This is a genomic window from Streptomyces sp. NPDC090025 (assembly GCF_044748125.1).
GTDB lineage: Bacteria > Actinomycetota > Actinomycetes > Streptomycetales > Streptomycetaceae > Streptomyces.
Map to the genome: position 1 here is coordinate 1,224,535 of NZ_JBIVFL010000001.1, position 57,671 is coordinate 1,282,205.

The 57,671-nt window shown below is 73.6% G+C and carries 45 protein-coding genes (1 of these 45 running past the window's edge); 23 read left to right on the top strand and 22 right to left on the bottom strand.

Translation table 11 applies throughout. The features are described 5' to 3' along the window. The first annotated feature begins 87 nt into the window (after positions 1–87). A complete protein-coding gene (locus ACIPXM_RS05755) occupies positions 88–306 on the top strand; it encodes a hypothetical protein (RefSeq protein ID WP_401652265.1) in 219 nt (72 codons plus the stop codon). Positions 307–938: 632 nt separating this feature from the next. Here the strand turns inward: ACIPXM_RS05755 and sodN are convergent. Then, entirely contained in the window at positions 939–1,334 is a 396-nt protein-coding gene (gene sodN, locus ACIPXM_RS05760) for a superoxide dismutase, Ni (RefSeq protein WP_041131199.1), read from the bottom strand. Between the two features lie 143 nt (positions 1,335–1,477). On the opposite strand from sodN, the gene sodX reads away from it, so the two are divergent. Then, a complete protein-coding gene (gene sodX, locus ACIPXM_RS05765; RefSeq protein WP_401652267.1) occupies positions 1,478–1,909 on the top strand; it encodes a nickel-type superoxide dismutase maturation protease in 432 nt (143 codons plus the stop codon). On the opposite strand, the gene ACIPXM_RS05770 is transcribed toward sodX, so the two are convergent. Next, entirely contained in the window at positions 1,816–2,442 is a 627-nt protein-coding gene (locus ACIPXM_RS05770; RefSeq protein WP_401652269.1) for a CGNR zinc finger domain-containing protein, read from the bottom strand. The two genes, sodX and ACIPXM_RS05770, sit on opposite strands and share 94 nt — an antisense overlap. A gap of 272 nt (positions 2,443–2,714) precedes the next feature. Here ACIPXM_RS05770 and ACIPXM_RS05775 point away from each other — a divergent pair, with 272 nt between their 5' ends. After that, positions 2,715–3,404, top strand: a complete 690-nt coding sequence (locus tag ACIPXM_RS05775) for a class I SAM-dependent methyltransferase (protein ID WP_401652522.1) — start codon at positions 2,715–2,717, stop codon at positions 3,402–3,404. Positions 3,405–3,472: 68 nt separating this feature from the next. Here the strand turns inward: ACIPXM_RS05775 and ACIPXM_RS05780 are convergent, their stop codons facing one another. From ACIPXM_RS05780 to ACIPXM_RS05790, 3 genes are read right to left on the bottom strand one after another with little or no spacing between them, the layout of a single operon-like run. After that, positions 3,473–4,234, bottom strand: a complete 762-nt coding sequence (locus ACIPXM_RS05780; protein WP_401652271.1) for an amino acid ABC transporter ATP-binding protein — start codon at positions 4,232–4,234, stop codon at positions 3,473–3,475. Continuing rightward, positions 4,231–5,172, bottom strand: a complete 942-nt coding sequence (locus ACIPXM_RS05785) for an amino acid ABC transporter permease (RefSeq protein WP_401652273.1) — start codon at positions 5,170–5,172, stop codon at positions 4,231–4,233. The genes ACIPXM_RS05780 and ACIPXM_RS05785 overlap by 4 nt, the downstream gene beginning before the upstream one ends. 32 nt (positions 5,173–5,204) lie before the next feature. Beyond that, the gene (locus ACIPXM_RS05790) at positions 5,205–6,185 is read right to left on the bottom strand and encodes an ABC transporter substrate-binding protein (RefSeq protein WP_401652275.1); all 981 of its coding nucleotides are present in this window, start codon (positions 6,183–6,185) and stop codon (positions 5,205–5,207) included. A gap of 558 nt (positions 6,186–6,743) precedes the next feature. Here ACIPXM_RS05790 and ACIPXM_RS05795 point away from each other — a divergent pair. The 3 genes from ACIPXM_RS05795 to ACIPXM_RS05805 all read left to right on the top strand — a co-directional run bounded on the left by ACIPXM_RS05795 (position 6,744) and on the right by ACIPXM_RS05805 (position 10,668). Continuing rightward, positions 6,744–7,955, top strand: a complete 1,212-nt coding sequence (locus tag ACIPXM_RS05795) for an NADP-dependent malic enzyme (protein ID WP_401652277.1) — start codon at positions 6,744–6,746, stop codon at positions 7,953–7,955. 230 nt (positions 7,956–8,185) lie between these two features. Then, the gene (locus ACIPXM_RS05800) at positions 8,186–9,151 is read left to right on the top strand and encodes a zinc-binding dehydrogenase (protein WP_401652279.1); all 966 of its coding nucleotides are present in this window, start codon (positions 8,186–8,188) and stop codon (positions 9,149–9,151) included. 101 nt (positions 9,152–9,252) lie between these two features. Next, positions 9,253–10,668 carry a cellulase family glycosylhydrolase gene (locus tag ACIPXM_RS05805; RefSeq protein ID WP_401652281.1) on the top strand — a complete coding sequence of 472 codons (1,416 nt, stop codon included), beginning with the start codon at positions 9,253–9,255 and terminating at the stop codon, positions 10,666–10,668. Between the two features lie 88 nt (positions 10,669–10,756). On the opposite strand, the gene ACIPXM_RS05810 is transcribed toward ACIPXM_RS05805, so the two are convergent. Beyond that, positions 10,757–11,668: a helix-turn-helix transcriptional regulator gene (locus tag ACIPXM_RS05810; RefSeq protein WP_401652283.1), complete on the bottom strand. Its 912-nt coding sequence runs from the start codon at positions 11,666–11,668 to the stop codon at positions 10,757–10,759. Position 11,669: 1 nt separating this feature from the next. Continuing rightward, positions 11,670–12,608, bottom strand: coding sequence for a DUF4097 family beta strand repeat-containing protein (locus tag ACIPXM_RS05815; RefSeq protein WP_401652285.1), 939 nt, complete (start codon positions 12,606–12,608; stop codon positions 11,670–11,672). A 237-nt stretch (positions 12,609–12,845) separates the two neighbouring features. On the opposite strand from ACIPXM_RS05815, the gene ACIPXM_RS05820 reads away from it, so the two are divergent. Continuing rightward, positions 12,846–13,643 carry a hypothetical protein gene (locus ACIPXM_RS05820; protein WP_401652287.1) on the top strand — a complete coding sequence of 266 codons (798 nt, stop codon included), beginning with the start codon at positions 12,846–12,848 and terminating at the stop codon, positions 13,641–13,643. An 80-nt stretch (positions 13,644–13,723) separates the two neighbouring features. On the opposite strand, the gene ACIPXM_RS05825 is transcribed toward ACIPXM_RS05820, so the two are convergent. Next, a complete protein-coding gene (locus ACIPXM_RS05825; RefSeq protein ID WP_018102711.1) occupies positions 13,724–13,909 on the bottom strand; it encodes a DUF6104 family protein in 186 nt (61 codons plus the stop codon). A gap of 105 nt (positions 13,910–14,014) precedes the next feature. On the opposite strand from ACIPXM_RS05825, the gene ACIPXM_RS05830 reads away from it, so the two are divergent. From ACIPXM_RS05830 to fxsT, 7 genes are all read left to right on the top strand, one after another. Beyond that, positions 14,015–14,500 carry a CU044_2847 family protein gene (locus tag ACIPXM_RS05830; protein WP_401652289.1) on the top strand — a complete coding sequence of 162 codons (486 nt, stop codon included), beginning with the start codon at positions 14,015–14,017 and terminating at the stop codon, positions 14,498–14,500. Continuing rightward, on the top strand, positions 14,497–16,653 hold the full coding sequence (locus ACIPXM_RS05835) for a trypsin-like peptidase domain-containing protein (RefSeq protein ID WP_401652291.1): 2,157 nt from the start codon (positions 14,497–14,499) through the stop codon (positions 16,651–16,653). Before ACIPXM_RS05830 ends, ACIPXM_RS05835 begins: the two co-directional genes overlap by 4 nt. A 370-nt stretch (positions 16,654–17,023) precedes the next feature. After that, positions 17,024–18,031, top strand: a complete 1,008-nt coding sequence (locus tag ACIPXM_RS05840; protein WP_401652293.1) for an AAA family ATPase — start codon at positions 17,024–17,026, stop codon at positions 18,029–18,031. 7 nt (positions 18,032–18,038) lie between these two features. Then, positions 18,039–21,275: an SAV_2336 N-terminal domain-related protein gene (locus ACIPXM_RS05845; RefSeq protein WP_401652295.1), complete on the top strand. Its 3,237-nt coding sequence runs from the start codon at positions 18,039–18,041 to the stop codon at positions 21,273–21,275. A gap of 178 nt (positions 21,276–21,453) precedes the next feature. Then, on the top strand, positions 21,454–21,648 hold the full coding sequence (locus tag ACIPXM_RS05850; protein WP_401652297.1) for a hypothetical protein: 195 nt from the start codon (positions 21,454–21,456) through the stop codon (positions 21,646–21,648). Between the two features lie 120 nt (positions 21,649–21,768). Continuing rightward, entirely contained in the window at positions 21,769–23,064 is a 1,296-nt protein-coding gene (locus tag ACIPXM_RS05855) for an aKG-HExxH-type peptide beta-hydroxylase (RefSeq protein ID WP_401652299.1), read from the top strand. Positions 23,065–23,125: 61 nt separating this feature from the next. Next, the gene (fxsT, locus tag ACIPXM_RS05860; RefSeq protein WP_401652301.1) at positions 23,126–26,143 is read left to right on the top strand and encodes an FxSxx-COOH system tetratricopeptide repeat protein; all 3,018 of its coding nucleotides are present in this window, start codon (positions 23,126–23,128) and stop codon (positions 26,141–26,143) included. A 121-nt stretch (positions 26,144–26,264) separates the two neighbouring features. Here the strand turns inward: fxsT and ACIPXM_RS05865 are convergent, their stop codons facing one another. From ACIPXM_RS05865 to ACIPXM_RS05890, 6 genes are all read right to left on the bottom strand, one after another. Next, positions 26,265–30,074, bottom strand: a complete 3,810-nt coding sequence (locus ACIPXM_RS05865) for a multifunctional oxoglutarate decarboxylase/oxoglutarate dehydrogenase thiamine pyrophosphate-binding subunit/dihydrolipoyllysine-residue succinyltransferase subunit (protein WP_401652303.1) — start codon at positions 30,072–30,074, stop codon at positions 26,265–26,267. Positions 30,075–30,365: 291 nt separating this feature from the next. Next, a complete protein-coding gene (locus ACIPXM_RS05870; RefSeq protein WP_401652305.1) occupies positions 30,366–31,406 on the bottom strand; it encodes an ATP-binding protein in 1,041 nt (346 codons plus the stop codon). A 47-nt stretch (positions 31,407–31,453) separates the two neighbouring features. Next, positions 31,454–32,188, bottom strand: a complete 735-nt coding sequence (locus ACIPXM_RS05875; protein ID WP_401652306.1) for a response regulator transcription factor — start codon at positions 32,186–32,188, stop codon at positions 31,454–31,456. A gap of 474 nt (positions 32,189–32,662) precedes the next feature. Beyond that, on the bottom strand, positions 32,663–33,856 hold the full coding sequence (gene surE, locus ACIPXM_RS05880; RefSeq protein WP_401652308.1) for a 5'/3'-nucleotidase SurE: 1,194 nt from the start codon (positions 33,854–33,856) through the stop codon (positions 32,663–32,665). Positions 33,857–34,242: 386 nt separating this feature from the next. Beyond that, positions 34,243–36,012, bottom strand: a complete 1,770-nt coding sequence (locus ACIPXM_RS05885; RefSeq protein ID WP_401652310.1) for a glycoside hydrolase family 3 protein — start codon at positions 36,010–36,012, stop codon at positions 34,243–34,245. Positions 36,013–36,033: 21 nt separating this feature from the next. Further along, the gene (locus tag ACIPXM_RS05890; RefSeq protein WP_401652312.1) at positions 36,034–37,359 is read right to left on the bottom strand and encodes an MFS transporter; all 1,326 of its coding nucleotides are present in this window, start codon (positions 37,357–37,359) and stop codon (positions 36,034–36,036) included. 210 nt (positions 37,360–37,569) lie between these two features. Here ACIPXM_RS05890 and ACIPXM_RS05895 point away from each other — a divergent pair, with 210 nt between their 5' ends. Next, positions 37,570–38,214 carry a TetR/AcrR family transcriptional regulator gene (locus ACIPXM_RS05895; protein WP_401652314.1) on the top strand — a complete coding sequence of 215 codons (645 nt, stop codon included), beginning with the start codon at positions 37,570–37,572 and terminating at the stop codon, positions 38,212–38,214. Between the two features lie 34 nt (positions 38,215–38,248). Here the strand turns inward: ACIPXM_RS05895 and ACIPXM_RS05900 are convergent, their stop codons facing one another. Then, entirely contained in the window at positions 38,249–39,103 is an 855-nt protein-coding gene (locus ACIPXM_RS05900; RefSeq protein ID WP_401652316.1) for an XRE family transcriptional regulator, read from the bottom strand. Between the two features lie 389 nt (positions 39,104–39,492). Next, positions 39,493–40,128, bottom strand: a complete 636-nt coding sequence (locus ACIPXM_RS05905; RefSeq protein WP_401652318.1) for a GNAT family N-acetyltransferase — start codon at positions 40,126–40,128, stop codon at positions 39,493–39,495. A 130-nt stretch (positions 40,129–40,258) separates the two neighbouring features. On the opposite strand from ACIPXM_RS05905, the gene lon reads away from it, so the two are divergent. Next, a complete protein-coding gene (lon, locus tag ACIPXM_RS05910; RefSeq protein ID WP_401652320.1) occupies positions 40,259–42,670 on the top strand; it encodes an endopeptidase La in 2,412 nt (803 codons plus the stop codon). Positions 42,671–42,755: 85 nt separating this feature from the next. Here the strand turns inward: lon and ACIPXM_RS05915 are convergent, their stop codons facing one another. From ACIPXM_RS05915 to ACIPXM_RS05925, 3 genes are all read right to left on the bottom strand, one after another. Continuing rightward, entirely contained in the window at positions 42,756–43,910 is a 1,155-nt protein-coding gene (locus tag ACIPXM_RS05915) for a glutamate--cysteine ligase (protein ID WP_401652321.1), read from the bottom strand. A gap of 185 nt (positions 43,911–44,095) precedes the next feature. Continuing rightward, positions 44,096–44,962: a lytic polysaccharide monooxygenase gene (locus tag ACIPXM_RS05920; protein WP_401652323.1), complete on the bottom strand. Its 867-nt coding sequence runs from the start codon at positions 44,960–44,962 to the stop codon at positions 44,096–44,098. 229 nt (positions 44,963–45,191) lie between these two features. Further along, positions 45,192–46,040 carry a lysozyme gene (locus tag ACIPXM_RS05925; RefSeq protein ID WP_401652325.1) on the bottom strand — a complete coding sequence of 283 codons (849 nt, stop codon included), beginning with the start codon at positions 46,038–46,040 and terminating at the stop codon, positions 45,192–45,194. A gap of 317 nt (positions 46,041–46,357) precedes the next feature. Here ACIPXM_RS05925 and ACIPXM_RS05930 point away from each other — a divergent pair, with 317 nt between their 5' ends. Next, positions 46,358–46,843: a MarR family winged helix-turn-helix transcriptional regulator gene (locus ACIPXM_RS05930; RefSeq protein ID WP_401652327.1), complete on the top strand. Its 486-nt coding sequence runs from the start codon at positions 46,358–46,360 to the stop codon at positions 46,841–46,843. Between the two features lie 87 nt (positions 46,844–46,930). Here ACIPXM_RS05930 and ACIPXM_RS05935 read toward each other — a convergent pair whose 3' ends face one another. After that, the gene (locus tag ACIPXM_RS05935) at positions 46,931–47,713 is read right to left on the bottom strand and encodes a hypothetical protein (protein WP_401652330.1); all 783 of its coding nucleotides are present in this window, start codon (positions 47,711–47,713) and stop codon (positions 46,931–46,933) included. A 385-nt stretch (positions 47,714–48,098) separates the two neighbouring features. On the opposite strand from ACIPXM_RS05935, the gene ACIPXM_RS05940 reads away from it, so the two are divergent. The 6 genes from ACIPXM_RS05940 to ACIPXM_RS05965 all read left to right on the top strand — a co-directional run bounded on the left by ACIPXM_RS05940 (position 48,099) and on the right by ACIPXM_RS05965 (position 56,334). Beyond that, entirely contained in the window at positions 48,099–51,122 is a 3,024-nt protein-coding gene (locus ACIPXM_RS05940; protein ID WP_401652332.1) for a nitrate- and nitrite sensing domain-containing protein, read from the top strand. Beyond that, positions 51,119–51,703, top strand: coding sequence for a roadblock/LC7 domain-containing protein (locus tag ACIPXM_RS05945; protein WP_401652334.1), 585 nt, complete (start codon positions 51,119–51,121; stop codon positions 51,701–51,703). Before ACIPXM_RS05940 ends, ACIPXM_RS05945 begins: the two co-directional genes overlap by 4 nt. Next, positions 51,700–52,113: a DUF742 domain-containing protein gene (locus ACIPXM_RS05950; RefSeq protein ID WP_401652336.1), complete on the top strand. Its 414-nt coding sequence runs from the start codon at positions 51,700–51,702 to the stop codon at positions 52,111–52,113. Before ACIPXM_RS05945 ends, ACIPXM_RS05950 begins: the two co-directional genes overlap by 4 nt. Beyond that, positions 52,094–52,795 (top strand): GTP-binding protein, encoded by a 702-nt coding sequence (locus ACIPXM_RS05955; RefSeq protein WP_401652338.1) that lies wholly within the window; start codon positions 52,094–52,096, stop codon positions 52,793–52,795. Before ACIPXM_RS05950 ends, ACIPXM_RS05955 begins: the two co-directional genes overlap by 20 nt. A gap of 23 nt (positions 52,796–52,818) precedes the next feature. After that, positions 52,819–54,072, top strand: coding sequence for a styrene monooxygenase/indole monooxygenase family protein (locus ACIPXM_RS05960; RefSeq protein WP_401652340.1), 1,254 nt, complete (start codon positions 52,819–52,821; stop codon positions 54,070–54,072). A 120-nt stretch (positions 54,073–54,192) separates the two neighbouring features. After that, positions 54,193–56,334, top strand: coding sequence for a LamG-like jellyroll fold domain-containing protein (locus tag ACIPXM_RS05965; RefSeq protein ID WP_401652342.1), 2,142 nt, complete (start codon positions 54,193–54,195; stop codon positions 56,332–56,334). Between the two features lie 7 nt (positions 56,335–56,341). On the opposite strand, the gene ACIPXM_RS05970 is transcribed toward ACIPXM_RS05965, so the two are convergent. Together ACIPXM_RS05970 and ACIPXM_RS05975 are read right to left on the bottom strand one after the other, a co-directional pair. Next, positions 56,342–57,547, bottom strand: coding sequence for an NlpC/P60 family protein (locus ACIPXM_RS05970; protein ID WP_401652344.1), 1,206 nt, complete (start codon positions 57,545–57,547; stop codon positions 56,342–56,344). Between the two features lie 74 nt (positions 57,548–57,621). Continuing rightward, positions 57,622–57,671, bottom strand: the 3' end of a protein-coding gene (locus ACIPXM_RS05975) for a hypothetical protein (protein ID WP_401652346.1). The gene runs 244 nt beyond the window's last position; 50 of the gene's 294 nt are visible here — the last part of the coding sequence; its start codon lies off the right edge, out of view — the gene reads right to left on this strand; it ends in the stop codon at positions 57,622–57,624.

Below are 57,671 nucleotides of genomic sequence, written 5' to 3' on the forward strand. Positions count from 1 at the left end.
CCTCGACATTCGCTACTGGCTGACCATTAGCGACGAGACCGCCGACGCGATCCGCGCGGCCTTCGCCGCCGTCTACGCGACCGGCTGATGACCGAGCCCGAGCTGTGGAGCCGGGACGCGATCGCCGAGCACCTCGGCATCGCCCCCGGCTCGGTACGGCAGGTCGTGCGCCGCATGGGCCTGACGCCGACCTACCGGCCGGGGCCCAACGGCCGCCCCATGGCCTGGTACGACGCTGCCGAAGTGCGAAAGACCGCCGCCCGCAGACCGGGGCAGGGCGCCCGGACCGATCGCCCCAGCACATGACGAAGGACCCCCACCCGCCTTCGAGCGGGTGGGGGCATCGTTCATCGAGCGCGGTGTTTCAGCGGGGCGGGCGGGGTGGTGCGTTGGCAGACCAGGATGTCGTCGTGGTCGGCGAGCGGCTGCAGCGTGTACCCGTCGGGGCACGACGGGCCCGCCGGCCCGGTGGCGCCGTCACGGCCGTCCTTCCCTGGGGGACCGGACGGCCCGGGATCGCCCGTCGGCCCAGGAGGTCCGGGTGGGCCTGTGGGTCCGGGCGCCCCCACGCCGTCCGTCCCAGCCACCCCCGGACTCCCCGACGGCCCCGTAGGTCCCGGCGGCCCGGTCGGACCCCGAGCGCCAGGCGAACCCGACGGCCCGATGCCACCCGGGTCACCTGGTGGCCCGGACGGCCCCGGCGGGCCTTCCACCGTCCGCCCCGGCTGCCCACGCGACCCCGGCGGCCCCGCCACCGGCGACGCACCCAGTTGCTCCACCTGCGCCGCCCGTCGTTCTGGGTGACCGTCTCCCACCGCGTCTCCCATCCCTCTCCCAGTGGATCTTGGAAACAGGAGCGGCCCGCCCGGTCATCCCGAGGCGGGCCGCTTCATTTGCCCTCTGAGCTGGCATTGAGTAGAGGGCGGGGAGGGCCGGGATCAAGCCTTCTTGGTCTCCCAGAAGATGCGGTCGATCTCGGCGATGAGCTCCAGCGCCTTCTCGCCCGTCTTCGGGTCCGTCGACGCCTTCGCCGCCGACAGCGCCTTCAGGGTGTCGTTCACGAGCTGGTTCAGCTCGGGGTACTTCTCGAAGTGCGGGGCCTTGAAGTAGTCGCTCCAGAGCACCGACACGTGGTGCTTCGCGAGCTCGGCGCGCTGCTCCTTGATGACCGTGGCGCGGGCGCGGAAGTGCGGGTCCTCGTTCGCCAGGTACTTCTCCTGGACGGCCTTGACCGACTCGGCCTCGATGCGGGCCTGGGCCGGGTCGTACACGCCGCAGGGGAGGTCGCAGTGGGCGCTGACCTTGACCTTGGGCGCAAACAGGCGGGAGAGCATGCTGCTGTCCTTCCTCGTGATCGTCTTCTCAAGGTGGGACATTACTCGGTGAGAAGCGCGTTTTCGCGAGTGCCCCCTGGTGCTTAGGACAAAAGTCCAGGGTCGGGATGGGACTCGTGGACGATCGGACCGGGAGGTGCCGGATGGTGGAATCGGGGCGTGAGGCCGGGCAGGAGACCGGGGCCCCGTTCGGGATCGCCGAGGTCACGGGGGTGTCGATGGTGCCCACCCTGCTCCACGGCGATCAGCTGTTCGTGCACTACGGGGCGCGGCTGCGCCCCGGTGACGTCGCCGTGCTCCGGCATCCGCTGCAGCAGGATCTGCTCATCGTGAAGCGGCTGGCCGGGCGACGGGACGGCGGCTGGTGGGTGCTCGGCGACAACCCGGACGCCGAGGGGGACAGCCGGGTGTTCGGGGTGGTGCCGCCGCAGCTCGTCCTCGGCCGGGTCCGGCTGCGCTACCGGCCCGTCACGCCCGGGCTTCAGCGCTCGCCGGCGACGGTGGTCTCCTGGCTGCTCTCGGCGGTCAGGCCGGTGCGCTCGGCCTCGGCCTCCAGTCGTTTGCGGGCCCGGTAGGCGGCCACGTTGGCCCGGGTCGCGCAGCGGTCGGAGCAGTAGCGGCGGGAGCGGTTGGTCGAGGTGTCCAGGTACGCGTTGCGGCAGGGCGCGGCCTGGCACAGGCCGAGCCGGTCGGCGCCGAACGCGGTCAGGTGGAAGGCCAGGCCCATCGCGGCGATGGCCGCGTACCCCGCGGTCGCGTTCGAGGGGTGGTCGGCGAGGTGCATGTGCCAGCGCGGCCTGCCGTCCTCGTCCAGGTAGTCGTGCCCGGAGATCTGCGGGCTGACCGGGAACTCCAGGAGCAGTGAGTTCAGCAGGTCCACCGCCCCGGTGTGGTCGCCCTCGTCGGCCGCGGTGAACACCGCCCGCAGCCGGGCGCGTACCGACCGGAAACGGGTCACGTCGGAGTCGTTCGCCCGCCGGGCCATCTGCGAGGCCGCGCCGAACAGCTCGCGGATCACCTCGACGGAGGTCAGCGAGTCCTTGCCGCGCGCCGGTTCCTCGGTGTTGACCAGACGCACGGCGTAATCCGAGTAATAGGCGAGTTCCACTTGTAGTCCTTACTCCGGCGGGCTAGGGTCGGCAGCGGTGAGGGTAAGCGACGCTTGCCCTTCGAGGGTATTACGAACAGGGTGGAGGGCGGGGCATGACGGACAACACCACGTACCAGGACAAGAAGAACCACACCGAGGGCCCGGCGGGGAACACCGGCGACACGACCGGGACGCCCGCCGGAACGCCCGTGGGCACGCTCGCCGAAGCGCCGTACGGCGCCGACTGGGGCGCCTGGCAGCGCAGCTGGGACCGCCAGCAGGAGTGGTACATGCCGGACCGCGAGGAACGCTTCCGGGTGATGCTCGACATGGTCGAGGCCCTGGTCGGCCGCGCGCCCCGGGTGCTCGACCTGGCCTGCGGCACCGGCACCATCACGGCCCGGCTGCTCGACCGCTTCCCCGACGCCACCAGCACCGGCGTCGACCTCGACCCCGCGCTCCTCGCGATCGCCGAGGGCACCTTCGCCGGGGACGACCGGGTCACCCTCGTCACCGCCGACCTCAAGGACCCGGACTGGGCGTCGGCGCTGCCCTTCGACACGTACGACGCCGTGCTCACCGCGACCGCCCTCCACTGGCTGCACAGCGAACCCCTCGCCGAGCTGTACGGGCAGCTCGCCGGGCTCGTCCGGGAGGGCGGTGTCCTCATGAACGCCGACCACATGATCGACACCGGCACCCCGCTCATCAACGCCGCCGAGCGCGCCCAGCGGCACGCCCGGATGGACCGGGACAAGGCCGCGGGCGTCCTCGACTGGGCCGACTGGTGGGCGCTCGCCGCCGCCGACCCGGTCCTCGCCGAGCCCACCGCCCGCCGCTTCGCGATCTACGGCGAGCACGCCGACGGCGACATGCCCGCCCCGCGCTGGCACGCCGACACCCTGCGCGCCGCCGGCTTCGCCGAGGCCCGCCCGGTCTGGGCCTCGCCCTCGGACACGCTGCTGCTCGCCGTGCGCTGAGCCCGCGCACGACGAAGGGGCGGTACGGGGCTGGAAGCCCGTACCGCCCCTCCCTCATGTTCGGAGAGCTACAGCACCTTCGACAGGAACGCCTTCGTCCGGTCGTGCCGCGGGTTGGTCAGGACCTCCCGCGGGTGGCCCGACTCGACGACCACGCCGCCGTCCATGAAGACCAGCGAGTCGCCGACCTCCCGGGCGAAGCCCATCTCGTGGGTGACGACGACCATCGTCATGCCCGACTCGGCCAGGTCGCGCATGACGTCCAGGACGTCACCCACCAGCTCCGGGTCGAGCGCCGAGGTCGGCTCGTCGAAGAGCATCAGCTTCGGCTCCATCGCCAGCGCGCGGGCGATGGCGACGCGCTGCTGCTGGCCGCCGGAGAGCTGCGAGGGGTAGTTGCCCGCCTTGTCGCCGAGGCCGACCCGGTCCAGCAGGCGCACCGCGCGCTCGCGGGCCACGGCCTTCGTCTCGCCCTTCACCTGGATGGGCGCCTCCATCACATTGGCCAGGGCGGTCATGTGCGGGAAGAGGTTGAAGCGCTGGAAGACCATGCCGATGTCGCGGCGCTGGAGGGCGACCTCGCTGTCCTTCAGCTCGTACAGCTTGTCGCCCTTCTGGCGGTAGCCGACCAGATGGCCGTCGACCGACAGGCGGCCCGCGTTGATCTTCTCCAGATGGTTGATGCAGCGCAGGAAGGTGGACTTGCCGGAACCGGACGGGCCGATCAGGCAGAACACCTCGCCGTTCTGCACCTCCAGGTCGATGCCCTTGAGGATGTGCGCGGCGCCGTAGGACTTGTGGACGCCCTCGGCCTTCACCATGGCAGTCACTTGGCCACCGCCTCACGGTTGGAGAATCGGGAGAGGTTCGCCTTGACCTTCTGCCACGGGGTCGGGGGCAGCGCGCGCAGCGAGCCCTTCGCGTAGTGGCGCTCCAGGTAGTACTGGCCGACGCTGAACACCGTCGTCAGGACGAGGTACCAGATCGAGGCGACGAAGAACATCTCCATGACCGCGAACGACGTGGAGGCGATGTCCTGAGCGGCCCGCAGCAGATCGGGGTACTGGACCGCGACGACGAGCGACGAGGTCTTCAGCATGTTGATGAACTCGTTGCCGGACGGCGGGATGATGACCCGCATCGACTGCGGCAGGATGACCCGGCGCATGGTCTTGCCCTGGGACATGCCGAGCGCGTGCGCGGCCTCGGTCTGCCCCTCGTCCACGGACTGGATGCCCGCGCGGACGATCTCCGCCATGTACGCGCCCTCGTTGAGGCCGAGGCCCAGGAGGGCGGCCAGGAACGGGGTCATGACGTCGGTCATCTCGTCCTTGTAGAACCCGATGTTCAGGATCGGGAAGATCAGGGCGAGGTTGAACCAGATCAGCAGCTGGACGTAGACCGGGGTGCCCCGGAAGATCCAGATGTAGAGCCAGGCGACTCCGTTGGTCACCGGGTTCTTCGACAGGCGCATGATCGCGAAGACGATGCCGAGCACCAGGCCGAGCGCCATGGACGCCACGCTGATGAGGATGGTGTGCCACAGACCCGACAGGATGCTCGGGTCGAACAGCTTCTCCGGCACGGTCGCCCAGCGGACATCACCCTGCGAGAAGGCGAAGCCGAGCAGGACGAGCAGGGCGACGACCACCACTCCGGCCACCCAGCGCCCGTAGTGGCGCACCGGGATGGCCCTGATCGTCTCGGGCGGGGGCCCCGCCGGGGCGGGCGACGCCCCGGCCGGAACCTTGTCGATCTTGTCAGTCACAGCGACTGCCCTTCGGTGTTGCGGGACGAGGGTCAGGAGCCGCCGTTGATCTTGGCCGCGGGGATGGCGCCGTCGGCGGCGTTCCAGTTGTCCAGGGCCGCCTTGTAGCTGCCGTCCTTGATGGCGGCGTCCAGGGCGGCGGCGAGGGCGTCCCGCAGCTGGGTGTTCTTCTTGTCGACGGCGATGCCGAAGAAGCCCGCGTCCGACTTGTTGGCGACGGCCTCGAAGTCGTTGCCGCCACCGGCGGTCTTGGCGATGTAGGCCGCGACCGGGGAGTCGTTGAGGTCCGCGACGGCGCCGCCGGCCTTCACCCGGGTCTGGGCCTCGGCGTCGGTCGGGAAGGACTCGAAGGTGAGGGCGGGCTTGCCGTCCTTCACGCACTTCGCGGCCTGGTCCTTGGCGGCCTGCTCGTAGGTGGTGCCCCGCTGGACGGCGAGCTTCTTGCCGCACAGGTCGTCCAGGGACTTGATGTTCGCCGGGTTGCCCTTCTTCACCAGGATGCCGGTGGAGGCGGTGAAGTAGTCGACGAAGTCGACGCCGGTGCCGGTCTTCTTGCCCTTGTCGTCCAGGCCCTCCTGACGGGCCTTGGTGTCGGTCATCGAGGACATCACGATGTCCGTACGACCGGTCGGCAGGGCGGTGAGGAGGGTGTCGAAGGTGCCGCTCTCGAACTGGAACGTCACACCGAGCTGCTTGCCGAGCGCCGCGGCGATGTCGGGGTCGACACCGACGATCTGCTCGCCCTTCTTGAACTCCATCGGCGCGTACGTCGCGTCCGTGCCGACCTTGATGACGCCCGCCTTCTGGATGTCGGCCGGGAGCTTCGAGAACAGCGGGGCCTTGCCGGACGCGGGCGCCGAGGAGGAGCCGCCGTCCTTCGTGGAACCGCTCTCGGTCTGGTCGCCACAGGCGGTCAGCAGCATCGAGCCGGCGACCGCGATGGCGGCGACCGCGGCAAGACGGGACGTGCGGGTCTTGACGGCGGTCGAGCTGCGCGTGGTGCGTGCGGTCATGGTCGGGTTCCTCCGGCGTGTGAGGGAGTTGCCAAGGGGCCGCGCACGCAGCTTCGAGTGCCGCGACCTCGTGTGATTACGGCATCTTGCCATTCGGACTGCCTCAATCCGACGGCCACGGATGTCAAAATCGGATAACGGGTCGCGACCGGTCCCCGCAGGCCGTTCCCCCCATGGCGAAACCTTCTTTCGAGGGAAGGTGCCCCTGCCGCAAATTATCCCGCGAATCTCGCCATTCGGACGACAGAAACCCCGCTATTCGGGTGCTCGAAGCATCTATACGGACATCGAGTGACGTGTCGCTCTCTATCCGTCCTCCAGAGGTCCTCCAGGAGGGCCCGGTAGCACTCGGTATGAGTCACGTCACCGAGGCGGTATCGACTCGTCTCCGGAGTCCTCCGTCCGGTAAGAAGGATCCTTACACCCCTCATCCGGGGCTCAGGGCGCGTTGTGCGGCGCGCCCGCGCGGCTGCCAGACAAGGCGGCCGCGGGACCCGCCATCCGTTCCCCACAAGGAGCGGCAACCCTCAAATGAAGAAGACTTAAGGGGTCAACCCAATGGCAGCGGAGATCGTCAATCCTCGCAGCGACGCCGGTACGGAAGGGGCTCCCGGCGAGCCCTTCGATCCGGCCTTCGCGCTGCACCGCGGCGGCAAGATGGCCATCCAGGCCACGGTGCCGCTGCGCGACAAGGACGACCTGTCCCTCGCGTACACGCCTGGCGTCGCCAAGGTGTGCACCGCGATCGCCGAGCAGCCCGAGCTGGTCCACGACTACACCTGGAAGTCCCAGGTCGTGGCCGTCGTGACCGACGGAACCGCGGTGCTCGGCCTCGGCGACATCGGCCCGGAGGCGTCGCTTCCGGTCATGGAGGGGAAGGCCATCCTCTTCAAGCAGTTCGGCGGCGTGGACGCCGTCCCGATCGCGCTCGCGACCACCGACACCGACGAGATCGTCGAGACCGTCGTCCGGCTCGCCCCGTCCTTCGGCGGCGTGAACCTGGAGGACATCTCGGCGCCGCGGTGCTTCGAGATCGAGCGCAAGCTCCAGGAGCGCCTGGACATCCCGGTGTTCCACGACGACCAGCACGGCACCGCGATCGTCACCCTCGCCGCGCTGCGGAACGCGGCGAAGCTGACCGGCCGGACCCTCGGCGACCTGCGCGCGGTCATCTCCGGCGCCGGTGCGGCGGGTGTGGCCATCGCGAAGTTCCTGCTGTCGGCCGGGATCGGCGATGTCGCCGTGACCGACCGCAAGGGCATCGTGAGCAGCGACCGGACCGACCTCACCGACGTGAAGCGGGAGATCGCCGGACTCACCAACAAGGCGGGCCTGTCCGGCCCGCTGGAGACCGCGCTCGCCGGTGCCGACGTCTTCATCGGCGTCTCCGGCGGTACGGTCCCCGAGGCCGCGGTCGCGTCCATGGCGCCGAACTCCTTCGTGTTCGCCATGGCCAACCCGAACCCCGAGGTGCACCCCGACATCGCGCACAAGTACGCGGCGGTCGTGGCCACCGGCCGGTCGGACTACCCGAACCAGATCAACAACGTCCTCGCGTTCCCCGGCATCTTCGCCGGCGCGCTCCAGGTCCGGGCCGCCCGGATCACCGAGGGCATGAAGATCGCCGCGGCCGACGCGATCGCGGGCGTCGTCGGTGACGCGCTCGCCGCCGACTGCGTCATCCCGTCGCCGTTCGACGAGCGGGTCGCCCCGGCCGTCGCCGCGGCCGTGGCCGCCGCCGCCCGTGCGGAGGGCGTCGCGCGCCGCTGACGCTGACGACGAGCGCCGCTGACGTGGTGCCTGTTGCGGTAGTGCCTGTGCGGTAGCGCATGGTGCGGTAGTCGCAGGTGCGGTACGAGCCCCGCCCGGAGCCGGTCCACCGGCCCCGGGCGGGGCTCTTCGCCGTACGGGCCAAGGCTTCTGTCGTACGGGCCGGAGGGACGCGCGTCACAGTGGGGTGTGGTTCCGTGGGGTCGGGCGGCGGGCCTAGGGTCGGGGCCATGTTCGCTGCCTATGCCGCCCGAATCGACCGTGACCAGCCGCTGAACGGCCTCGAACTGGGCGAACGCCCCGAGCCCGAGGCGCGCGACGGCTGGACCACCGTGACCGTCAAGGCCGCCTCCCTGAACCACCACGACCTGTGGTCGCTGCGCGGGGTCGGGCTGCCCGAGGAGAAGCTGCCGATGATCCTCGGCTGCGACGCCGCGGGCGTCGACGAGGACGGCAACGAGGTCGTCCTGCACTCCGTCATCGGCCAGAGCGGCCACGGCGTCGGCCCGGACGAGCCGCGGTCCATCCTCACCGAGCACTACCAGGGCACCTTCGCCGAGCGGGTCACCGTGCCCCGCTGGAACGTGCTGCGCAAGCCGCCGGAGCTGTCCTTCGCCGAGGCCGCCTGTCTGCCCACCGCCTGGCTCACCGCGTACCGGATGCTGTTCACCAACGCCGGGGTCAGGCCCGGCGATTCGGTCCTGGTGCAGGGCGCGGGCGGCGGCGTCGCCACCGCCGCCATCGTGCTCGGCAAGGCGGCCGGGCTGCGGGTCTTCGCCACCAGCCGCGACGAGGCCAAGCGCAAGCGGGCCGTCGAACTCGGCGCCGTCGACGCCTTCGAGCCCGGCGCCCGGCTGCCCCGGCGGGTGGACGCGGTGATCGAGACCGTCGGCGCCGCCACCTGGTCGCACTCGATCAAGTCGCTGCGCCCCGGCGGCACCCTGGTCATCTCCGGCGCCACCAGCGGCGACCGCCCCGCGCACGCCGAACTGACCCGGATCTTCTTCCTGGAGCTGAAGGTGGTCGGCTCCACCATGGGCTCCAAGGACGAGCTGGAGGACCTGCTCTCGTTCTGCGCCGCCACCGGCGTGCGGCCCGTGATCGACGAGGTGCTGCCGCTCGACCGGGCCCGGGAGGGCTTCGAACGGATGGCGGACGGCGACCTGTTCGGAAAGATCGTGCTGACGACCTCTTGATGCGGTGGCGGCGGGGCTGATGGGATCTCCGGCACACGCAAAGGTGAACAACGCTCACGTCCTTGCCCCGTGTGTCCCCGCCCCGTGCCGGAGGTCCTTCCTTGTTGCGCACCACTCTGCTGGCGGCCGCCGCCGTCACCGCGCTCCTCGCCCCGACGACCGTCCCGACCACTGCCGGGGCGGCCCCGGTGGCCCCTGCCGTCCCCACGGCCCCGGCGGCCCAGGCCGGGATACCCGCCCTCACCGACGCCCACGGCCGCGCCCTCACGCTGCGCGGCTGGAACCTGGCGGACAAGTCCCACAGCGGTGACCAGGCCCTCGACGGCATCACCGAACGCCACTTCCGCGACATGCGCGCCAAGGGCTTCAACTTCGCCCGCCTGGTGGTCTTCTGGGACGACCTGGAGCCACGGCCCGGGCAGTACAGCCAGAGCTATCTGCGGAAGATCGACCGGATCCTGGGCTGGGCGCACCAGTACGACGTGCAGGTCGTCCTCGACGCCCACCAGGACGTCTTCGGGCCCGCGTTCGGCCACCGGGGCATCCCCGCCTGGGCGACCAGGACCGACGGACTGCCCTTCACCCCGCACCCCGACGACTGGTTCTCCGAGTACTTCGAACCCGCCGTGCAGCGCGCCTTCACCCACCTCTACCAGGACGCCGACCTGCGCCGCGCCCAGACCCGGATGTGGCGGGTGCTCGCCGAACGCTTCCGCGACCACCCGGCCGTCCTCGGCTACGACCCGATCAACGAGCCCATGGGCGAACTGCGGGAGGGCGAGGACCTGGCGACCGGCGCCCGGCGGATCGAGAGCGAGCAGCTCACGCCCATGTACAACCGGATCGCGGACGCGATCCGCGCGGTCGACCGCGACGGCTGGATCTTCGTCGAACCCACCCCGATCGTCGGCGAGGGCGTGCCCACCGGGCTCGGCCGGATCGACGACCCGAAGATCGTGTACGCGCCGCACTTCTACAACGGCGCCATGGAGGCGGGCGGCGACTACGACCCGGCCGCCCGCTGGATCGAGAACTACGAGGAGGCCGTCACCGGCTACCCCCGGCAGTACCAGGTCCCGGTGGTCGTGGGGGAGTGGGGCCCGCTCGACAACGCCCGGCCGAACATGAACCGTTTCTACCGCGAGGCCATGGCCTCGCTCGGCCGCTACAGCGCGGGCTGGGCCGGCTGGGAGTGGTGCTACGGCGGCGGCTACTGCGCGGTGGACGCCAAGGGCGCCTTCCGTACGAACAAGGAACTCACCGCCGAGCCCTACGCGGAGGCCGTCGCGGGCACCGTCCGCACCGCCGCCCACGACTCCGCGACCGGCGGCTACCGGCTTGAGTACGACGCCGCCCGGCGCGGCCCCGGCGTCACCGAACTCTCCCTGCCCCCGGGCGCGTGGCAGGTCGCGGCCCGGGGGAGGGCGATCGTGCTGCGCCCCGCCCCGGGCCGGGCGCTCGTCCTGGCCGCCCCCGGGGCGCGGGTGACGGTCACGGTGACCGCCCGGCGCCCCTGAGGGGATCGGGGCGGGCTCGGAGGCCCGGGAGGGCGGCGGGGCCGGGGCCGGTGGCGGGCGACCCGGCCCGCGCCCCCGGGCCCATGTCCTAGTGCTTGGGCTTGCCGCGGTCCGGGGCCAGCAGGCCCAGGAGCTGGTCCGCGGCCGTCGCCAGCTGGCCGCGGGCCTCGGTCAGTTGCTCGCGGGTGACGCCGTGGTCGCGGGCCGCGTCCCGGACGTCGTCGCGGAAACGGTCGAGCAGCCGGTCCAGCTCACGGCCGGGCTCCGCCGAGACGTCGATGTCCTTCGCCCAGTCGGAGACCGCCTGCTCCGGGGTCTCCGGACGGCCCGCGCCGGTGCCGTGGGCCGAGCCCGCGTTCGGGCCGGTCACCAGGCTGCCCAGCTGGGCGGTGATGTCGGAGATGCCCTCCCAGACGGCCTTCGGCCAGTCCCCGGTCTTCACCCGGTCCTGGACCTGGTCCTGCACCTCCTTGGCGATCCGCTGGAACTCCTTGGCCTGCCGACGCGCCGACTGCGCCTCCGCCCTGGCCTGGCGGGTCTGCTCCTTCCACTCCTGGGTGGCCTTGCGGAGCTCCTCCTTGGCCTCGGCGAACGACGGCGAGCCGCTCGGCGCCCGGGTGGCGCTCGCCGCCGCCCGCATCTCGTTGCGCAGCTTGCCCGCCGCCCCGCGCACGTCGTCGCGGATCTCGGCGGCCAGCTCCGAGACCGACTCGCGGATCTCGACCTCCAGGTCCGCCAGTTCACCGCCGCGCGCGGTCAGCTCGGCGCGCCCCGCGTCGGTGATCGAGTAGACCTTGCGGCCGCCCTCGGTGGCGTGGGTGACCAGGCCCTCGGCCTCCAGCTTGGCGAGCCGCGGGTAGACCGTGCCCGCGGAGGGCGCGTACAGGCCCTGGAAACGCTCCTCCAGGAGCCTGATCACCTCGTAGCCGTGGCGCGGGGCCTCGTCGAGCAGCTTGAGCAGGTACAGCCGGAGGCGGCCGTGGGCGAAGACGGGCGGCATGTCAGAGGACCTTTCCGGACGCGGGGGTGGCGGTCTCGGTGCTGTCGGCGGTGCTGTCAGCGGCGGCGGCGGTGGGGCCGGAGCCGCCGTCGGAGTCGAGGTCGGCGTCGAGCTCCGGCTCCGGCTCGGGGCGGCGCAGCAGGGCGATGGCGCCGGAGATCGTGGTCGCCTTCAGGGTGCCCCGGCCGGCGCCGAGGGTGCCGCTGATCGACTTCGCGCCCCAGCCGCCGCCGACCCGCAGGTCGTCGAAGGCGTTGGAGACGGAGCCGGTGGTGGTGCTCGCCTCGACCCGGGCGTCGGCCGGCTGCGGCAGCCGGATGGAGACCTCGCCGGAGACGCTGGTGAGCCGGATGTCGGCGGGCGGTCCGGCCGGCTCGGCGGCCGGGTCGAGGTCGATGACCATGTCGCCGCTGACCGTCTCGGCCTTCACGGAGGAGCCCGCGCCGTCGATCACCGTGATGTCGCCGGTGACCGAGTTGGCGTGCAGCGCGCCGGTGAGCGACTGGGCCTGGAGGCTGCCGGAGACTGACTCGGCGCGGACCGGTCCGGCGAGCCCGACGAGCGTGGTGTCACCGGTGACGCCACGCACCGCCGTCCGCCCCTTGATGCCGGAGATCACCGTCTCGGCGGCGACCGCGCCCACCTCGACCTCGGTGCCCGCGGGGACCGCCACGGACACGACGACCCGGCGCTTGTGGCCCTTGCGGTCGAGCCACTTGAGGATGCCCTTCCACTGCATGTCCTCGTAGCTCACGGTGAGGGTGGAACCCTCCTGCGAGACGATCAGCGGCGGGCCGTCGATCTCGGAGATCTCCAGGCGCGCGGAACTCTCGTCGGTGCCCACCACGTTCACCGCTCCGTTGACCACACGCACGCGAAGGGTGGTCACCGGGTCGGTCAGCGGGATCTTCTGGGGCTCGGTGACGGACCACTCTGTCATGGTGCTGACCTCCCGTAGGACGTACGGACGTAAGGACGTATGGGCGCAGGCGTGGGGCGCGGGGCCGCTCCGTCGCGATGCGACGCAACATATCGCGTCTTCCGATAGACACGATATATCGCGGTCCGCCCAAGTCAACCCCGACCCGACCCTGACAGGGGCGCCCGGGGGGCGCTCCGGGGGTGCGAGCAGGGGCATCTGGCGTCGTACAAGGACAAATTGGCCTAGCGTAGGGGCATGATTGCGACATCGGGGTCCCGTTCCGCCGGGGCGTTGCTGCTGTGCCACGCCGAGCCGGAGACCGTCAGGACATCGGCCCGGCTGCTGCGGGAGGGCATGCTGCTGGCGCCCGCGGGGGACGACTGGAGTGTGCTGGTGCCCGAGGGCAAGCCGTGGCTCGACGACGGCGAACCGGTCGAACGGGTGGTCACCGGCTGGGCCACCGCGCTCGCGGTGTCCGCCGCCACCTGGCCGGTTCTCGCGCTCTGGTGGGACGCCGACCGCGCCGGTTTCACCCTGGCCGCGGGCTTCCGCAGGACCGTCGGCTACACCTGGCTCGCCGACGGCACCCCGGCCGGTGAGGACGAGGCCGTCCGTACCTTCGCCGCCCGGCTCGCGCTCGACCCGGTGCTCGACATCCAGGCCCTCGAACCGCTCACCAAGCCCGACCCGGACGCCGACGCGCACGCCCGGCTGGTCGGGCTGACCGCCGTGCTCGCCCGCACCGGGCTCGCTCTGCCCACCGGGCTCCAGCCCGGCGAGAGCGCCGACCGGCTGCGGTCGGTGGCCCGCGCCCAGGGCGCCGAACCGGTCGAATGGCCCGGCTGGCGGGACGCCGTACGCGCCGAACTCGACGCCGTCGAACACGGACCCAAGGCCCGGCTGCTCGGAACCGCGCAGCTCGCGGCGGGGCTGCCGCTGCTCGGCTACGGGATCAGGCGGCGCAGCGGCGGCTGGACGACGGCGGGCGCGCTGCTCGTCGTGCACGGCGCGCTCGGCCTGGCGACGAACCGGCGGCGCGGCTCCGCGACCTAGCTCCTAGGAGGGGGCAGCAGCAGGGGCCCGGGCCGGGGTCGCACCCCGGCCCGGGCCCTCGCCCGTACGGCGTGCCGGGGCTACTCGTCCTCGTCCTCGTCGTCGTCAAGGCGCGCGAGCCAGGTCGCGAGGCGCTCGACCGGCACCTCGAAGTCGGGGTTGAGGTCGACGAACGTACGCAGCTGCTCGGCGAGCCACTCGAAGGTGACCTCCTCCTCGCCGCGCCGCTTCTCCAGTTCCTCGATGCCACGGTCGGTGAAGTACATGCGATCAGAATAGGCCGTGGTCAGCGGAGCCGACCGCGTCCCCTGTTCCTCCCCGGCCCCACGGTCTAGCCTTCTTCATCATCGTTTCGGGGAGCGGGGGCCGCTGTGACGCATGGGATCGCTCGCATACGACTGGACGACGGCACGGCCGTCTGGGCCCGGGTCAGTGAACCCGAGGAACTCGGACGTGGCGGCGGCTTCCAGGACACCGGGATCGGCGACCGGGTGGTCTCGATGGCCGGGGGACTGACCGACGTGGTGCGCGGCGTCGTCGGCTCGCTGCGCCAGGGGCTCGACCCGCAGGGCTCGGTGGAGGTTTCGGTCAGTTTCGGGATCGAACTGTCCGCGCAGGCGGGCAAGGTGATCGGGGTCCTGGCGGACGGCGGCGGCACGGCCTCCGTCAACGTCTCCCTGACGTGGACCGAACCGGGCCGCGCGACCGACCCCGCGCCCGGCCCGGCCGCGGATGCCCTGGACGCCTCGGGATCCGCCGACGGCCCGGTGCTGCCGCCGATGCCCACCTCGCCGCCCGCCCCTGCCCCCGTGCCCGCCCCCGCCGTCTCCCCGGAGACCGGCCCCGGCGCCGTATGAGCCCCCTCGACGCGCTCGTGCGCCCCGCGCTGGTGCGCATCGCCGCGCCCGAAGGCGGGTATGACCCGCAGGGTGCCCCGTTCTGGGGCACGGGCTTCTTCATCGCCCCCGGCTGGGTGCTGACCTGCGCCCATGTGGTGGCCAAGGGGGGTGGCGCGGTGTGGAGGAAGGAAGCGGCCGTCGGCATCACCTGGGAGGGTGGCCGGACGGTCGGCCAGGTCGTGCTCGCCAAGCCGCGGCCCACCGACCCCGACGCGGGGCTCGCCTTCTGGGACTTCCCCGACCTCGCCCTCGTCCGGGTGGAGAACGCCGAGAGCGCCGACTGCGTCGCGCTCAGCGCCCGCCCGCCGACCACCCCCACCGAGGTCAGCCTGCACGGCTGGGCCCGGCAGACCGGCGAGGTCCGGATCAGGAACGTGCTGGGCACCGCGTACGGCTCCGAGGGCGGCGCCCTGCTGCTGCGCTGGGGCCTGCCGGTCGAGGGCGTGTCCGGCGGGCCCGTGGTCGACCTCGGCCGCAGCACCGTCATCGGCGTCAACAAGGGCCGCGGCGACGGCGAGGGCGCCGCCGTCCCGCTCACCTCGCTGCGCGAGCTCCACGACGTGCCCGGCGGCGAGGTGCTGCACGAGGTGCTGCGCGCCCACGACCGCTACCACCGGAGCAGGGCCCGCTCGTTCGACGACCGGCGGCCCGCCTGGACCGCCGCCCAGATGCGGGTGTGGCCCGCCACCGCGCGCGGGGTGAACCCGGCCCGCCGGGTGCAGTTGTACGGGCGGTTCGCCGAACTCCCGCCGCCCACCGGGCCCGGCGAGGTGATGGCGCTGGTCGACGCGGTCAAGCGGCGGGTGCTGCACCCCGACTACCAGGCCGTCCTGGAGACCGACGCACGCACCTGGCGGGACGGCGTCGGACTGCTGCACGAACTCCACTCCGGCGAGCAGCCGCACGGTACCGGTACCGGCACCGGCCCCGGTGGCACCGGCAGCACCGACCTGGGACTCGACGCCGTGCTGCTGTACGCGGCGCACGTGGTCCGGCACGTCGTGCGGCGGTACGGCACGGGCGGCGGCGCGGCCGCCGTCCAGGAGCTCGTCGACTGGATCACCGACGAGTCGGCCGGGGCGCACGGCGCCGTGCGCGAGGAGATCGGCGCGCTGCTCGCCCCGCAGCCGGTGGGCACCGCGACAGCGACCGCGCCCGCACCTGCCGCACCGGCGGTCACCGGCGCGCGGGCGGACGTCCGGATCGAGATCAACAACGTGCCGTACTCCAAGCCGCCCCGCTACGGCTGGCGGGTGACCCTGCTGTTCGACGGGCGCACCGTCAGCCCGCTGGACGACGACGACGGGGGAGTGCCCAGGGAGCGGCTGCGGGCGGTGCTGCGCGGCCCGCTGACCGAGGCCCTGCGGCTCGGGGACAGCGGTGACCACCTGGCCGCCGTGGAAGTGGTGCTGCCGCGCGAGCTGTTCGACGAACCCCTCGACACCTGGCGGCTGTCGCCCGAGGAGGAGGCGTTCGGCGAATGGTCGCTGCCGCTCGGGCAGCGGCGCACCGTCGTCGTCCGCGACCTGGTGCGCAGCCGCCGCTCGCCGTCGCCGGAATGGCGGCGGAGGTGGCGCGGCAGCGCGCACGGGCCGCTGCGGGCGGTGCCGTTGCGCGCCGAGGTGCTGACCGCCGCCGCTGCTGCCTCCGCCGCCTCCGCCACTCCCGCCGCCGCTGCCGGGGGGCACGCGCGCGAGCTGCGCAAGGAGAGCCGGATGACGGCCTACCAGCGGCTCGACGAGGCCGCCGAGGGCAGCGTGCCGGTGTACTGCGGCCCGGTCGGCGGCGGCGACGGCCAGCGGGCCATGGAGGCGGCGCTCACCGCCGGGCACCCGATCGCCCTGTGGCGGCACTCCGCGCGTGAGCACGACGACTGCGCCGAGTTCCACCGGCGGGCCGGGGAGCTCCTCGCGCGCGTGGACGACGCCGACGGACTGCACCGGCCGGTGCGCACCCTGCGGATGCGCACCGGGGACACCGAGGCGGACGCCTGCGAACGGTCCGAGCACGCCTGGGCGGCGGACCTGGCGGTGCTCTACGACCCGCCGGACCGCCCGCCGTTCGAGCCCCCGCTGCAGGGCCCGCCGCTCCTCGGCGAGGACGACGGTTGAGCGGCCCCGGGCCCGGCACCCGGCGCGGCGCGCGGAGCCCGGCTCCCCGCGCCGCCGCCCGCCGCGCCCCGGCGGCACCCGCTGGTCCGAGACCGCCCCGGGCCTCCGTCCAGGGCCCGGCCCCGGTGGCCCCGGTCCGCGCGCCGGGCCTCGCGTCGGGCCTCCGTACCCACCCGCGCCCGGCTCGCTCCCGTGCGCCCCGCGCGCTCATCCCGCGCCCCCGCCGCCCGTACGGGGCGCGTGCGCGGCCCGTGTGCTTCGATCCCTCAACTCCCCCACAACCGGACCGGTTTGAACGTCGGCAGACCGGGTCGCCGGGCGGTACCTTCGACGGGGCCGGCGTTGCCATCACAGCCAGGAGGAGTCAGGCGTGAACGATTGGCGGATCTACCGTGGGGCCGGCCATCCGCACGACGAGATACGGCGGCTGCCCGCGCCGCCGCCCTGGCGCGACTTCTCCGCCGGGGGCGCCGACGACACCCTGGCCGGGGCCGGCCGGCGGCTCGGGGTGCGGCGGCGGCTGGTGCAGAACCACCACCCGCGGCCCGCCGAGACCGACGCCGTGAACGCCGCGCTCTATCTGCGCAGGCCGCTGCTCGTCACCGGCAACCCCGGCACCGGGAAGTCGACGCTCGCCCACGCCGTCGCCCATGAGCTGGGCCTCGGCCGGGTGCTGCGCTGGCCCATCGTCAGCCGCTCCACCCTCCAGGACGGGCTCTACCGCTACGACGCCATCGGACGGCTCCAGGACGTCCAGCTGGAGCGCGCCCGCGCCGACGCGGACGGCGCCGCCGCGAGTCCGGCCGGGATCGGCTCGTACCTCAGGCTCGGCCCGCTCGGCACCGCGCTGCTGCCCTCCGAACTGCCCCGGGTGCTGCTCATCGACGAGCTCGACAAGAGCGACCTCGACCTGCCCAACGACCTGCTCAACGCCCTGGAGGAGGGCGAGTTCGCGATCCCCGAGCTGGAGCGGCTCGCCGACCGCGAACCGGTGGTGCAGGTGCTCACCGACGACGGGCGCAAGGTCCCGGTGTACGAGGGGCGGATCCGCTGCACCACCTTCCCCTTCATCGTGCTCACCTCCAACGGCGAACGGGACTTCCCGGCCGCCCTGCTGCGTCGCTGCATCCGGCTCGAACTGGAGGCGCCCGGCGAGGAGCAGCTGAACGCGATGATCGAGGCGCACCTCGGCACCGACGCGGCGGCGGCCGAACCCGGGCTCGTCGCCCGCTTCCTGGACCGCGAGCCGGGCGAGGTCATCGCCACCGACCAGCTCCTGAACGCGCTCTACCTGACCCAGCACGCCCCCCGCGCCGAGCGGGTGACCAGGGACCGCATCGCGGACATGCTCATGCAGCCGCTCGATCAGCCGAGGTGATGGCCGGATGCACGAGCTGCATCTGGAAGAGCTCACCCGTCGGCTGCGGGCCGGCGGGCAGGACCCGACCGCCGAGGAGGTCGCGGACGCCGTCTGGCTCGCCCAGTGGCTGCCCCGCGCCGATCCGGCGCCCGCCCGGGGCGCGCCGGGACAGGACGGCGCCGCCGTCCCGGTCCGTGCGCCCGGGGCGCCGCACGCCCCCGAGGACCGTCCGGATCCGGCCAATTCCCCACCCGGCCCGGCGGACCCGCCCACCACGACCGACCCCACGGACCCCACCGGTCCCACCGGTCCCACGGTCACGAGCGGCCGCCCCGGTGAGACCGTCGACCTCCATCTGACCCCGGGCGGCGGTGGCCCGCCCGGCGGCCCCGGCGGTCCGACCGCGCTCCGCGCCGGGAGCGGCGCCGTGCTGCCCGTGCGGGCGCCCGGCGCCAACGCCCTGCCCGGCCTCCTCGGCCTGCAGAAGGCGCTCCGGCCGCTGCGCCACTACCCGGCGGGGCTGCCCGCCAGGCCCGGCGAGGTGCGCCTCGACGAGGAGGCCACCGCCGAGCACAGCGCCGCCTCCGGCATCCTCACCCCCGTGCTCCGCCCCGCCGCCGTCCAGCGGCCCGACATCCAGCTCCTGATGGACACCGGGCCGGCCATGGTCGTCTGGACCCGGATGGTCGAGGAACTGCGGCAGGCGTGCCAGCAGTCCGGCGCCTTCAGGGACGTCCGGGTGCACCGCCTGTACGACAGCGGCGAGGGCCCGCCGCTCGTCACCGCCACCACGGACGCCGACGGCCGCCCCCGGCTGCGGCCCGGCGACCAGCTGCACGATCCCACCGGGCGCCGGCTCACCCTGATCGTCAGCGACTGCGTCGGCCCGCTGTGGCGGCGCGGCGCCGCCCAGCGCCTCATCCACCAGTGGCCCCGGCACTCGCCGCTCGCCCTGGTCCAGCCGCTGCCGCCGCGGCTGTGGCCGCGCACCGCGCTGTCCGTCGAGCCCGGCACCCTGCTGCGGTCCGCGGGCCCCGGCGGGCAGGTCCGCTTCGAACCCGACGAACCGGCCTGGGAACCGGCCGCCGCCGACGTACGGGCGGTGCCGGTGCTCACCCCCACCCCCGAGGCGTTCGCCTCCTGGGCCCGGCTGCTCACCGGGCACGGCGGCGGCACCGTGCACGGCTGGGCGGCCGCCGTCGGGCCGCCCGCCGCCCCGGACACCTCGGCCGCCCCAAGAGCCCCGGGAACCCCCGCCCGGCGGCCCGGCGACGACGAACTCCTGCGCGCCTTCAGGGCCGGGGCCTCCGCCGGGGCGGTCCGGCTCGCCGTCCACCTCGCGGCCGCCCCGCTCGCCCTCCCCGTGATGCAGCTCGTGCAGCGCGCGATGGTCCCCGACACCGGCCCCATGGAGCTGGCCGAGGTGCTCCTCAGCGGCCTTCTGAGGCAACTGCCGGGGCCCACCCCGTACCCCTGCTTCAGCTATCCCGCCGCCGTGCAGCAGCACCTCCTCGGCTCGCTCGACCGGGGCGCCGCCGCGCTCGTCCTCAAGCACTGCTCGGAGTTCGTCGAGCGGCACTTCGGGCAGGGCATGCGCAACTTCCCGGCCCTGGCCGCCGCCCGGCTCGCCGGGCAGGACGGCGAGACCGACACCGTCGAGGGCCCCGGCGGGTCGCCGGGGCCCGGCGAGGACGACGAGTACGCGGCCGGGGTGGCGTCCGAGCTGTTCGCCCGCATCCCCGCGCGCGTGCTCCGCTTCTACCAGCCCGACCTGGTCACCCCCGAACCCCTCGACGCCGCCCGCCGCCTGTTCGACCGCTGGCGCGACCAGTCCGACCCGGCGCTGCTCGACACCGCACGGGCCCTGGTGGAACCCCTGCTCACCGGCGCGAGCGGCGAGCCGCCCGACCGCCCCGAGGGCCTGGCCGTCGCCCGGCTGCTGCTCGGCCGGGTGCTGTACGCGCAGGCCGGGACCGCCGCCGTACGCGACCGGGGCGAGCGCCGGGAGCTCCTGGAGCGGGCGGTGGCCGAGCTGACCCTGGCCGCCGGACTCGCCCCGCCCGGCGGCCCCGACCGGGCCGACGCCCGCCTCGAACTCGCCGCCGCCCAGCACGCCCTGTGGCGGCAGACCGGCGAACCGGGACGGCTCGACGCGGCCCTCGCGGCCCTCACCGACGACCCCAGGACGGCCGCCGGGAGCGGGTCCGGGGCCGCGGCCGACGGCGATGCCGCATGGCCCGAGAGCCACCGGCACGCCCGGCGCGTGCGGCGCGGCCGGCTGCTGCTCGCGCGCGGCGACGGGGCCGCCGCGGCCGAGGAGTTCACCGCCGCCCTCGCGCTGCGGGCCACCGCGCCCGTGCTGCTCGACCTCGCCGACGCCCGGCACCTCGCCGCCGCGCCCGCCGCGTCGGTCGCCGACGCCCTCGACCGGGCCGCCCCGCTGCTCGGCGAGTCCGACGCGCTCCGGCTGCGCTGGACCACCGCGCGGGCCCGGCTGTACGAGTCCACCGGTGACGGACCGGCCGCCGACGAGGCGTACGAGAGCGCCACCCTGCTCACCCCCGCCGACGGCGAACAGCGCGGCCGGATCCTGCTGACCTGGGGCGAGTCGCTGCTGCGGCGCGCCGCCACCGGCACCGGCTCGGCGCCCGTCGACCGCGCCGAGTCCGTGCTGCGCGAGGCCCTGACCTGTCTGCCCGCCGACTCGGCGGCGCGCGCCCGGGCCGTCGTGCTGATCGGCAGCGTGCTCGCGCTGCGCTTCGACCGGGTGGGCTTCCTGCCCGACCTGTTCGAGAGCCGCCACCTCCTGGAACAGGCGGTGCGCGCCGCCCGCGAACCGGCGGCCCGGGCCGAGGTGTGGCTGCAACTCGGCTGGGTGCGGGTCCGGTTGAGCGAGTCCGGCCGGGACGGGCGGCTCACCGACGCGCTCGCCGCCTACCGCTCGGCGGCCGACGACGCCCGCAGGTCATGCGGCGAGCACCCCGGCACGGTCACCCTGGCCAGGGCCCTGCACGGACAGGGCGCGGTGCTGCTGCTGCTCGACCGGCCCGCCGGGGCCAAGGCGGTGCTTCAGGCCGCCGCCGAGCAGTGGCGGCGGCTCGACGGCGCGCTCGTCGCCGTGGACTGGCCGGACGTCGACCGGACCCGGGTGCTGCTCGCCGAACTGGCCGACCCGGCCCGCCCGGTGGCCGACCGGAACACGGCGGAGGGCCGCGGCCGGATCGCACCGCCCTGGTGGGCCTGGCGGGACTCGCCCTCGTGACGGGCGGAACCGGAACCGGCGGCCGGACCGGCCGCCGGGCGGCTTGACAGGACGGCTGGATAACGGGGGCGCACATGGGCGGAGTTGAGTCGAACGGGTTTCCGGGTTTGCACCGTCGGGAAGAACCGCTGCGCCGCTACGACCGTGGGGGACAAGGGCCGGTGAGGAGGAGCCGAGGGTGTTGCAGCACATGGAGTGGGTGGCCGGCGCCGACAGGACCGACGGGCGGCCCCGGCCCCTGCCGGATCTCACCGGCGTGGACCTGCGGACCTTGCGCTTCATGGACGATCCCGAGCTCTCGGCGGCGGTCGAGCGGGTGCTGTGGCGTACGGGGGACCTGGCCGATTCGTGGATGGAGGACCGGGCCGCCTGACCGTCGGCGGCCCGGCCCGCCCGGCCGTTCGTTTCCGGCCAGATGCCCGTCCGCCGCCGGACCGGCCCCACGGAGCGGCCCTGCCGCCGGAGGGGCCCGACGGCCCGGGGGGAGGCGCGAGTGAACACCCCGCCGCCGTCGTACCCGGGCGGGCTCACCGCCGACGCCTTCGCCCGGCTCGCCAGGACCAGCCCCGACCCGGCCGGGCTCGCCCTGCTCGACACCGCCCTGCACACCCGCCGGCTGCTGCTCCTCAAGGCGCTCCTGGTCCGGGTCCAGCGGCAGCGCGCGGACGTCGACCCCGGCGTACTCGACCGCTTCCGCCGCTCCTGGGAACTGCTCGAACAGGCCGAGCACCACCGCCCCGACGTGGTCAGGGACCTGCTCGTCTACCCGTCGACCGGCGTCTGGCTCGCCGCCGCGCTCGCCGCGCCCGCCGGACCCGCGCTCGACCGGCTGCTCGCCCGGCTCGACGCCCTCGCGCTCACCGCCGCGCTGCGCTCCGGCGGCCCGCTCGACCTGACCGTGCCGACCCCCGACGGGCTGCTCTCGCTGCCCGGCACCGGACGGCTGCGGACCGGCGCCGCCCGGGTGCGGGCCGTCATGTCCGGCCGGACCGTACGGTTCCACCCGGACGGCGCCGCGCACCCCGCACCCGCCACGCTGATCCTCGCCGACCCGGCGCGCGGCGCCCTGACCGGACACGGGCCCGGCTGGAGCCCGGTGCGCCGACTGCCGCGCGCCGCCGCCCGGCTCGACGACCTCGACCCGTACCGGGTGCCGGCCGGACCCGGCGGCGCCGCCGTCGGCACCCCCGTGGAGCACCCCGACACCGACCACGCCGCCTGGGCCGACCGCTGGCGCGCCGCGCAGGAGCTGCTGCGCCGCACCGACCCCGGCCGGGCCGCCGAGGTCGCCCGCGCGGTCCGGGTCGTCGTCCCGCTGGTCCGGCGCGGCCCCCGGCACCTCGGCGCCACCCTGAGCGCCGCCCCCGGCGCCGTACTGACCTCACTGCCCGCCGAGGGCCAGGGCATGACCGAGACCCTGGTGCACGAACTGCACCACAGCAAACTCGCCACCCTGCACGAACTCGTACCGCTGTACGGGCCCCGCGGGGACGCCGTGCACCGGGTCGGCTGGCGGCCCGATCCGCGGCCCGTCGCCGGGGTGCTGCACGGCGCCTACGCGCATCTCGCGCTCGCCGACCTGTGGCGCAGGGCCGCCACCGCCGACGGGGTGCCCGGATCCTGGCGGTCCGGGGCCGGGCAGCAGTTCGACGACATCCACGATCAGGTGGGCGAGGCCCTGGCGATCCTGCTTGAATCCGATGAACTGACCGCAGAGGGAGGGGAGTTCACGCACCAAATGCGGCAGCACCATGCGAGCCTCGGCGCGACACCCCTCGCCGCTGGGTAACACTGTGCTCACGGCACATCACACGACGTTGCGCGCGGGAGCGGGACGGGAGACACGACAGATGGCGGAACAGCGGTCGGGCGGTGCGGACGGGGCCAGGAGTGCGCCGGAGCACGTCCTCGTGGTCTTCCCCGGCTATCACCGCCCTTGGGCGACCTGGATCAACCAGCGGCTCGACGCCCACGGGGTGCGCGCCAGCCTGCAACGCTGGGACCCGCCCCGCGAGATCCCCCTGGAGGACTCGCTCGGCGACCTGCTGCTGGCCCGCGGCCAGGTGCTGCTCGTCCTCGACGACTGGTTCTTCCAGCTCGGCCCCCGGCAGGCCGGGGAGTGGAACGACGTGCTGCGCGGCTTCGTCGCCGGGCACGCCGAGCGCTTCGCCGCCGTCAACCTCACCAACCGCACCCTGCTCCCGGCCACCGCCGTCCTCGAACCCGTCAGCCTCTGGGGCGTCGGCGAGGAGGAGGCCGAGGTCCGGCTGCTCAGCAGGCTCGGCATCGAACCGGGCCGCACCACCGGCCGCCGGCTGCCCGCCGGAGCGCTCGTCCGCTTCCCCGACACCCCGCCCGAGATCTGGGGCGAGGTGCCGCGCCGCAACCCGCGCTTCACCGGCCGCGACGACCTCCTCACCGAGCTGCAGGAACGGCTCATGGACGCCGAACGCGGCAGCGCCGCCTGCACCCTGCTCGGCATGTCCGGCATCGGCAAGACCCAGATCGCCGCCGAGTACGCGCACCGCTTCAGCTCCGACTACGACGTCGTGTGGTGGGTCAGCTCCGACGACCGCAACGTCCAGCGCGACCGGTTCGGCGAGCTCGCCGCCCAGCTCGGCCTCAGCACCGGCAACGAACCCGGCGAACGCATCCGCGCCGTCCGCGAGGCACTGCGCCGCGGCAACCCGCACTCCCGCTGGCTCGTCGTCTTCGACGGCTGGGACGACACCGACGGCGCGGGCGTGATGCTGCCCCAGGGCCCCGGCCACGTCCTCGTCACCTCCCGCAACCGCGGCTGGCTCGAACACACCGACATCCTGGAGGTGCCCGGCTTCGTCCGGGCCGAGTCCACCGGCTATCTGATGCGGCGCGCCCCGCACATCTCCGCCGCCGAGGCCGACGAGGTCGCCGCCGAGTTCGACGACGTGCCGCTGCCCCTCGTGCAGGCCGCCGCCTGGCTCGGCGAGTCCCGCATGGAGGTCTCCGAGTACCTGCGGATGGTCCGCGACGGCCGCATCTCCGCCGTCGACGAGCCGTCCGGCGGCGACGGCATCCCCAATGCCTCGCTGACCTCCTGGGCCATACTGATCAACCGGCTCCGCCGCTCCCAGCCGCAGGCCATCGACGTGCTCAGCCTGTGCGCCTCCTTCGCGCCGGGACGCATCCCGCTCGGCGTGGTCCGCGCCTACCCGCAGGCCGAACTCCCCGAGGACCTGCGCTGGATGGTCACCGACCTGGCCGCCTGGTCCCGTGCCCTGGACACCCTGGTCAACTACTCGGTGCTCAGCCGCGAGGCCCGCGGCCCGGTGGCCGGCGGCGAACTCGGGCCGCACCAGGAGTCCGTGCACATGCACCGGCTCGTCCACGACATCGTCTCCCGGCTCACCGACGGCGAACACCGCGCATCGCACCGCAAGGCCGTCCGCACCCTGCTCGCCGAGGCCGACCCCGGCAACCCGCTGGACAGCCGCAACTGGCCCCGGTACGCCGAACTCCTCCCGCACCTCGAACCCTCCGGCGCGCTCGCCAGCCGCAACCCCCGGGTGCAGACCGCCGTCCTCAACTGCCTGCGCTACTGCTTCCGCAGCGGCGAGTTCAAGGCGGGCGTCCGGCTCTCCGAACGGATCAGGGAACAGTGGTCCGGCTTCATGGACCCGGTCAGCCCCGAGATGCAGGAGCTCACCAACCAGGAGAGCAACATCCTGCGCCGCTACGGCCGCTTCCGGGACGCCTACCAGCTCGACCTGGCGCTGCGCGCCCGGCTCGACGAGGCCCCCACCCCCGACCCGCTCGGCGCGCTCCGCTCCGCCGTCTCCATCGCCAGCGACCTGCGCTACCTCGGTCAGTACCACGAGTCCGAGCGGATGCAGCGCGACGTCCTCACCGAGGCCCAACGGCTGCTCGGCGAGAACGAGTTCCTCACCCTGGTCGCCGGGAACAACCTCGGCATCTCGCTGCGGCTGCTCGGCCGCTTCAAGGAGGCGTACGACCAGGACGTCGCCTCCCTCGCCCGCGCCGAGGCCGTCCTCGGCGCGCTCCACTCGCAGACCCTCACCATCAGCAACAACCTCGCCCACGACCTGCGGCTGCTCGGCAACTACCGCGAGGCACTGGCCCGGCAGGAGGCCAGCGTCCGGGTCCACGTCCGGATCCTCGGCGCCCAGCACCTGCAGACCCTGTACGCCCGCACCCAGCTGGCGCTCTGCCGCCGCCGCGAGGGCGGCTTCCAGCAGGACCTCGGCGCCACCATGGCCAGCCTGCTCGACCAGCTGGAGCAGGTGCACGGCCGCACCCACTACGTGACGCTGTCGTCGATCAACAACTACGCCAACTACCTGCGCGAGCACGGCGACCTCGACCACGCCCGCGAGCTCAGCCACGAGGCCGAGGCGGGCTACCGCGCCCTGCTCGGTCCCGCCCACCCGGTCGCCACCGGCGTCCTCGCCAACACCGCGCTCGTCCTCCAGGCGTCCGGCGAACGCTCCGACGCCCTCGCCATCACCGAGGCCGCGCTCGCCGGACTCACCGCCTCGCTCGGCTCCGACCACCCGTGGGTGCTCGGCTGCGCCCTCAACGCCAGCGCCGCCCGCAACTTCAACGGCCGGGTGCACGACGCCGCCGAGCTCAGCCGGGACACCCTGCGCCGGGCCCGGCACACCCTCGGCAACGACCACCCGCTGACCCTGTCCTGCCAGGTCGCCCTCGCCACCGACCTGCGCGGCCTGCGGGAGAACGAGGAGGCGGGCAAGCTGGAGGAGGACGCCCTGCTCACCCTCACCCGCAGCCTGGGCGCCCAGCACCCGCACACCCTCTCGGCCCGCCAGCGCAACCGCCCGTACTGGGACTTCGAGGCCAACCTGGGCTGAGGCCCAGTACCGGAGCCGCCGGAGGCCGCAGGCCCGTACCGCACACGCCGGAGGCCGTACACGCCGGAGGCCCGGCACCCCCTCAAGGGTGCCGGGCCTCCGGCGCTACGGTCGGCGACGACTACGCGTCGAAGACCTCCGCGACCAGCTGCGCCTGCTCCGCCTGGTGGCGCTTGGCCGAGCCGACCGCCGGGGAGGAGGAGTGCGGGCGGGAGATCCGGCGCAGGCGCTCGCCCGCCGGGATGTCCGCGCCGACCGCCAGGTCCAGGTGGTCGATCAGGTTGAGCGCGATGAACGGCCAGGCACCCTGGTTCGCCGGCTCCTCCTGGGCCCAGATGTACTTCGCCGCGTTCGGGAACTTGGCGATCTCGGCCTGCAGCTCGGCACCCGGCAGCGGGTACAGCCGCTCCACGCGGATGATCGCGGTCTCCGTGTCGCCGCGCTTGACCCGCTCGGCCTCCAGGTCGTAGTAGACCTTGCCCGCGCAGAAGACGACCTTGCGGACGTCGGCCGGGTTCACGGACGCGTCGCCGATCACCGGACGGAAGCCGCCGGTGGTGAACTCCTCCACCTTCGACGCCGCAGCCTTCAGACGCAGCATCGACTTCGGGGTGAAGACGATCAGCGGCTTGTGGTGCGGGTTGTGGACCTGCCAGCGCAGCAGGTGGAAGTAGTTCGACGGCAGCGTCGGCATGGCGACCGTCATGTTGTCCTGCGCGCACATCTGCAGGAAGCGCTCCGGGCGCGCGGACGAGTGGTCCGGGCCCTGGCCCTCGTAGCCGTGCGGCAGCAGCAGGGTGACGCCGGACGTCTGGCCCCACTTCTGCTCGGCGGAGGAGATGAACTCGTCGACGACGGTCTGCGCGCCGTTGACGAAGTCACCGAACTGCGCCTCCCAGACCACCAGGGACTCCGGGCGGGCCAGCGAGTAGCCGTACTCGAAGCCCATCGCCGCGTACTCGCTGAGCAGCGAGTCGTAGACGTTGTAGTGGGCCTGCTCGTCGGTCAGGTAGAGCAGCGGGGTGTAGTCCTCGCCGGTCTCCTGGTCCACCAGCACCGCGTGCCGCTGGCCGAAGGTGCCACGGCGCGAGTCCTGGCCGGACAGCCGGACCGTGGTGCCCTCCATCAGCAGCGAGCCGATGGCGAGGGTCTCGCCGAAGCCCCAGTCGATGGTGCCGTCGTCGATCGACGCGGCCCGGCGCTGGAGCTGCGGGAGCAGCCGCGGGTGGACCGTGACCCGGTCCGGGATGTCGACCTGCGACTCGGCGATCCGCTTCACGACCTCCTGGGAGACCGCGGTGGTGACGGCGACCGGGAACATCGGCTGCGCGTCCGGGACCAGGGTCGCGGCCGGGGCGTTGGTGGCCTCGCGGACCTCCGCGAACACCTTCTCCAGCTGGCCCTGGAAGTCCTGGAGCGCCTGCTCCGCCTCTTCCAGGGTGATGTCGCCGCGACCGATCAGCGACTCGGTGTACAGCTTGCGCACCGAGCGCTTCTTGTCGATCAGGTTGTACATCTGCGGGTTGGTGAACTGCGGGTTGTCGCCCTCGTTGTGACCGCGGCGGCGGTAGCAGATGAGGTCGATCACGACGTCCTTGTTGAACGTCTGGCGGAACTCGAAGGCCAGCCGCGCCACCCGGACGCACGCCTCCGGGTCGTCGCCGTTCACGTGGAAGATCGGCGCCTCGATCATGCGGGCCACGTCCGTGGCGTACATGGAGGAACGCGAGGACTCGGGGGCCGCGGTGAAGCCGACCTGGTTGTTGATGACCAGGTGGACGGTGCCGCCGGTGCGGTAGCCGCGCAGCTGCGACATGTTCAGGGTCTCGGCCACCACGCCCTGGCCCGCGAAGGCCGCGTCGCCGTGCAGCGCGATCGGCAGGACGGTGAAGTCCGTGCCGCCCTTGTTGATGACGTCCTGCTTGGCGCGGACGACACCCTCCAGGACCGGGTCGACCGCCTCCAGGTGCGAGGGGTTGGCGACCAGCGAGACCTTGATCTGCTCGCCGTCGAGACCGGTGAAGGTGCCCTCGGCGCCCAGGTGGTACTTCACGTCGCCGGAGCCGTGCATCGACTTCGGGTCGAGGTTGCCCTCGAACTCGCGGAAGATCTGCGCGTACGACTTGCCGACGATGTTCGCGAGCACGTTCAGCCGGCCGCGGTGGGCCATGCCGATGACGACCTCGTCGAGGCGCGACTCGGCGGCCGAGTCGATGACCGCGTCGAGCAGCGGGATGACGGACTCGCCGCCCTCCAGGGAGAACCGCTTCTGGCCGACGTACTTGGTCTGCAGGAAGGTCTCGAACGCCTCGGCCGAGTTCAGCCTGCGCAGGATGCGCAGCTGCTCCTCGCGCTCCACGCGGGCGTGCGGGCGCTCCACGCGGTCCTGGATCCACTTGCGCTGCTTCGGGTCCTGGATGTGCATGAACTCGATGCCGGTGGTGCGGCAGTACGAGTCGCGGAGCACGCCGAGGATGTCGCGGAGCTTCATCATCGACTTGCCGGCGAAGCCGCCGACCGCGAACTCGCGCTCCAGGTCCCACAGGGTGAGGCCGTGCTCGGTGATGTCCAGGTCGGGGTGCTTGCGCTGCTTGTACTCCAGCGGGTCGGTGTCGGCCATGACGTGGCCGCGCACCCGGTAGGAGTGGATCAGCTCGAAGACCCGGGCGGCCTTGGTGACGTCGTCGTCGTGGCTGGCGTCGATGTCCTTGAGCCAGCGGACCGGCTCGTAGGGGATGCGCAGCGACTTGAAGACGTCGTCGTAGAAGCCGTTCTCGCCGAGCAGGAAGTTGGCGACGATCCGCAGGAACTCGCCGGAGGCCGCGCCCTGGATGACCCGGTGGTCGTAGGTCGAGGTCAGGGTCATGACCTTGGAGATGCCCAGCTTGTTCAGGGTGTCCTGGGAGGTGCCCTGGAACTCGGCCGGGTAGTCCATGGAGCCGACGCCCATGATGACCGACTGGCCGGGCATCAGCCGCGGCACGGAGTGCACGGTGCCGAGGCCGCCGGGGTTGGTCAGGGAGACCGTGACGCCGGTGAAGTCGTCCATCGACAGCTTGCCCACCCGGGCCCGCTTGACGATGTCCTCGTACGCCTGCCAGAACTCGAAGAAGTTGAGCGTCTCGGCCTTCTTGATGCCGGCGACGACGAGCTGGCGGTCGCCGTTGGGCTTCACCAGGTCGATGGCGAGACCGAAGTTCACGTGCTCCGGCTTGACCAGGGTCGGCTTGCCGTCCTTCTCCGCGAAGGAGTAGTTCATCGACGGCATGGCCTTGATCGCCTGCACCATGGCGTAGCCGATGAGGTGGGTGAAGGAGATCTTCCCGCCCCGGGCGCGCTTCAGGTGGTTGTTGATCACGATCCGGTTGTCGAAGAGCAGCTTCACCGGGACGGCGCGGACGGACGTGGCCGTCGGCATCTCCAGCGAGGCGTTCATGTTCTTCGCGACGGCGGCGGCGGGGCCGCGCAGGGTGACCAGCTCGGGGCCCGCGGGGGCCTCGGTGGCCTCCTTGGCCTTGACCGGGGCCGGAGCCGCGGCGGCGGGCTTCGCGACGGCCGGGGCCGGGGCGGGCGCCGGAGCGGCGGGGGCCGGCTGCGCGGCGGCGGGCGCCGGGGCCGGAGCGGGGACCACCGCGGGGGCGGCAGGCGCGGCCTGTGCGGGGCCCGCCTGCGTCACGGCCGGCGCGCTCGCGGCCGGTGCGGTGGTGGTCGGCGTGGTGGCGGCCGGGGCGGCGGGGGTCTCCGCGCCACCGGGCTTGTAGTCGGCGAAGAAGTCCCACCAGGCACGGTCGACCGAATTCGGGTCCTGGAGGTACTGCTGGTAGATCTCGTCGACGAGCCACTCATTGGCACCGAAGGCGGCGGCGGGGGACTTGCCCTGCCCGTCTTGGTGGGTCGGGGAGCTCGGGGTACTGGGGGACTGAGACGACACGGCGGCAACCGCCCTCTTCCGCTTCACAAGGTGATGGACAGCGGAAATAAAGGCTACGCCTCCCCGGCCGGGAGGTGCAGGCCGGGCACTCCAACGTCGCGCAAGTCACACTTGACGGGGCGTTTCGCTGCCGTGAATGGCGGGAAACAAGCGGGGTTCGGTGCCTGTGAGGGTACGGAAAAGCACGGCCACGGCCGCCTTCGACCGTACCCCTGACCACGTCACGCGCCTCCGTCGTACGTCTGTCGTACGAGAACACGCAGAACGAGAGCTTCCGGTTCGAACCCTACGTCAATCGCGTGACGGAAGGCTGCCCGGGAGAGTGAGCCGGATCCGGCATCCCCGAGCGGATTCGGCCACACCGATGCGGCCACCGTGCAGATCCACCGCCCAGCGGGCGATCGCCAGACCCAGGCCGGTGCCGCCGTCGCTGCCCGGGCCCTGCTGGGCGGCCCGCACGGCGCCCCGGTTGAACCGTTCGAACACCTTGTGGCGCTCGGCCTCCGGGATGCCGGGGCCCTCGTCCTCGACCTCCAGCTCCACCGCGTCGGGACCCGGGCCGGGCCTGGCCCGTACGGTGACCCGGCCGTGCGGCGGCGAGTGCTTCACCGCGTTGTCGATCAGGTTCGCCATCACCTGGTGCAGCCGTTCCGCGTCCGCGTGCGCGGTCAGCTCCGGCGGCGACACGTCCAGGTGCAGATGGACGTCGGTGCGCCGGTGCAGGCCCGAGGTGGACGACAGGCCGCGCTGCGAGGCGGCGAGGTTGGCCTCCCGCAGGATCCCCGACAGATACGGCCACACCTCGAAACGGGCCCGCCGCAGCGTCACGACACCGTTGTCGAGCCGGGACAGGTCGAGCAGCGTCTCCACCAGGCGTCCCAGCCGCTCGGTCTGCTTCAGCGCGGTGCGCATGGTCTCCGGGTCGGCCTCGGAGACGCCGTCCACGACGTTCTCCAGGAGCGCCCGCAGCGCGGCGATCGGGGTGCGCAGCTCGTGCGAGACGTTGGCGACCAGCTCCTTGCGGTGCCGGTCCACCGACTCCAGGTCGTCCGCCATCCGGTTGATGGTGGAGGCCAGGTCGCCCAGCTCGTCGCGGCGGTCGGCGCCGCGCACCCGGCGGCTGAAGTCGCCGCGCGAGATCGAGCCGGCCACATGGTTCATCTCGTCCAGCGGCGCGGTCAGCGACTGGGCCACGAACTGGGTGATCAGCAGGGTCGCGATCATCGCGAAGATGGTGATGTAGCGGAACTCGGTGGAGGTGCGGATCGCCACCAGGGCGAGACCCGAGGTGATCAGGACCGCGCCGACCACCAGGGCGCCCAGCTTGGTCATGATCGTGATCACTATCCGGTGCCGCTTGGTGGGCGCCCCCCGCCGGTTCACGGCGCCGGGGTCTCCAGCGCGTATCCGACGCCGTGGACGGTACGGATCCGCTCGGCGCCGATCTTCCGGCGCAGCGCCTTGATGTGGCTGTCCACGGTCCGGGTGCCGGAGGCGTCCGCCCAGTCCCACACCTCGGCGAGCAGCTGCTCGCGGGAGAGCACCGCGCGCGGGGTGTTCGCCAGGCAGACCAGCAGGTCGAACTCGGTGGGCGTCAGGTGCACGTCCTCGGCGCGGACCCGGACCCGGCGCTGCGCGTGGTCGATCTCCAGCTCGCCGAGCCGCAGGATCCCGCTGCGCGGGGTGACGGCCGCGAGCGCGGCCCGCTCCACCCGGCGCAGCAGCACGTGCACCCGGGCGGCCAGCTCGCGCATCGAGAACGGCTTGGTCATGTAGTCGTCGGCGCCGACGCCGAGGCCCACCAGCATGTCCGTCTCGTCGTCCCGCGCGGTGAGCATCAGGACCGGGACCGGCCGCTGGGCCTGCACCCGGCGGCACACCTCAAGGCCGTCGAAGCCGGGCAGCATCACGTCGAGGACCATCAGGTCCGGCTGCCACGCCTCGGCGGCGTCCACCGCGGCCGGGCCGTCGGTGGCGGTCTGCACGAGGAAGCCCTCGGCCCGCAACCGGGCGGCGATCGCCTCCACGATGGTGGTGTCGTCCTCCACCACCAGCACCCGGCGCTGGGCTCCCGGAGTCGTCCCACCCTGGTTCGTGGTGTGTGTCTGCTCCATTGCCCCGCCTCGCGTCGCCGATGTCGGTGCAGCAGCCTAGAGGCATCGCAGTCGCCAAGGCTACGCACCCGGCGGGCAGGGCCGGGCACCGGGGCGTGCCCCGTCGGGGACGCCCCGGGCAACCGGGACGTCTTCCGTCCGTACCCCGAGGAATCCGGCATTCCGCAATGACCCTTCGAAATCGCCGGAGCTCCCGACCGGCCGGACGGTACGGCTCCGGCCGGGGTCCCGGCGGGCCGCGCGGAGCGCCAAACCCTCGGCGGGGCAACGGGGTTGGGCGTCCTCGGCGGCCCTCGCCGCGACCCCTCCGGTACGGTCGGGGCGCGGCCTTCCGCCGAGGCCGGGGGCGGTGCCGGGCGGGCCGGCCGGGTCCGTGTGCAGGATCACGGTCCGCGCGGCGGGCAGCGGCCGCCCGCGATGATCTCGTAGTGCGTCACGTCACCACCCCCGGCGGGCCCGGCCGGCCGGACACCGCTACGGGCGCGGGGCCTCCTGGGTGATGTAGCGCTCGATGCCGCGCAGCGCCCGGCGGGCGTCGACCGGGGTGCCGTAGGTGCGGTCCCAGGTGATCGGCGCGACCGTCACATGGCCCTTGTCGAGCAACCAGGTCGAGTCCGCGTCCCGGCGACCCTCGGCGCACTCGCCCTCGCCGCCGCCGTCGAACGGGCAGAGGCCGAGCGCGATGTCGAAGGTGGTGCTGTCGGCCTCCTCATCGGTCCCGCCGGTCCCGCCGGTCCCGCCGGTTCCGGTGCCGCCGGTGCGGGGCTCGAAGGCGTGGTAGACCACCGCGCCGTCGCCGACCCGGGTCCACACCGGGGCCTTCGCCCGCTGCCCCGCGCTCACGTCCGGGTAGTCCACCTTCAGCGCGAAAGCGGCGGTCAGCAGCCCGCGCTCGCGCAGCCCCGCCACCAGCCGGGCACCGAACTCGGCGTTCGCTCGGTAGTTCGCACGCGGGAAGGACGTGTTGCTCGCGTCGCCCGACGACGAGAAGGCGAGCGCCGGGACGCCCTGGTCGATCGCCGCGACGGCGGCCCCGACCGTACCGGAGTCGTTGACGCTCGCCGAGACGTTCGGGCCCGAGTTGATGCCGGTCAGGACCAGGTCGGGGGCCTTCGCCCAGCCGACCTTCGCTCTCAGCCCGCCGCGCAGCGCCAGCTTCACGGTGTCCGCCGGGGTGGCGCTCGGGGCGTCGGGCGCGCACGGGCCGGTGGCCAGACAGACCCCGAACACCGCGCCCCGCGCGGGCGCGCCCGCGCAGTCGCCCTGGTAGCCGTCGGGCAGCGCGGCGGCGGCCCGCCGCTGGACGGTGACCGTGCCGCCGTTGGTGACGGCCGTGCCCTTGCCCGACTGCACCTGCCAGGGCGCCAGCACGACGACGTCCGCCCCGGCCGCGCACATCGCGCGGCGCAGCTCGTACAGGCCGAGGCCGTCGGAGTTGCTCGCCTTGGCGGCGCGCATCGAGTCGTCGTTGGAGATCAGGATCCGCATCCCGGCGAGCGGCGCCCGGTGCGGGTCGGGGCCCGCCGTGCCGGGCCCGGCCGCGTAGGCGGTGGCCCCGGCGGCGACGAGCGCGGCGGTGGCCGTGAGCAGGGCCAGGCCCTTGCGGGTGCGGAGCGGGCGGGTGGCCCGGCCGGACCGGATGGACCGAGTGGACAGAGGCGTACGCATGGCGGTGCGTCCCTTCAGGTTCATGACACATGGGCAGGAAAAACGATCCGGGGCCCTCTCCCCAGGGGGCCCCGGATCGGGGTGCGGGACGGTGTCAGGTCGTCCCGCGGCTTAGGGCGTGTGTCGAAAGTCCCGCCTGCCCGGCGGCGCCCGGCACGCACGCTCGCCGCGTTGTCGGGCTCGCCCCGATACGTCCAGTATCGGGGCGACCCTCCGCCTTGCGATCGCACGCACCGGACACCGCCGGGCCTGCCCTTCGGGCAGCCGGCGCTACTTTCGACACACGCCCTAGGGGGCGGGCCGCGGCGCGGTGGCCGCGGCCCGTACCCGTACGGGTCACGGGAACGTCAGAGCGTCAGGCCGTACCCGTACGGGTAACCGGAACGTCAGAGCGTCAGGCCGTGCCCGTACGGGAAGACCGGGTCTTCTGTGTCGTTCGGCACGTCCGGGCGGCCGGCCTCGACCGCCGCCATCGAGCGCGGCAGCTCGAACGGCAGCCGGCCCTCCGGCTTCGCACGGCCGAAGGCCACGTCGAGCAGCGCCTCGTCGCTCGCCCCGAAGTCGGCGATCAGGGCCGCCGCGTGCTCGGCGATCTCCGGCAGCACCGCCGCCCGCTCCAGGTTCACGCAGACCACCGTCGGCACGGCCGCGAGCAGCGCCAGGATCCGGGTCAGCTCCTCCTCGGGGAACGCGAGCGAACCCGAGTGGAAGAAGGACTCGAAGAGGTTCGGGCGCTCCTCGTACGGGGTGCGCAGCCGCAGCACCGCGAGATCGGCGTCGGCCGGGGTCGCGACGACCTCGCCGTAGCCCGCCGCGACCGTCGCGTCGACGTTCTCCACGTACAGCTTCGGGCGTCCGGCGAGCGGCAGCGGCCCCTTCGTCAGGACGGTCAGCGAACGGCGCTGGGCGGCGGCGCCCTCCGCCGTGAAGTCCGCGCGGCCGACCGTCTCGGCGGCCTCGTCCGGGTCCACGTACCGCCGCTCGTCGAACAGACCGAGGACGAACTTCTCGCGCAGCAGCCGCCGTACCGAGGTGTCGATCCGCTCCTCGGAGACCCGGCCGGAGCGCACCAGCCCGACGATGACCTCGGGGCACTGCTCGCCGCCGAACTGGTCGGCGCCCGCGTCGAGCGCCTTCGCGGTCCGCTCGGCGACGCTCAGGTGCTCCACGCCCCAGGCGCGGGCCTCGTGCGGCTCGCCGAAGATCACCGAGTCGGTGAGCAGGCCCCAGTCGGTGCAGACGATGCCGGTGAAGCCCAGCTGCTCGCGGAGCAGGCCCTGGATGACGCCCTTGTTGAAGCCGAAGCCGACCTCTTCCCAGTCGGTGCCGATCGGCTGGCCGTAGTACGGCATCATCTGCGAGCAGCCGGCCGCGACGGCCGCCTTGAACGGCTCCAGGTGGTGCTCCCGCAGTCCGCCCGGGTAGATCTGCTCCTTGCCGTGCGGGAAGTGCGGGTCCTCACCGTCCTTCTGCGGGCCGCCGCCGGGGAAGTGCTTGACCATGGCGGCCACCGAGTCGTGGCCGAGCTCGGGGCCCTGCAGGCCGCGGATGTACGCCTCGACCAGCTCGGCGGTCAGCTTGGCGTCGGCGCCGAAGGTGCCGGACTGGCGGGACCAGCGCGGCTCGGTGGCCAGGTCGATCTGCGGGTGCAGCGCGGTGCGGAAGCCGACCGCGAGGTACTCGCGGCGCATGATGTCGGCGAAGCGGTGCACCAGCTCGGGGTCGCGGATCGCGGCCAGGCCGGTGGCCTCGGGCCAGGCGGAGAACGCGCCCGCGTTGAAGGAGGCGCCGACGTTGTCGGTGAAGGCGTGCCGCGGGTCGGTGGAGAGCGAGACCGGGATCCCGAGCCGGGTGTTCGCGGCCATCTCCTGGACCGCGTTGTGCCAGCTCGCCATCTCGCGGGCGCCGTAGGTGCCGAGCAGGTTGAAGTGGGTGAGGCCGCGCTCGACGATCAGCTCGGGGGTGGTGAACGGGAGCATCGAGCCGTCGGTCTCGGTGACCGGGGTGCCGTCCGCGTTCATGGTGAGCATGGAGTGGAAGAGCTGGCCGGCCTTCTCCTCCAGGGTCATCCGGCCGAGCAGGTCCTCGACGCGCTCGGCGACGGGCCTGGCCGGGTCCTGGTAGGGGTGCGTGCTGTGCGGGGTGGGGGTCGTCACGGTCTGCCTCACTTCACGGGCTCACTTCACGGAACGGATGAACTGGACGGCGATGGCGCCGAGCGCGCAGGCCACGCCGCCGAAGAGGAACAGGGCGCCGTAGTTGCCGCCGCCGCCGATCGCGAGGATCGCGGGGGCCATGATCGGCACCAGGGACTGGGGGAGGGCGTTGCCGATGTTCAGGACGCCCATGTCCTTCGCGGACTCCTCCGGGTTCGGCAGCACCGCGGCGGCGAGCGCCACGTCGACCGAGAGGTAGAGGCCCTCGCCGAAGCCGAAGACCACCAGCGCGAGAACGAACATCCCGAAGGAGTGGGCGGTGGCGATCAGCGCGAGGCCGACGCCGATGACGAGCGAGGAGGCGAGGACGTACGGCTTGCGGCGGCCGGAGCCGTCGGAGAGCACACCGCCGAGCAGCGAGCCGCAGACCACCGCGACGACCATGGCGACCGTGCCGGTGAAGAGCTTCCCCGACACCTCTTCCTGGCTGAAGCCGAGCCGGTCCATCAGGAAGTAGACCTGGTAGCTGGTGACGCAGGAGATGCCGACGAAGACCAGGAAGCGGCCGGCGAAGTTCCACGCGAAGTCGGGGTGCTCGCGCGGCGAGACCCAGAAGCTGCGCAGGAACTCGCGGAAGCTGTACGGGGCGAAGGCGCCGCGCTTGGCCGGGCGGTCCTTCATCACGGCGGCCAGGGTGAGCACCGAGGCCAGGCCGACCACCGCGGGGACGAGGAAGGCGAGCGCGAGCGACTGGTGGAAGGCGTTGGCGAGGTAGGTGCCGAGGATCATCGCGATCGACGTCATCATCCCGACGACGCCGGAGACCCGGGCCTGCTGGCGCGGCGGCACCAGGTCGGGGATGCAGGAGGTCAGCGAGGCGAGGGCGGCGTTGCAGCCGAGCTGGGCGACCGCCCAGCCGGCCATCAGGACCGGCACGCTGCCGCCGGTGGCGACGATCGCGAGCCCGGCGAGGCCGACCGCCATGCCGCCGACCAGCCAGGGGCGGCGGCGGCCGAAGCGGCTGGTGGTGCGGTCGGAGAGGGCGCCGAAGACCGGGTTGCCGATGAGCGCGAGGACCGCGCCGAGCGAGAGGACCTTGCCGAGGGCGGCGCCGCGGTCGGCCTCCGGGACGATCTGGGCGACCCGCAGGGCGAGGGTGACCATCACCGGGGTGAGCACCGAGACCATCAGGCCGAGCTGGGCGAAGGCCAGTCCGGCGACGAGCTTGCCGGGGGCCTTGCCGGGCCCGGCGGTGGGGGAGCCCGGGGCGCCGGGCGACGGTTCGGATGCGGGGCTGACCTCGTGGGCGGTGCGGGTGACGTCCGCCGGGTCGTGGGTGATGGCCATGAGGGGGGACTCCATCGGTCACGCGGGCCGACGACGGTGTCGGCCTCGGCGCTGCCAGGCTAAACGCGAAAACCGAGTGGGTACTAGGTTTACGGAATGTGTCCTGGATCACGTGACGAAAGGCCCGTACCGGACCGGGACCAAGGCGGTGTCCGGCCGGTCGGGGCGGGAGCCCGGCGCGACCGGCCGGACACCGCCTAAGGTGGCGGCATGCCGGAGAACAAGGTCCCCGCGGTCCGCAAAGGCGCAGGCCGGGGCAGTTACGCGGTCGGTGACGCGCGCCGCCAGAAGATCCTGGACACCGCCGTCGAGCACTTCGGGCGCTGGGGCTTCCACGCCTCCTCGCTGGCCCGGATCGCCCACGACTGCGGCATCACCCAGGGCGGTCTGCTGCACCACTTCCGCAGCAAGGAGGACCTGCTCCTGTCGGTCCTCGCGCAGAGCGAGCAGCACGACGTGGAGCGGCTGTTCGGCCAGGAGCCGGCCTCGTACGCGGCCTATCTGGAGACCCTGGTCGCGCTGATCGAGGACAACACCCGGCGCCCCGGCATCGTGCGCATGTACAACGTGCTGGTCGGCGAGTCCGGCAATGTCGGCCACCCCGCCCACGAGTACTTCAAGGAGCGCTACGCGCGCGTGCTGCGCCACACCGTCACGCTGCTCGAAGCGGCGGCCGGGCGCGGCGAGCTGCGGCCCGGGATCGACTGCCGGGCGGTCGCGCAGGAGCAGCTGGCCGTGATGGACGGGCTGCAGATCCAGTGGGCCCTGGACCCGGAGTCGATGGACATGCCGGAGCGGGTACGGGAGTTCCTGCGGCGGCAGTACGCGGAGCTCCGGGCGGTCGACGGGTCCTGAGCCCCCGGGCCGCGTGCCGCCGCCCGGGCCCGGGTCAGGAGCGCAGCGGCGCCTGGAGCAGCGGGCGGCGCTCGACGAGCGGGGCGCCGGGCGTGAAGGTGAGCAGCATGACCCGGGCGCCGGGCGAGGTCACCGGCTCGGAGACGCAGGTGGCGATCCAGCCGGGGCCGAGGACGGCGTGGTGGATCGGCCGCTCGGAGCCGTCGGGGTACGGCACCGGGGTCGCCGTGAACTCCCGGTAGAGCGGGCCCGCCACCGGGTCCGCGAGGACGTCCCGCTCGATCCCGGCGAGCGCCGTGTTGTCCGGGCGCAGTTCCACCGCGTGCCGCAGCTGCGGCATCACGACGGGCGCCCAGCGGGTCGCCCAGTCGGTGAGGATGGCGGTGCGGGCCTCCGGATCGAGCAGCATCCACCGCATGGTGTTGGCAGGCGGCTCGCACCGGGGGAACAGCGCGCGGAACTCGGCGTTCACCGCGAGCACGTTCCACTCGGCGTCGTTGACGTAGGCCATCACCCCGCTGACGGCCTCCACCACACCCCGCCAGACGCCCGGGAGCGCGAGCCCGGAGTCGCGGTGGAGGGTGTACGGGGGATGCTCGCGGCGGGTCAGCCGCCACAGGATCGCCCAGTCCTGCTCGTTCATCCGCAGCAGCCAGGCGAGTCTGCTCAGCAGCTCACCGGCGGGGTTGGGCATCTGGCCGTTCTCCAGCCGGTTGTACGTGCCCGGTGCCCGGCACAGGAGTTGGTCGAGCTGTTCCTGGCTGACCCCGGCGGCCCGGCGGCCGCGGCCGCTCGGCGCGGGGAACCCGACGGATTGCGGGGCGATGGCCGCACGGCGTTCCTGGAGGAACTCCTTCAGGGCCCTGCGGTCGTGGTCGGCGCGTCGCACGTCGGTTCCTGTCGGGGTGTCGGGGTCGGGGGGCCGGTGGCCCGGGCGGCGCCGGTCAACGGGTCGGCGCGGGGCGCCAATTATCTGCAGATTCTGTTCCTGGTATCGGCGGTGACCGACGGCGAGAATCGGCGGCGGAGCACGACCGGCCGGTTCAATTCCCCGTTCCGGGCTGGTCGGGGGAGGGTTCCGGGCGCTTCGATATCCACCACCTCCGCCCGGGGCGTCTCCCGTCCCCCCGGTGCCACGTCCCAGCGTGGTGGCGGTGACGGAAGCACCGGCGGCGTGGCCGCCCCGGCCGGGCCTGGTCAGCCCATCGAGGCCGCGGCGGCGCGCCGGACCTCCCGCCCCGCGCCGCCCCCGCTCCGTCCTTCCCGCTCGCGCGCGGCTCAGCCGGTGCGGACGACGCCGGTCAGCGGGTGGTGGTAGCGCCAGTCGAGGGAGTCGTAGAGCGCGAGCCCGTCGGTGGTCGCCGAGAGCACCCCGGTGACGGCCCCGGCCTGCGCGGCGGCGGCCTCCAGGGTGCGCATCACATTGGCGCCGAGGCCCCGGCGGCGGTGCGCCTCGGAGGTGATGATCTGGTCGGCGACGGCCGTCTCCCCGGTGGGCGCGATCTGCCCGGAGGCGGCGAGCGTCCCGTCGGCGGCCAGGATCCGGACCCGGATCACCCCGTCCGTGACCTCGGTCGTCCGCGCGTACCCCTCGGGCGGGGCGGGCCGCGCCGCCGGGTCGAGCCGCTTGGTCATCATGAACCCGGGGTCGTCGGGGATCGTCCACCCCTCGGTGATCCACTCCGCGACCTCCGCGGGCCCGGCCATCACCTTCAGCCACGCGTTCGGCGTGTCGATCCCGCCGCACAGCTTCCCCACCGAGACCGCGTCCGGGTACGTCACCACGTGCCGGAACGCCTCCTTCGGCGTCCCCGTGTCGATCCGGTACCCCCAGGGCTCGACGACGGCGGCGGAGGTTCCCCGGGACACGGTCCAGCCGGCCACCCAGGCCGATGTAATGGCTGCAATATCCATGGGGGTATTACAGCGGGTCTTCACCTGCGGCGGGAGAGTGATCGCTCAGAGCGAACACGACTCGGGGAACATTCGACCGCGCAGATGCATTGAGTCGGCATAGCTCAACTTGACTGCCGAAGGGGAGATCATGGCTTCTGAGTCCAAGGCGTCCGTGCCGCTCACTCTGCCCGTGCTGCCGCTCGACGACGAGGTCGTGCTGCCCGGAATGGTGGTGCCGCTGGACCTCTCCGACAACGATGTGCGGGCCGCCGTCGAGGCCGCCCAGGCCGCCGCCCGCGGCGGACAGGGCAAGCCCCGGGTGCTGCTCGTGCCCCGGGTCGACGGGACCTACGCGGGGACCGGCGTGCTCGGCACCGTCGAGCAGGTCGGACGGCTCTCCGACGGCGACCCCGGCGCCCTCATCCGCGGGATCGGCCGGGTGCGCATCGGGGCCGGGACCACCGGACCCGGCGGTGCGCTCTGGGTCGAGGGCACCGTCGTCGAGGAGACCCTGCCCGACCCGCTGCCCGGCGCGGTGACCGAACTGGTCAAGGAGTACAAGGCGCTCGCCACCAGCTGGCTCAAGAAGCGCGGCGCCTGGCAGGTCGTCGACCGCGTCCAGCAGATCGACGGCGTCGGCGCCCTCGCCGACAACTCCGGCTACTCGCCCTTCCTCACCCTGGAGCAGAAGGTCGCGCTCCTGGAGACCGCCGACCCCGTCGACCGGCTCCGGCTCGCCACCGCCCAGCTCCGCGAGCACCTCGCCGAGCAGGACGTCGCCGAGACCATCGCCAAGGACGTCCAGGAGGGCGTCGACAAGCAGCAGCGCGAGTTCCTGCTGCGCCGCCAGCTCGACGCCGTCCGCAAGGAGCTGCGCGAGCTCAACGGCGAGAGCGAGGGCGACGAGTCCGACGACTACCGCGCCCGCGTGGAGGCCGCCGACCTGCCCGAGAAGGTCCGCGAGGCCGCCCTCAAGGAGGTCGAGAAGCTGGAGCGGTCCAGCGACCAGTCCCCCGAGGGCTCCTGGATCCGCACCTGGCTCGACACCGTGCTCGAACTCCCGTGGACCGAGCGCACCGAGGACGCGTACGACATCCAGGGCGCCAAGGCGGTCCTGGACGCCGAGCACGCGGGCCTCGACGACGTGAAGGAGCGCATCACCGAGTACCTGGCCGTCCGCAAGCGCCGCTCCGCGCGCGGCCTCGGCGTGGTCGGCGGCCGCCGCGGCGGCGCCGTGCTCGCCCTGGTCGGCCCGCCCGGCGTCGGCAAGACCTCGCTCGGCGAGTCCGTCGCCCACGCCATGGGCCGCAAGTTCGTCCGGGTCGCCCTCGGTGGCGTCCGCGACGAGGCCGAGATCCGCGGCCACCGCCGCACCTACGTCGGCGCGCTGCCCGGCCGGATCGTCCGCGCCATCAAGGAGGCCGGGTCGATGAACCCGGTGGTCCTGCTCGACGAGATCGACAAGGTCGGCTCCGACTTCCGGGGCGACCCGGCCGCCGCCCTCCTCGAAGTCCTCGACCCGGCGCAGAACCACACCTTCCGCGACCACTACCTGGAGGTCGAACTCGACCTCAGCGACGTGGTGTTCCTCGCCACCGCCAACGTCCTCGAAGCCATCCCGGAGGCCCTGCTCGACCGCATGGAGCTGGTCCGCCTCGACGGCTACACCGAGGACGAGAAGGTCGTCATCGCCCGCGACCACCTGCTGCCCCGGCAGCTGGAGCGCGCGGGCCTCGCCGCCGACGAGGTCGTCCTCGACGAGTCCGCGCTGCGCAAGCTCGCCGGGGAGTACACCCGGGAGGCGGGCGTCCGCAATCTGGAGCGCTCGCTCGCCCGGCTGCTCCGCAAGGTCGCCGCCCAGCACGAACTCGGCGACCGGGAGCCGCCGTTCCCGGTCGGCGCCGACGACCTGCGCGGACTGCTCGGCAGGCCGCACCACGTGCCCGAGTCCGCCCAGGACCCGGCCGAGCGCCGCACCTCGGTGCCCGGCGTGGCCACCGGCCTCGCCGTCACCGGCGCGGGCGGCGACGTGCTCTTCGTCGAGGCGTCCCTCGCCGACCCGGAGACCGGCGCCGCCGGACTGACCCTCACCGGTCAGCTCGGCGACGTGATGAAGGAGTCCGCGCAGATCGCGCTCTCCTTCCTCCGCTCGCACGGCGCCGAACTGGAGCTGCCCGTCACCGGCCTCAAGGACCGCGGCGTGCACATCCACTTCCCGGCGGGCGCGGTCCCCAAGGACGGCCCGAGCGCGGGCATCACCATGACCACCGCCCTCGCCTCGCTGCTGTCCGGACGGCAGGTCCGCACCGACGTCGCCATGACCGGCGAGGTCTCCCTCACCGGCCGGGTGCTGCCGATCGGCGGCCTGAAGCAGAAGCTGCTCGCCGCCCACCGCGCGGGCATCACCACCGTGGTGATCCCCAAGCGCAACGAGCCGGACCTCGACGACGTCCCCGCCGAGATCCTCGACAAGCTGGAGGTCCACCCGGTCACCGACGTCCGCCAGGTCCTGGAGATCGCCCTCACCCCGGCGGCCGTCCCGGTCGGCGCCGCCGCCTGACCGAACCGGGCAGGACCCGGCACGGCCTGACCGAACGACCCGGCGGGGCGCCCTTCACGACGAAGGGCGCCCCGCCGTCCGCGCGTCACACCGGCAGCGTGCGCCGCACCGCGTCGCTCACCACCGACGCGAGACCCCGCGCGCCCCGCGCGTGCGCCGCCCGCTGGAGGTCCGCGCCGGTGCCCCGGGCGAGCAGTGCCTCGGTGCCGCGCACCGCCCGCTCCCAGTCGCCCGCCGCCCGCAGCGCCGGGCCCACGTGGTCGAGCAGCGCCCCCAGCACCTCGGCCGCCGGCGCGGGCCGCCAGTTCCGCGGGTGCAGCAGGCTGCCGCGCAGCCCGTACCGGCTGGCCCGCCAGGCCGCGAGCCGCAGCACCACGGTCGGCACCGGATCCGCCGCCCGACCCTCCCGCCAGGCCCGCGCCCCGGTCTCCACCAGGGCCCGGACGAGCACCGCGAGCAGCACCCCGTCGTCCAGGTGCTGGCAGACGTCGCCGACCCGCACCTCCACCGTCGGGTAGCTCCGCGACAGCCGGGCGTCGAAGTAGACCATGTGGTCGTCCACCAGGACCTCGCCCGCGAGCATCTCCCGGGTGGTCTCCTCGTACGCCTCGACGTCCCCGTACAGCTCGCTCGGCCCGGTCATCGGCCAGCGCGACCACAACTGGTGGCGCCAGCTCGCGTAGCCGGTGTCCATGCCCTGCCAGTACGGCGAGTTGGCGCTGAGCGCGAGCAGCGGGGCGAGCCAGGGGCGGATCCGGTCGAGCACCGCCACCCCCTCCTCCGCCGAACGGAGGTGGACGTGCACATGGCACGCGCAGGTGAGCTTGTCCTCGACGAGCCGGCCGAACCGGTCCTCGATGGTCCGGTAGCGGTCCGACGGGGTGAGCACCGGATCGAAGCGCACCGGCGCGGTGGCGAGCGCCGCCACCGCGACCCCCGCCTCCTTGGCGGCGGCCGCGGCGTCGATCCGGGCCTGGCGCAGCTGCTCCGCGAGCTCGTCCGCCGTCAGACAGGGACGGGTGCCGATCTCCAGCATCTCGCAGAACAGTTCGGGCTTCACCGGCTCGCCGCGCTCGCCCCGGGGGCGGACGTCGGCGTGCCAGGCGGCTATCTCGGTGACGCTGGGCGCGAGTGGACGGGGGACCCCGCTGCCGGGGTCGACGAGGATCAGCTCCTCCTCCACTCCGAACGTGCGCAGCCCCTCTCCGCGGTGGTAGACCCACGGCTGCTCATTCCGCATGGAGCGCTCTCCTTCACGGTCGGACGACGGTGCGCTGACGGCCGTTCGAACAGAGCTTTCCCCACGGGTGTCCACCAGCCCGCCCCGCGCTGCCCGTTGGCGGGCAGATGGCGGGAAATGCCTCCCGGAAAGGGGCGCCCGGTACGGGCGCCCCCTGGTGTGACGGATTCCGGGACGGGTTCGCGTCAGTTCTGGCCGCGCCGCCGGGTCAGCAGCAGGCTGCCCGCGCCGAACACGGCCAGCGCGCCCGCGCCCGCGAGGGCCAGCGGCAGCGGCGAGGCGGGCTGCGCGGCGGTCTCGGCGGACAGCGCGGGGGGCTGCTCGTCGCCGCCGTGGCCCGCGTGGCTGACGGTGGAGAGCGCCGCGCCCGCCGCGATCTTCGCCTCGGTCGGCGCCTGGGCGGTCTTGGCGGCGCCGCCGAAGGTGACGTCCGAGCAGCTGTAGAACGCCTCGGGGCTGTCGTTGCGCTGCCACACCATGTAGACGATGTGGCGGCCGGTGCGCGCGGGCAGGGTGCCGTTGAAGGCGTAGAAGCCGTCGGTCGCGGTGCGGGTGGTGTTGTAGACGGCCGCCGGGGTGCTGTCGAGGTCGGACCACTTCAGCGGCTTCGTCGGGTCGAAGCCCTGCTTGGTGACGTACATCGTCATGGTGCCGGAGTGCGCGGCGGTGACCCGGATCCGGAAGCCGAAGGCGCCCGCGTTCACGGCGGTGGCGGGCCAGTCGGTACGGGCCCAGTCGAGCGCCCGGTACTTGTCGCGGTTGGCCGAGCACAGCTTGCCGTCCGGGATGACGGCCTGGTGCTGCCCGTTGGCGTTGGCGATGTTGACCTCGTTCCAGTCGTACAGCGGCTGGGTGCCCGAGTCGGCCACGAGGTCCTTGCACACCTGGGACTTGGGGGTCTCCGGGCCCTCGGCGTAACAGGCCGCGACCCGGCTGACCGGGTTGAACACGGCGCCGTGCGCCTGGGCGGCGGTCGGCGTGAGGGCGATCAGCGAGGCCGCGGCGAGCGTGGCGGCGGCGACGGGGGCGGCGGTGCGGCGGATGGACGGCATGCGGAGGCTCTCTCTCGTGCGTGGGGAGTACGGGGTGAGCAACGGGCCTGCGGCAATGGGGAGTTGCGGCGCTCCCCGCCGCCCCGAGGGTCGCATTGGTCCATACCAATGGGCAAGGGGTCGGTACGAAGAAGGCGGACCCCGGGGGTCCGCAACCCCCGGGGCCCGCCCGTGCGCATGCCCGTACGGCTGCCCGTACGACTGTCCCTACGGCTGCCGCAGGCGGCCGTCAGCCGTTGGCGAGCGCCTGCACCCGCGAGTAGTCGCCGTTGAAGTGGCTGTGGTCGCCGACCGTCGGGCCCGTCGAGGTGTACTGCCACATCGTGTAGTAGCCCCAGCCGGCCGGCAGGGCGCCGACCTCGGCCGCGTACCGGGCGATCCACAGCGGGTTGGTGCCGGCGAAGCCGCCGTAGTTGCCGGTGCACTGGGTCCACCAGCTGGTCGCCGTGTAGATCACCGGGTCGCGCCCGGTCCGCGCCTTGTAGCGGTTCAGGAAGTCCCGGACCCATGCCACCATCTGGGACTGCGTCTTGCCGTAGCAGGTGTCCCCGTACGGGTTCCACTCGATGTCGAGCGCGCCCGGCAGGGTCCGGCCGTCCTTGGACCAGCCGCCGCCGTTGTTCACGAAGTAGTCGGCCTGCGCGGCGCCGCTCGTGGTGTCCGGGGTGGCGAAGTGGTACGTGCCGCGGATCATGCCCACGTCGTAGGAGCCGTTGTACTGCTGCGTGAAGTACGTGTTCTTGTAGTACGTGCCTTCCGTGGCCTTCACATAGGCCCAGCGCACGCCGCTGTTCCAGAGCGTCTGCCAGGCCACGTTGCCGTTGTGGCTGGAGGTGTCGACGCCCTCGGTCTGCCCGGCCAGGGCCCGCGCGCCGGAGGGGGTGCCGGGCGCGGTGCCCCGCCCGTCGTGGGCGAGCACGCCCATGCCCAGGTACGCGGAGCCCCGGGCCGGGGTCTTCGCCGCGCCCGGGGCGGGGGCGGCGGCGTCGGCGGTGCCGGACAGGGCGAGCGGGACGAGCAGGGCCAGCGCCGCGAGGGCGGTGCCGGCGAGGGACGTCCGGGATCTGTGCACACGCATCGCGTGCCTCCGAAGGCTCGGTGGGGGGAGCGGGGGCGGTACGGGGTGCGGCGGCCGACCGGTCCACGGACCCGGGTCCGGAGCGCGGACCCGGACCCCCGGTCGAGGAGTCCGGGCACGGAGTCCGGGCACGGGGATATGGTGTGGACATGTCAGCCGGTGGTGCCGGGGACGACGCTACGCACGTAGACCGCCCGGACGGAAGGGGGCCTCGGGGCTGCCGTTGGTCTACTCCTGCGAAATACTGGGGGAGCTGCGGCGATGCCGGCCGCCGCGGGAAACTTTCAGCGAGCGGAAAGCGCGCGAGGGGTGCTGACGTGCACGTAAGCGGTACGGGGAGTGAATCCGGACCCAAGGGCGGAAGTGGTGTGGACCAGGAATTCCTGGCCCTGGAACGCGAACTGGCCGTGTTCCTGCGCCGCGCCCGCGCCCAGTCCGGCGAGATGGCCCGCGAGGTCCACCCCGAACTGGAGCCCGCCGCCTACGGACTCTTCGTCCGCCTCGACGAGGCGGGGCCGCAGCGCGCCACCGACCTGGCGGGCTGGTTCGGCGTCGGCAAGGCCACCATGAGCCGCCAGCTGCGCGCCCTCGAGGACCTCGGCCTGGTCGCCCGCGACCCCGACCCGGCCGACGGACGCGCCTCCCTGGTCCGGCTCACCGAGGAGGGCCAGGGCCGCTTCCGGCACGTCCGCGACGCCCGCCGGGAGCGCTACGTCCGCAAGCTCGCCGACTGGGACCGCCTGGAGGTCGCCGAACTCGCCCGGCTGCTGCACCACTTCAACGTACGGTCCGCCGAGGGCTGACCCGCGGGCGAGGGCGAGCGGCGGGCCGACGAACCCGCGAGCCCGTGAATCCGCGGGACCCGCGCGCCAGGCCCGGCCGGCCGGGCCTCAGAGCACCGCGTACGCGGCCGTCGCGTCGTCGTGCAGCTTCCAGCGCCGCACGCCGCCCGCCCGCTCGTCCGCCGCCTCCAGCGCCCGTACCCGCCGCAGCAGCCCCTCGGCGCCGTCCGCCGCGAGCACGTCGCACAGATCCGCCCAGTCGCCCGCCTTGAACAGCTCCACCCACCGGGTCGCCCCGTCGCTCAGCGCGGCCAGCGCGCGCACCTCGGCGCGCGGGGTCGTCCCGGTCACCGCGCGGGCCGCCACCGACGGGTCGGCGGCCGCCGTGAAGAAGCCGCCCTCCTGGTTCCGCAGCCGGTCGGTCGCCGCGAGCGACCGCAGGATCTCGTCCGGCACCCGGTCGAGCCGGTCGTCGAGCACCGCGCGGACCGCCCCGTCCGCCGTCCGCAGCAGCAGCGCCGCGTCCGAGAGCACCAGATGCTCCACGGTCTCCTCGTCCCAGCGCGCCAGGGCCACCGTGGCCTGCGGAGTACGCACGTGAGAAAGGTCACACGTGTCACGGTGCGCGTCCGCGGTGCGCCGGATTGCGAGCGACAGAATCTCGGACAGCGTCAGCTCGCGGAGCGAAACGGATAGTTCCGTCAAAGCGCCCCCGAGACGGGCCGTGAACCACGGCACCCCGTGCACACATCCGTCGTCGCCCGCCGGTGGCGTCACCCCGTCCAGGACCACCATCACGCCCCCCGAGCCCCCAGCGGGCAGAGCTGTCGCCACCCAGTCCTCGTTGGGGCGTTCGGGACTGCCGGGCAGGGTCGCGGCTTCGGTGCGCATGATCCCCAGTCTGCCCCGCGCGGCGCCGTATCCGCACCGCTCCTTCACCGTACGTCCAGCTGGCCGAAAATGGCCTGTACCAAAGGAGGGTGAAGGAGGATCGGGGGCGGAAGACCGGCCTCCGGGAAGCTGCGGGTGGGCATCCTGCCAAAGGCCGCACGGAAGATCCAACCGACGGTAATCCCGCCGCCCCGGCGGTCACGGGGGAGAGTTGTTCGCCAACTCAGGAGTGTTGTTCACTCGTTCGGGTGGCGGAGCGGCCGATGCGAGTCCCCTGACCAGAACCGCTGAAATGGTCGGAAGACACACCAGGGGTGGGGGCTCTTACATGTGACCGGTCGTCACCTCTGCTTCATGGGCGGACGAGTCAAGGATGCGAGCACCGGTGCAGAAGAAGCGGCCTCGGAGCAACAACGGCGCGCGGAGCCAGACCCCCGGTGACCCGCAGCACCCCGGCGTGCCCGCGCCCCCCGCCCCCGGCACCCCCGTGGCCGCCGAGACACCCGACGCTCCCCCGGCCCCCGAGGTCCCCGCCGGACGGGGCCGCGCCAAGCGCGTCCGCGGCCGGCTCTTCGCCGGGGTCGCCCTGGTCGGCGTCACCGTGCTGGCCGCCGGCGCCCCGATGGTCCTCACCGCCTCCACCGACCTCGACGACTCCGTCGAACTGGTCTCCCTCGCCGCCCTCGACCGGCAGGCCGTCACCCTCGCCCACTCGCTCTCCGACGAGCGCGACGAGGTCGTCGCGTACATCGCCGCGGGCCGCGACGACCAGAGCGGCGCCGACCGCGACAAGCGCCGGATCACCGAGGCCAGGGCCGCCCGGGTGGACCGCCAGATCGACGAGATCCACACCGCCGCCCCCGCCGAGCTGCGCAGCGAGCTCGCCGCCGTCCCCTCCGTCCGGCGCACCGCGCTCACCGGCAAGGGCACCGCCCTGGAGGCCCACCGGGCCTACACCGAGATCATCGGCAAGCTCCAGGCGCTCGCGGACCGGCTCGCCGAACGCACCCCGGCCCGCGCCGCCCAGGCCGTCCGCGCCCCCGCCGCGCTCGGCCGCGCCACCGAACTGGCCTCCGCCGAACGCGGCCTGCTGCTCGCCGCGCTCGCCGTCCCCACCCCCGAGGCCGACGGCCGCTCCCACTACGACCCCACCACCGGCACCTACGTCACCGAGGAGGCCGAGGGCGCCGCCGAGGCCGACCGGGCCCGCAACGCGCTCACCGCCGCCGCCCAGCAGGCCCGGCTCCGCGAACTGGCCGCCCTCGCCGACTTCGACCAGGCCGCGGGCGCCGAGGCCCGCGACTCGCTCGCCGCCACCGTCACGGGACCCGAGGTCAAGAGCGCCGAGCGGCACCTCGCCGCCCTCACCGACCGGCCCGAACTCTCCGAGGCCGAACGCGACACCGACCCCGTCAAGCTGGACGCCGAACTGTCCGCCCGGATCGAGCAGCTGCGGTCCGTCGAGTCCTCCCTCGCCACCCAGCGGGTGGACCGGCTCACCGCGCTCCGCGACGACGACGTCACCGCCCTCGAAGTGCGGATCGTGTTCCTCGGCGGCTGCCTCCTCGTCGCCGTCGGCATCGCCACCTACGTCGCCCGCTCCATGACCCGGCCGCTCGCCGCGGTCCGGATCGGCGCCGCCCGGCTCGCCGCCTCGCCCGCGCCCGCGACCGAGGAACCGGTCCGCTTCACCGGCCGCAACGACGAGTTCGCCCAGGTCGTACGGTCCCTCAACACCCTCCAGAGCAGGCTCGCCGCGCTCTCCGCGCACGCCGAACGGCTCGACGCCGACCGCACCGACCTGGCCGGCGCCCGCGAGGCCGTCGCCGCCGAACTGGCCGCCCAGCGCGCCGAGCTCCAGGGCCACAACGCCCTGCTCACCGCCGAACTCGAACGGCTGCGCGGCACCGTCCACCACACCTTCGTCAACCTCTCGCTGCGCACCCTCGGCCTGGTCGAGCGCCAGCTCGGCGTCATCGAGAAGCTGGAGGAGCGCGAGCAGGACCCGGACCGGCTCGCCACCCTCTTCAAGCTCGACCACATGGCCACCGTGATGCGCCGCCACAGCGAGAACCTGCTGGTCCTCGCCGGGCACGAGCACCACCACGGCCACCCGGGACCGGTGCCGCTGGTCGACGTGCTGCGGGCCGCCGTCAGCGAGATCGAGCGGTACGAGCGGGTCAGCATCCAGGCGCTGCCGCCGCACGCCCAGGTCGCGGGCTTCGCCGCCGACGACCTCAGCCACCTGCTCGCCGAACTCCTGGAGAACGCCACCTCGTTCTCGCCGCCCGACACCCAGGTCCAGCTGTCCGGCTGGCTCCTGGAGTCCGGCGAGGTGATGCTCTCCGTGCAGGACGGCGGCATCGGCATCTCCGCCGCCCGCACCGCCGAGCTGAACGCCCGGCTCGCCGACCCCGCCGCCGTCGACCCGGAGGGCGAGGGCCTCGGCATCCGGGTCGCCGCGCTGCTCGCCGCCCGGCACGGCGTCCGCGTCGAACTGCGCGAGCACACCCAGGGCGGTACGACGGCGGTCATCGTCGTGCCGCAGCCGCTGCTGCCCACCGCGCCGCCCGCCACCGTGCCGCCGACGCCCACCGTCACGCTCGCCGCCACCACCGGCCAGACTCCGGTCCTCACCCAGCCCGGCTCGGTCGCCGAGGCCAACTCCCACGCCCTGCCGTCCCGGCACCCGCACCCGCAGCCGGACCCGCAGTCGGACCCGAACCACGACCCGCACCGGGACCCGCTGGTGGAGGCCGCCGAGCGGGCGATCATGGCGGCGGAGCGGCAGGGCGTACCGATGGAGCCGGTGCCGGTGCCGGAGGCGGCCCTGGCGCCGGAGCCGGAGCCGGAGCGGTTCGAGGAGCCCGCGCCCGTCGCGTACGAGCCGGAGCCCGCCCCGGAGTACGCGCCCGCGCCCCTGCCCGTACGGGGAACGCGCCCCGGTCTCGGCGAGTCGCTCTCCGAGACGACCCTCCAGGTACGGCTGCCCGACCCGCCCCCGGAGCCGGACGCCCACGGGCGGGCGGCCGACGCGGCCGACGAGGAGCCGGTCCAGGAGCCCGCGACCGCCCCCGAGCCCGCGACCGCCCCCGAGCCCGCGCCCGTACCGGAGGCCGAGCCCACCGCCGTGACGGACGCCGTCCCCGGGCCACGGACCGGACAGTGGGAGCGGACCACCGACAAGGGACTCCCCAAGCGCACCCCGCGGATCGTGCGACCGGCGGGCGCCCCCGCCGCGCCGATACGCCGCGGCGGCGTGGACGCCGAGGCGCTGCGCAGGCGGCTCGGCGGCTTCCAGCGAGGAGCAGACGACGGCCGCAGGGACGTGGCCGCCGAGATCCGCGCCGCTGAGACAGCACGTACCGAGGAGATGACGGGGGACACAGTCGAGGAGGCACGCAGTTGACCGCGACCGGAACCGGAACGTTCGGACTGAGTACGGAGGCCCAGAACCTCCAGTGGCTGCTGGGCAATCTGGTCGAGGAGGTACCCGGCGTGCGCTCCGTCGCCGTGGTCTCGTCCGACGGGCTGCTCCTGCTCTCGTCCGACCCGGACGCCCTCACCGGGGCGCCCGCCGCGGACCGTACCGACGGCCCGCGCGGCTCCAGCGCCGACCTCGCCACCATCGTGTCGGGCATCGGCAGCCTCACCGTGGGCGCCGCCCGGCTGATGGACGGCGGCGGGGTCAAGCAGACCATGGTCGCGATGGAGGAGGGCGCCGTCTTCGTCATGTCGATCAGCGACGGCTCGCTGCTCGGCGTGCACGCCACGCCCGACTGCGACATGAGCGTCATCGCGTACCACATGGCGCTGTTCGTCGGCCGCGCGGGACACGTCCTCACCCCCGAACTCCGCAGCGAGCTGGCCAAGTCCGCGCAGGCGGCGGAGCCGCTGCCGGAGCAGCTGCCGGGCCGTACCGTGCCCCCGCAGGGCACGTCGACCGGCGCGCCCCAGGGCGCCGTGCGGAGCGCGGAGAGCGCCAGGTGACCGCCGCTTCCGCCGCCCAGCGGCTGCCGATACGCGGGGAGGGGCGCCGCCCCTCCCGCGTCCGTCCCTACTCGCTCACCGGCGGCCGCACCCGCTTCGGTCACGTCCTGCTGGTCGAGACCTTCGTGGCCGCCCTCGAACCGGCGCCCGCCCGCAAGGTGCTGACGGGCGGCGGCCCGGCCCCGCGCGGGCTGATGCCGGAGATGCGGGCCATCGTCGAGGTCTGCCGCCGGATGCGGACGGTCGCCGAGATCTCCGCGCTCCTGAAGATGCCGTTGGGTGTGGTCCGGGTGCTGCTCAGCGACCTGGCCGACCAGGGAAAGATCCGTGTGTACGGGACCGGTCACGGCACCGGCCAGCCCGACCGCGCGCTCCTCGAAAGGGTGCTGAGTGGACTCCGCCGTCTCTGAGGCGACCTCGGTCGCCCAACCGCCGACGACGATCGCCGGCGTCCCCGCCCAGCCCGCCGCGCCCGCCGCGACGGCGGTGGCCGCCGTGCCGGACCCCGAAGAGGGCGCCCAGGACTGGCAGCTGGACCACACCCGGGCCCCGATCGCGACCAAGGTCGTGGTCGCGGGCGGATTCGGCGTCGGCAAGACCACCTTCGTGCGCGCGGTCTCCGAGATCACCCCGCTGCAGACCGAGGCGCTGATGACGCGGGCGAGCGAGGAGACCGACGACCTCACCGCCACGCCCGACAAGCTGACCACCACCGTGGCCATGGACTTCGGGCGGATCACCCTCGACGACGACCTGGTGCTGTACGTCTTCGGCACCCCGGGGCAGCAGCGCTTCTGGTTCATGTGGGACGACCTGGTGCGCGGGGCGATCGGCGCGGTGGTGATGGCGGACACCCGTCGGCTCACCGACTGCTTCCCCGCGCTCGACTACTTCGAGAGCTGCGGCCTGCCGTACATCGTGGCCGTCAACCACTTCGAGGGCACCGAGCGCTTCGAGGTGGCGGACGTCCGGGACGCCCTCACCGTGCCGCCGCACGTGCCCGTGCTGATCATGGACGCGCGCAAGCGGTACAGCGTGGTGGAGACCCTGCTCGCGATGGTCGAGCACGCTCTCGAAGCCACCCCCGAATAGTGCGACAGGAGCACCACCCTCCCATGCGGAAGATACTCATCGTGGGGGCCGGTCAGTCCGGCCTCCAGCTCGCCCTCGGTCTGCAGTCGCAGGGCTACGAGGTCACCCTGATGTCCAACCGGACGGCGGACGAGATCCGCGCCGGGCGGGTGATGTCCACGCAGTGCATGTTCGCCACCGCGCTCCAGCACGAGCGGGATCTCGGCCTGAACTTCTGGGAGTCGCAGGCGCCGCGGATCGAGGGCGTCGGCGTCTCGGTCGCGGGACCGGAGTCCCAGAGACTGATCGACTGGGTCGGGCGGCTCGGCGGCTACGCCCAGTCCGTCGACCAGCGGGTCAAGATGGCCGGCTGGCTGGAGACCTTCGCGCAGCGCGGCGGCCAGCTGGTCATTCACGGCGTCTCGGTCGGCGACCTCGACTACTTCGCGCGCGGCTACGACCTGGTGCTGGTCGCGGCGGGCAAGGGCGAGCTGGTCGGCATGTTCGGCCGGGACGCGGCGCGTTCGCCGTACAGTGCGCCGCAGCGGGCGCTCGCGGTGTCGTACGTGCACGGCCTCGGCCCGCGCCCGGAGCACCCCGAGTTCGACGCGGTGCGCTGCAACGTGGTGCCGGGTGTCGGCGAGCTGTTCGTGATGCCGACGCTCACCACCTCGGGCCGCGCCGACATCCTCTTCTGGGAGGGCGTCCCCGGCGGCCCGCTCGACGTCTTCCAGGGCGTGAAGGACCCGGCCGACCACCTGGCCCTCACCCTGGGGCTGATGGAACGTTTCACCCCCTGGGAGTACGCGCGCGCCACCAAGGTCGAACTGACCGACGCGGGCGGCACCCTGGCGGGCCGCTACGCCCCGACGGTCCGCAACCCGATCGGCCGGCTGCCCGGCGGCGGCCTGGTCCTGGGCGTCGCCGACGTCGTCGTGGCCAACGACCCGATCACCGGCCAGGGCTCCAACTCGGCGGCCAAGTGCGCCGCGGCCTACCTGGCGTCGATCGTCGAACAGGGCGACCGCCCCTTCGACGAGAGCTGGATGCAGGCCACCTTCGACCGCTACTGGGCCACCGCCCAGCCCGTCACCAAGTGGTCCAACGCGATGCTGGCCCCGCCGCCGGAGCACGTCCTGAACCTCCTCGGCGCGGCCGGCCAGCTCCCCCCGGTCGCGGACCGCTTCGCGAACGGCTTCGACGACCCGGCGGACTTCGAGAACTTCTTCTACGAGCCGGAGAAGACGGCGGCGTATCTGGAGTCGGTGGCCGGTTCGCCGGCGGCCTCGCCCGCCTGACCCGCGCCCGCGGCGACAGCGGCCGCCGATAAATCCGAAGGGGATTGTCGGTGGCCGCTGTTAGCCTCCTCCCGCTTGATCGAACTCTGGTCGGGCGTTCATCAGGGAGGGGATCCACGCATGTCAGGACGTTTCAGAACCCGAGGGGTGCTGCTGCTCAGCTGCCTTGCGGCGGTCGTGGGGGCGACCGCACCGGGCACCGCGTACGCGGCGGAGAAGGAGAACCTGCCGCCCGTGGCCACGGAGCTGCAGACCGGGTCGAGGGACTGCGCGACGGGGGACACCCCGGCGTACGTCGACAGCCTTCCGACCCTGTCGGCGCGGCTGACCGATCCCGTCGAGGACGACCCGATCGGTGAGCCGGAGTTGCTCACCGCCGAGTTCGAGCTGTGGTGGACGGACGCGACCGGTACCGAGCAGCGCCGTACCGTCACCAGTCGCCCGGCCTATCCGGACCGGATCCACCGCGTCACCGCTCCGTCCGACACCCCGGCCGACACGGTGATCTCCTGGCATGTCCGCGCCGATGACGGCCGGACGCGCGGCTCCTGGAGCCCCGAGGCACCCGGTGCGGCCTGCCGCTTCGTCCGCGACGACCGCAGCCCCGAGGCCCCCGTCGTGAACTCGCCGGAGTACCCCGCGGAGGTGCGCGGGTCCGGCGGCGTCGGTGTCTACGGCAGCTTCACCATGGACAGCCCCTCGGCGGACGTCGTCGAGTACCAGTACAGCTTCAACGGGGGCCCGTACGCCGCCGTGCGCCCCGCCGAGCCGGGCGGACCGGCCACCGTCCGCTACGTGCCCACGAGCAACGCCCCGCAGACGCTCAGCGTCCAGGCCGTCGACCGCGCCGGGCGGACGAGCCCGCGCACCGACCACACCTTCTACCCGAAGGCCGCGAGCGCCCCCGTCTCCCGCTGGAAGCTCGCGGACGCCGCCGGGTCCACCACCGCGACCCCCGAGTCCGGACAGCCCGCCCGGGCCGGCCGGGGCGTCGCCTTCGGCGGCCCGGTGCCCTCGGGCACCGCGCTCACCAGCACGGCCACCTTCGACGGCACCGGCCACGGCTTCCTCACCACGCCCGCCCCGGCCGTCGACAGCGGCCGCACCTTCGCGGTCGGCGCCTGGGTGCGCCCGGCCGGGACCGGCAGCTCCATGACGGTGGTCAGCCAGGACACCGGCATCGGCACGGCCTACAGCCTCGGCCTGCGGGCCGCCGCCGGGAAGCCCGCCGCCTGGAGCTTCACGCTCGGTGGCGCGACGGTCAGCGGCGGTGCGCCCGGGGCCGGTGAATGGGCCTACCTGCTCGGGGTGTACGACACCGAGACCGGGTACGCCCAGCTGTTCGTCGACGGCCGCGAGGTCGGCACCAAGGCCAAGGCCGCCCCGGTCGCCGCCGACGGCGGATTCCAGATCGGCCGTGTGCGCGGCAAGCTCGGCTACCGGGACCGCTGGCAGGGCGAGATCGGCGACGTCCGCGCGTACGACCGGCTGGTCGTCCCGCAGGAGGTGACCGGCCTCGCGAAGCGCCAGGCGAAGCCGCTCGGCCACTGGTCGTTCAGCACCGCGACCGACGGCGTCACGCCCGGCGACAGCGGCGGTGCGCCGATGCGGCTCGGTGCGGGAGCGTCGATCAACCGGGGCCCGGAGCGGGGCGGCTGCATCCCCGACCTCGACCCCGACTGCCCGTTCGTGCCGTACCCGCTGGTCGGCGAGGGCAGCCTGGTCCTCGACGGGGTGACCGGTCACGCGGCCCTCGACGGTCCGCTGGTGGACACCGGCGACAGCTTCACCCTCGGTGTGGTCGCCAAGATAGAGAACGAGGACGCCACCCGGCCGATGACCGTCCTCTCGCAGGCCGGTGCGCACACCGACGCGTTCAAGCTGCGCTACGACCCGGCGCTGTACGCCTGGCAGCTGGTCATGCCGGAGCGGGACGAGGCGGGCGCACCCGAGGTCGTCGTCTCCCAGGTGTCGGCACCTGGCGGCAGGGGCAGCGGTACCCAACTGGCGATCGTCTACGACGACCGTGACAACACGGTCAAGCTGTATGTCGACGGCTACACCAACGCCGACGCCACCGCGCAGCTGCCGCACGGCTGGCCGAGCACCGGCGCGTTCCAGGTCGGACGGGCCCGCACGGCCGACGGCTGGGGCGAGTATCTGAAGGGCACGGTCGACGAGGTCCAGGCGTTCGCCGGTGTCCTGAGCGAGCGGGAGATCCCGCTTCTCGGCGCGGAGACCGACCCCTGCCTGTGCTTCTGACGGCAGGTCACCGCGGGTCCGCGGCCTCGCCGCCCGGCCCCGCCTCCCCGCCCGCTCCGCCCCCCGTCCCCGCGTACCCCTCGTCCCCGCCCTCCGTCGCCCCCGCCGGCAGCTCCGGCGGGGTGAAGGACGCGGCGGGCGGGGCTTCGGGGTCGGGGCGGAGGGCGCCCAGGAGGGGGTTGGCCGCGATCGGGGAGACCTTGATCCGGGCGCCCGGGCGGGGGGCGTGGATCACCAGGCCCTCGCCGAGGTAGAGGGCGACATGGGTGGCCTCGGGGAAGTACACGACGAGGTCGCCGGGGCGCAGCTCGGCGAGCGGGATGCGGCGCAGCCGGGCCCACTGTTCCTCGCTGGTACGGGGGATCTCCTGGCCCGCCGCCGCCCAGGCCCGCTGGGTGAGGCCGGAGCAGTCGTAGCGGTCCGGCCCCTCGGCCCCCCACTCGTACGGCTTGCCGATCTGCCGTACGGCGAAGCGCAGCGCCTCCGCGCCCGCGTCGGACGGGGTGCGGGGCCCGTCCAGGACGCCGGATCCGAGGAGCTCGCTCTGGGCGCCCGCCGTCTGGGTCCGTTCCAGGGCGGCGAGCCGGGCCAGTTGGTCCGCGGACAGCGAGGCGAGCAGCCGTTCCACCTCGCGGAGCTTCGCCTGCGCGGTGTCCTTGTGCTTCTGCCGCCCGCCGAGCAGCTCCCGGCGCCGGTCCAGGGCCGTCCGGGAGGCGTCCGCGAGGGTCTTCGCCTTCCTCTCGGCGTCCCGGAGCCGGGTGACCAGGGCCGCTCGTTCGCGGGCCGCCCGGTCGAGCACCCGGCGGCCGTCGAGCGCCCGCTGCGGGTCGGCGGCGAGCAGCAGTCCGAGGTACGGGGAGAGCTCGTCGCCGCTGCCCCGGTACTGGCTCCTGGCCAGCCGCCCGGCCTCGTCCCGGCCCTTCGCGAGCGCCTGGCGGGTCCTGGCGAGGGCGTCGTCGGTGCGGCGGGTCTCGGCGGACTGGCGCTTCAGCTCCTCGTCGGCCGCGTTGTACGCCTCGGTGGCCCGCTCGGTCTCCTGGTAGAGCGTGCGCAGCCGGGTGAGCAGCGAGCCGACCGAGTCGGTGGGGTCGGCCGGGGCTGCCGGGGCCGCCGGTGCGCCCGTGGCCGGGCCCGGCGCCCCGAGCGCCGTCGCCGCGAGCAGGATCCCCGCCAGGGCACCCGTACGGACCGTGCGCAGCAGCCGTCCCGGCACGTCATCACCTCCGTCCGGATGATGACCCGGCCGATGGTGTGATGATCGGACCTACGCGGCGGTCCGCCGTGCTCTCACTCGTCCGGCGCAGCGGGCCGCGCCGCCGTCGGCTTCGACCACGGCC

Coding starts and splice junctions, on each gene's coding strand:
- ACIPXM_RS05755 (WP_401652265.1), top strand. CDS start 88: ATGACCGAGCCCGAGCTGTGGAGCCGGGACGCGATCGCCGAGCACCTC.
- sodN (WP_041131199.1), bottom strand. CDS start 1,334: ATGCTCTCCCGCCTGTTTGCGCCCAAGGTCAAGGTCAGCGCCCACTGC.
- sodX (WP_401652267.1), top strand. CDS start 1,478: ATGGTGGAATCGGGGCGTGAGGCCGGGCAGGAGACCGGGGCCCCGTTC.
- ACIPXM_RS05775 (WP_401652522.1), top strand. CDS start 2,715: ATGCCGGACCGCGAGGAACGCTTCCGGGTGATGCTCGACATGGTCGAG.
- ACIPXM_RS05790 (WP_401652275.1), bottom strand. CDS start 6,185: ATGACCGCACGCACCACGCGCAGCTCGACCGCCGTCAAGACCCGCACG.
- ACIPXM_RS05795 (WP_401652277.1), top strand. CDS start 6,744: ATGGCAGCGGAGATCGTCAATCCTCGCAGCGACGCCGGTACGGAAGGG.
- ACIPXM_RS05800 (WP_401652279.1), top strand. CDS start 8,186: ATGTTCGCTGCCTATGCCGCCCGAATCGACCGTGACCAGCCGCTGAAC.
- ACIPXM_RS05810 (WP_401652283.1), bottom strand. CDS start 11,668: ATGCCGCCCGTCTTCGCCCACGGCCGCCTCCGGCTGTACCTGCTCAAG.
- ACIPXM_RS05815 (WP_401652285.1), bottom strand. CDS start 12,608: ATGACAGAGTGGTCCGTCACCGAGCCCCAGAAGATCCCGCTGACCGAC.
- ACIPXM_RS05820 (WP_401652287.1), top strand. CDS start 12,846: ATGATTGCGACATCGGGGTCCCGTTCCGCCGGGGCGTTGCTGCTGTGC.
- ACIPXM_RS05825 (WP_018102711.1), bottom strand. CDS start 13,909: ATGTACTTCACCGACCGTGGCATCGAGGAACTGGAGAAGCGGCGCGGC.
- ACIPXM_RS05835 (WP_401652291.1), top strand. CDS start 14,497: ATGAGCCCCCTCGACGCGCTCGTGCGCCCCGCGCTGGTGCGCATCGCC.
- ACIPXM_RS05845 (WP_401652295.1), top strand. CDS start 18,039: ATGCACGAGCTGCATCTGGAAGAGCTCACCCGTCGGCTGCGGGCCGGC.
- fxsT (WP_401652301.1), top strand. CDS start 23,126: ATGGCGGAACAGCGGTCGGGCGGTGCGGACGGGGCCAGGAGTGCGCCG.
- ACIPXM_RS05870 (WP_401652305.1), bottom strand. CDS start 31,406: ATGACCAAGCTGGGCGCCCTGGTGGTCGGCGCGGTCCTGATCACCTCG.
- ACIPXM_RS05875 (WP_401652306.1), bottom strand. CDS start 32,188: ATGGAGCAGACACACACCACGAACCAGGGTGGGACGACTCCGGGAGCC.
- surE (WP_401652308.1), bottom strand. CDS start 33,856: ATGCGTACGCCTCTGTCCACTCGGTCCATCCGGTCCGGCCGGGCCACC.
- ACIPXM_RS05890 (WP_401652312.1), bottom strand. CDS start 37,359: ATGGCCATCACCCACGACCCGGCGGACGTCACCCGCACCGCCCACGAG.
- ACIPXM_RS05895 (WP_401652314.1), top strand. CDS start 37,570: ATGCCGGAGAACAAGGTCCCCGCGGTCCGCAAAGGCGCAGGCCGGGGC.
- ACIPXM_RS05905 (WP_401652318.1), bottom strand. CDS start 40,128: ATGGATATTGCAGCCATTACATCGGCCTGGGTGGCCGGCTGGACCGTG.
- lon (WP_401652320.1), top strand. CDS start 40,259: ATGGCTTCTGAGTCCAAGGCGTCCGTGCCGCTCACTCTGCCCGTGCTG.
- ACIPXM_RS05915 (WP_401652321.1), bottom strand. CDS start 43,910: ATGCGGAATGAGCAGCCGTGGGTCTACCACCGCGGAGAGGGGCTGCGC.
- ACIPXM_RS05920 (WP_401652323.1), bottom strand. CDS start 44,962: ATGCCGTCCATCCGCCGCACCGCCGCCCCCGTCGCCGCCGCCACGCTC.
- ACIPXM_RS05925 (WP_401652325.1), bottom strand. CDS start 46,040: ATGCGTGTGCACAGATCCCGGACGTCCCTCGCCGGCACCGCCCTCGCG.
- ACIPXM_RS05935 (WP_401652330.1), bottom strand. CDS start 47,713: ATGCGCACCGAAGCCGCGACCCTGCCCGGCAGTCCCGAACGCCCCAAC.
- ACIPXM_RS05960 (WP_401652340.1), top strand. CDS start 52,819: ATGCGGAAGATACTCATCGTGGGGGCCGGTCAGTCCGGCCTCCAGCTC.
- ACIPXM_RS05965 (WP_401652342.1), top strand. CDS start 54,193: ATGTCAGGACGTTTCAGAACCCGAGGGGTGCTGCTGCTCAGCTGCCTT.